Below are 57,671 nucleotides of genomic sequence, written 5' to 3'. Positions count from 1 at the left end.
AGTAAACTACAAGCAGATACCAGTTAACCAGCCAAAGGTCCCAGTCCACAGTTATAGCAAGGACGGGGCGATGCGGATCCAGAACGTTTCCGATCCGGTATACGCTCCAAACTCAAAGGGAGGGCCCAAAGCCGACGGCCAAGATTATCCCCAGGTAGAAGTGTGGAATGCAAGTGGTGAGTTCGTGCGTGCTGCTTATACTCTGCGAAAGGATGATGACGACTGGGGGCAAGCAGGCAACCTTGTGCGCAATGTTATGGACGATGCACAGCGTGAACGGCTTGTCTCAAATGTTGTCGGACATCTTAAGAATGGCGTGTCAGAGCCGGTTCTGCAGCGAGCGTTCGAGTACTGGCACAACATAGACAAGGATATCGGTGAACGAATCCAAAAGGGAGTAAAAAGCAACTGATTGGTTCTTCAAGAAAAAGAGGTTGAAAAAGGGTGGAGCCTGTGCTCCTGTGATTCATATAAAATGAAAGAAGCCGCGTGTAAAATGAAAGAAGCCGCGTGCAATTCATCAATAAAAAAATCGCAGGATCAAGGCTCCGCTTCATTGTTAGCGTCCCGTGAATATACGTGAAAGCTTTGAAGGGCTTAGCGGGATTGTAGAGGAGTGGTTAAAAGCTCGTTTACAAATCACCTGCCCGTTTAATAATTCTCTGCCAAAAGATGGGTTCGTTTCCGGGTTACTAATGTTGTGACGAAGTGCACGCATGAGTGCATCATAAAAAAATGGCAGTTACTGCTCTCGCTGTAACTGCCTATATCTCAAAGACTCCAGTTACTTGGTACACTTCGAACTTTTGATTGGCTCACCTTCTCTCAAGAATTTTCAACTCTCTCGAAATTAATAGCTAAAAATTCACTTGAAAACAATGTATCACGAAAGATGCAGAAATAAGGCTATTTGGAGAAGAGGCGTTGGAATCTATGAAACCGCCAATGAAAATAACTTAAAGCTCTGGCTGGGAGAGTCTATGCTTGCCCATTGGTGAAAACTTTTTATTTGACATCTTGACATGTTTTCTTGAAACGTGATATTATTAATATTGAAACGAGAGGATTAAATTCTTGTTTAAGGAGAATAATATATGTCAATCTTTAGTCAGAAGTCGCTCAATCAAGCTCTTAGTGAATTAGGAAAGCTTCTTTTAGATAAAAAGCAACATTATGAAATTGTTGTGATTGGAGGGGGAGGGCTACTTTTGCTTGGACTAATTACTCGTCCTACAAGAGATCTTGACTTGGTCGCTTGCATCGATAAAGGGCAATTCGTTACAGCCAAACCACTTCCACAACCTCTTACTCAAGCTATCAAAGAAGTAGGGGCAGCCTTTGGTTTTGCAGAAGATTGGATAAATAATGGGCCCTGGCAGTTATATGAGATGGGGCTGCCTATCGGGTTTCAAACGCGCTGGCATACAACACAGTACGGAGCGCTTACAGTTCATTTAGCAGGTAGATTTGATCAAATCTGCTTTAAGTTGTATGCAGCTGTTGATCAAGGTATCGACAGCAAGCATTTTGCTGATCTTAAGTTGTTGAAGCCTAGCAAAAAAGAACTGGAAGAAGCAGAAAAGTGGTGCAAAACTCACGATGTTTCTGAATGTTTTGCTGAGCTGATGTTAGGTATTAAAGCAGAGCTAGGAGGTTAGAATGAGTTCATTGATTGAACGAGTTGATAAGGCTTTAGCTGATCTTGCTTGGAGTCTTTGGTCTGGGTTGGGAGTAGCGGGAGTAGATCAGCAACATAAAAACTGCCTCATTGCGCTTGAAGAGCTTATCATACTTACAGCTGTAGTCGCAGAATCGGATCCGCGCTTAAGGGATGAGGCGCTAGATTGGTGTTCTAAATATCACCATTTTGTTTCTGTTAGCCGTTTACGAACGTTAGTGAATGGATTAGGAGAGCAGGTTTTTGAGTCATTTTCATTGTTTGCAGCGACATTAAATTCGATCGCTCAAACAAGATGGCCTGTCTTTACAGAAGTATCCCCATTGCGTGTTCCCTTGAGTGGAAAATCAACGCTTCCTTCTTGTGAAGCGCCAGCGCTTCTAACCTTGCGTTTAAGAGCCATGTTTGGGGTGGGAATTAGAGCTGATCTACTTGCTTTCTGTTTAACGCGAGGTGCAAATAACTTTACTGCAATAGACACCGTAAAAATAGGGTACAATAAGCGGAGCTTAGCCGAAGTACTGGAAAGTTTTGTTCAATCAGGGCTGTTGACAAGTTCAATGATGGGAAACAGACGCGTATATACTCTATCGAAGCAGAATGAATTACATGTTTTAATGGGAAATCTACCAAAAATAGCACCCGATTGGCATAGTATTCTAGAAGTTATTATTGCTTTACGAACTATTCTGCGAGAGTCCCAGAGTTTTTCGGTTTCATCAAAAGTTATTGTTTCGCGAAATGTTTTAAAACAATTGGAAAACTATTTAAAAATACTCGGCCTTTCGTCACCCCCTATTTCTGATGACCTCGACGAATATTGGGATTCCTTTTGTCAATGGTTCTTGAATACATTAAGAGAAGTTGGTCAGAGTAATTTTTGGGGTAGTTTCCATGTGGACAGCGTCGAAAATACAGAGAGACAAGTCTGTAGTCTCATGCAACATTTGTATGTTGTACAGGATTGTATAGATGGTCTTGAATTTACAATGAACTTTGCTTTGGAATATCCTCATAAGCATGAAAAGGTGTTTAAAGAGAATTATGGTTATGCCATTAATTTTCTTACCGATCTCGTGAAATCAGTCGAAGGCCTGTTTAAATTTCCTGCTTATTTATTATCAGATATAAAACTCCTAGAGATTCTGCATCGATTTGAGTGGAAGGATTTTCCGATTATACGAGAAGATATCAATAAATTTTTCGCAGTTAAAATGATTTCTAACTCCAGTTATGCCTTAAGGCAATACCAAGATCTTGTGCAAATCTTAAACAAATTTCATAGTTTTATGTTTAGATTCACAGAACAATTGAAAAAATTTTATTTCTATAACACAGATGTCCACTTATTAACTTTATCGCCCAGTCAGAAAAGGCGTCATGAAATAATGAATTTGTTTTCAACGGAGGAGGAATAAAGTCATCTTGCTTCTTTGCGGTGGCGATAAAGGCTCCAAGATAGGGACATCGTTAAAGCAAAGGAGTATTTGAAGGATTATCAATCAAGGGAGATAGGTCATGGCAAGAAGTAAAAAATATCAAGAGTTTCTGCTCGAGCATTTAGCTGATCACGATGAAGCTGTCGCGTACCTAAACGCAGCTTTAGAAGAAAGCGTAAAAGGTGCCGAAGAGTCTCAACAGCATTTCTTGATCGCCCTTCGAAACGTTGCAGAAGCGCAGGGTGGAGTTAGCGCATTAGCTAAAAAAGCTCATGTTGGTCGTGAAAGACTCTACAAAACGCTTTCTGGTGCTGGCAATCCTAAATGGCATACTCTTGTTTCTTTGTGTGTGGCGATGGGACTGAATTTAAGACTTTCATAAGTATCAAAAAATAAAGAGTAAATAGATCGTGAGCTTAATTTCCAAGATAAATGAAATAAAAAATACTGAACAAATGAATTGCCCTCATTGTGCTGTCAAAGCTTTATTTAACTTTTCTCCTCCAAAAGAAACTCGAAATATTGAAATCAGAGATGCTTTTTGTCAGGGTTGTGGAGAAGTAATAGTGCAGATTAGAAAAGTTAATTCTGAACTAATTCCAAGGGGCGCTTTAGGAGGTTTAACTAACTCAAAGAGTTATGAGAAATGGCAAATGGCATGGCCAAAGGAACAGGTTATATGTATTGACGAGAGAGTTCCTATAGAGATCAGGAAAGACCTCAATAGTGCTAATACATTGATTGATATTTCACCAGATGCGGCAGCCGGTCTTGCAAGAAGAGCGCTTGAAAGAATCCTAAAAAAATACCTAAAGTTAAAGGGAAGAGATCTTGATGCTTTAATTACCGCTTCAGAAGATCTTTTACATCCCAGGATTTTTGGAATACTGGATGCTGTTCGAAAGACAGGAAATTTTGGTGCTCATCTGAAAGAAGACGCTGATACTGAAGAACTTTTCTTTGTTGAAAATGATGAAGCTCGCTTAGCTGTAAGGGCTGTTGTGGATTTGGCTTTAGATTGGTTTGTGGAAAATGTGAAAGCTCAAGAGTTTTTGCAGCAAATAACAAATAAGACTGAACGGACAAGAAAAATTAAAACGTCAAATTAAGAATACTTCTGTACTTAAGGATCTTTTTTTTCAATGAGTGACCATAATTCAATTACTTGTTTTTTTATGGCTATATTGACATGACGCACGCTGGGCTTTAAATTTGGACTTGCTTCCGTAAGTATCCTAAGAACTTCATTTTTAAGCAGTTTTTGAGGAGCGATTAACTGAATTTCTTCTGCTAAATATTCCTCCACTTCAATATTTGATGGGGATGTCATAAGAAATTTCACATGTAAAGTCTTATATCCAAATTTAGTCTTTGATACTTTCTTGACTTGAGCGGGACCATTGGGAGTGGCAACAAAATCACCAACAGCAATTTTTGGTTTTGTTCTAAGATTGAATAGAAGCACCGGATATGCATTTTTTTTAATAGCATTAGAGATTTTTTTAATAGCACCTTTTACATTGTGTATTCTCAAAAGATCTTTTACGGTAGAAATGACATGGAGACATAGAACACATACACCCTGAATTGCGTGAGAAAAGTCTTTCAAGTCAACGTTTGTTTCGTCAATAATTCTCTTGGAATGCAATAGTTCACTAGGTTTTCCAAATGAATTTCGATAACTTAAAAGTAGAGCTTTTTCATGTTTTTTTGCTTGTAATAATATTTTCTTAAAACATTCCTTTTCATCGCTCAACTTACATTGGATTTTTTGAGTTAATTTTTCTTTGTTGGCGTACCAGCACTTGATTGGGTCTAATTGTATTGCTTGCTGCTCTGCACTTTGTTGAAGCAGGTGAATGTCTTGCGCGAGTGCTTTATTGTTACACCCCCAAAAGTCAATGCGGTCGTTGAGTTCTTTTTTTTTTCTAGCAAGCTCATGAAGGCAGTTGTAATGGCTGTAATAATTTTTATTATTTGCTTTCCTGAAACCTATCAGATCTATCAAGATCTCAATTAGTTTGCGTCTCCAAATCGAGAGTTCGTCAATTTTCGTTTGTAAAATTTTATTGTTAAGCTGTTTGTCGCTTTCAATTGGTGGTGGAGTATTGATATTGTCGACTAAAAATGAGTTGGCAAACATAACACCAAAAACGGCTTTATCAACTTCATTAAGGACATTATGTAAGTAATATTTGCGTGGGTCGTTTGCATTAGAAACACTAACAGTATAAGAGCTATCGTCGATTCCTAAAGCTCTACGAAGTTCATAGCTACCCTGCATCACTAATTCATAAATGTGTGGATGCTCAGCTTGCTTTTCAGTCATTTCAAATTTGCCCTCAACAATGATTTGTCTATCATTAAAGTCTGTATATTTTCTTTGATCCATCTAAAAAGATGTTCAGTGGCTCTTACATCATCCTCATTGTAGTTGATGATGTCATCCATAATTGATTTCTCGCCGGTCGCAAGCCACTGATCATACCAGAACACACTTTGACCGCCACCAGCTTTTTGATGACGCCATTTAAAATTGAGAAAGGGGGATTTGGCAATGTCTTTTATTGAATAGAAGTGGAGAGGGAATATGATGGATTTCTCAACAACTTGTTGTAGGTCTACAAGCTTGTCTTGAAATCTTTTCAAAAGAGGAGAACCGTCATAAAGCTCTGATAACTTTTCAAGGTGCGTTTTTTCGTAGTTGGCATAGTGATACACAGTGTATTCTTCCGGCAGAAGTTTCACCCAATTGACGAATGCATCCCACATTGCTTTTTCATCTTCAGGGCGATCAGCCAGAAAGTAAAGAAAGTATCTGTCTTCAGCTTTATAAAAGCGCACGTTTTCAGGAAGCGCATATTGGCCTGTGGGATCACCGCTAACCCAAAAACCAAAGATGTAATCGACATCTAAAAGAGGATTCCCTTCTATATCAAAATACAGCTTTAAGGGCGTGTCGGGGAGATGATCGAAATCGCCAATAAGAAGAACTTTATTATCGATTAAAGATTGAGCTTGCAATTGTGCTTTTTGGAGTCTTTCAGGTGATGCGTAGGACACTTTTGGCAATTCGGCAATATTCGTGGTTACCATGTCCTCCAGAGTTTTAATCCCCATCTTTTGCAAGCTACTAAGACTTCTACTATCAAGTTTGTAGATGAGGGAGATATCTCGGCTAGCTTGAGCTTCCTCTAAAGCGTATTACAGCTGCAACAACTCAAAACGGACTTGCAAAAAGATTTGGACACGAGAAGAACAGCTTCTTGCTCCACTTCTAGAATATTTTGATAAGATTCGTCTAACCGATGCTCAAATAGAAAGTGTTGTGGCTTCTTTGAAGCAATCGTATGCCCATGAGCAAGAATTTTTTAAGCATTCACAAGAAGCTTTACGAAAAGAGTTAGATCAAATCCAAAGCCGACTTTCCAAGTTAATCGACATGCATTTAGATGGGTTAATGGATTCCGGAACTTATCATCTTAAATTGGAAGAGTATAAGAAACGTCAGAGGGAAATCACAGGCGAAATGAAGGCTCATGTCAACGCAGATGAGACTTGTTTGATTACGGCGAAGACAGTGTTAGATTTGGCTAAACGGGCGAAAGAGATCTTTATAAGTTCGAAGATGCCTGAAAAACAGCAATTGTTGAATTTCGTCTTTTCGAACTTAAAATTGGATGGAAAAAAGCTGTTAGTGACATTGCGAGAGCCGTTTTTGACCCTATGTGAAATGTCACATCAACCAGCGAATCTCCAGTTACTGGCCACACTTCGAACTTTTGATTGGCTCACCTTCTCTCAAGAACTTTCAACCCTATCTTTATTAAATGTTTAAAAATTGTTGAAAATCGTGTATTTAATAATATGTCACGTATGTCCATTAATACTGGATATACAATACCATTTATATTAATATGAGGTATCCAATGAGGAAAGAACGATGGGTACTTTTGGAGTTATTAGAGGGAAAATTAAAACAGAAGAATTTGATTACGAAGGCTTGATGCAAACATTGCGGAGCTATAAAAAACCGCGAGATGCTGTTACTCGGTTTTTACGTGATGGGTCGATTATACGAGTAAAAAAAGGGCTTTATGTTTTCGGTGAAAATTATCGTAGAGGGGTTATTTGCAAGGAATCCATTGCCAACCTAATCTATGGTCCGTCTTATATTTCTTTAGAATATGCCTTGTCTTATTATGGATTAATTCCAGAACGTGTAGAGCAAATTACTAGTATGACTCCATTAAGGAGCAAAACATTCCAAACGCCTGTGGGAGTATTTACCTATGTTCATTTACTCCCTCGAAAAGTTGCGGTCGGTGTCACTGTTGTAGAGGCTGACTCGCAACACCAATTCTTAATCGCGACCCCGGAAAAAGCGCTTGCCGACAGGATATCGTTTCACAAGAATCTGACCTCCACGCGGGATGTATACTCATTCGTATGCGAGGGACTTAGAATTGAAGAAGATATGCTAGCTAAATTGCAAATTCCCTTGCTCAAGAAAATCGAAGAAATTTACCAGAATCCGGCAGTTACCCACTTGATTCAGCTTGTTAAGGAGCTCTCATGATATCAGAAGCCATTCTAAGACGACTAGAAAGCTATAAATGCTCATCTCACCAAGAATATGAAGCTGCTCTACTTGAAATTATTCAAGAAATTGCATTACTGGGGCTCTGGAGGTCAAAATTTTTTGAAAAAGCAGTCTTTTGCGGTGGAACTGCTTTGCGAATTCTCTATGGGTTAGATCGTTTTAGCGAAGATCTTGACTTTTCTCTTTTATTAAAAGCACCCAATTTTGAAATGAAGACTTACCACCAAAGTGTAGTTCGTGAATTGCAATCCCTTGGGTTTGATGTCATAGTTGAGGAAAAAAAGAAGACAACTGAATCCGCCGTGCAATCTGCTTTTATTAAAGCCAATACGAGAGAACATTTTTTACGCATTGGGCTTTCTACAGAAGATCAAAAAAGGATGCATTCTAATAAAGTTCTTAAAGTAAAATTTGAAGTAGATATGGATCCTCCTCTAAAGTTTAACATTAACTATCGGCCACTCACATTTCCAGGACCATTTTCGGTTGCTACGATGACTCTTCCCGATCTTTTTGCGGGTAAAATGCATGCGCTACTTTTCCGTGAATACAAAGGATGGGTCAAAGGGCGGGATTGGTATGATTTTCTGTGGTTTCTAGGACAGAAGATTCCTTTAGGACTTACCCATCTTGAGGAGAGAATGCGACAAGCCGGGCATCTTCCAAATGACCATCAATTAACTGAACAAAGATTAAAAACGCTTTTAGATGATCGGATTAGACAATTGGATGTCGCATCGGCTGCAGCTGATGTTCGTCGTTTCATTAAGGATCAATGGAAGATCGAGCAATGGTCTCAAGATTATTTTCTTGAAAGTGCAACTCATCTCTTGACGACGACTTAGGGATGCTTTTATGAAGTTTGATTACTGGTCTTGTTCAAAATTTGCCGATTGGCTTCGCGGCACTCCTAAAATTCATTCAGGAACTGCTGAAGTAATGGAATGTTTTGAGAAAGAATGCATTTTTGAAAAAATCAGCTAAGCAAAGAGGGCAAGAAAAACTTCTAGCACTTTTAAAGGAAAAACTTTCGGCTAATTCAACTTAATCGGCATCCCCACCATTTCCGTCATTACTGCCTCTGCTATACTGGCTATCACTCCCGCATTCCATGTCAGACCTAGTGGTCTTTTATTACACACAGTTGTGATTGCTTGTTTATCGCGGAAGCGATAAGAGTAGTTAGCCCCGCGTGAAACAGAAGGCCGTCAAGCCTGACGTGTAACGTGGGGTATTATGTGATCAAAATAACATGAGCTGCGGTAGCAGCGAAACATTTCATCCAAAAACAAATCGTTCGTCGAAATTAATTTTTTGCAGAGTCAGAAATTTTTTGTATTCTTCTTCAAAAGATATTTTTTTATCGCCAGTTTTTGTCCTCAACTGCACCGCCAGTGCATCATTGGTAGCTATGCAAAAGCAGCACTCAGATTTACGCATTAATTCGAATCAAAGTACATTTTATATTGTTCACAGGTTATGCATTGAAATAAGTAACCAGTACAAGAACCTTCCCTTCGAAGAGAAGAAATTAAGAATTCTTTTTGATCAGATGTTTTTTCCACGGGTTGGAATGTTGGGGCTCCTTTAAAACTATAAGTGATTTCACCAATTTCCAATTGAGGATAAAGTGTCTGAATTTCCGCCCAGCCAACTCTACCAATATATTTACAGGGGAGATTGCAATGGGTAAGCCACACATCGCCCTGCCATGCTATAAAAGAGGGTGTGTTTTTTCTTAGTTCGTCAATTGCTTGGTGATTTTCAATCGTTTCTTCATTGGCAATCTCAGCACGATTTACATTCACCTTAAATTTTTTTGCAGCTTTTCCATTTGAAACACACCATGGGCAAACGACCTTTTCTTCCTCATCCTTAGTTAAAATCGGGTTCTTAAGGAGATATCCTAGGCTTTTTTTACAGCAATCACACGGTTCGCTTGTGTTTTCAATTTCATTGTTTAATTCAGCGAAGGCGTAATATTTAAATACTGGGATTGGATCGAGCGTAGCTTCAGCAACTTCCATCTCTTCGCGCTTAGCCCCTTTTTCTATAAGCCACTGACAAAGCGTTCGGTCGCGATTGAGGGTTGCAAAATAGATAGGAGTTAGTTTTTTTTTATCTCCAAAATTTACATTAGCACTGGAATCGATCAAGAATTTTGCAATATCCTGTTGCTGATTTTTTATCGCTATTATCAATGGAGTTTCTTTGGCCTTATTGGGTTGGTCAATGTCTACACCCATTGACACTAGTAGTCTCACAAGTTCAAGATTTTGGTTTTGGCATGCGAACAGTAAAGATGAATTTCCTTTTTTATCAGATTTAAGAGCATCTGCACCGTGCTCAATCAACAGTTTTGCGGTGTCCAAAAGTCCATTTTTACAAGCGTAAAGGAAAGGGGTTATACCACTGCTATCCCCAAGATTACAATTAGCTTTATAGGTTAAGAGTGTTTCTATAATCCCTTTGGAGGCATTGGCTCGTACGGCTCTACTTAAGAGTGATTCTCCGTTAGAATCAAGTTCATTTGGATCGAGATGAAACTCCAAAAATAATTTCACAAAAGGCAAAATTTTCGTTTCATGGCCATCATGCAGCGAGTAGCGAAAAAATGGATGGAGCATTTGTTTCTCGGGTTTAACTCCAGCTTGGAGAAGGGTTCTACAAGTGGATAGGCTTTCTTTCTCCATAGCTAAACTCAAAGCCGATCTACCATCCTTATTAATGATAAATTGATCTGCACCTTGGGATAAAAGGAAGTGGACGATAGCTTCGTGTCCGTTTTCAGCAGCATATATGAGCGCCGTATTTCCATGTGAATCCGCGTCATTAATGTCAAGGTTAGGTTCCATGCCAATAAGAGCTTGTAAGATGGCTAAATGCCGCATCTCAGAGCTTTTACGCAAAATATAATGTTTATCTTGTAGGTCGAGATCGCGCAGATTCTGCAGAAGTTCCGGTTCAATTATTGCATTTGGCAATTGATCTCTCATGAAATTTACAATTTTTTGATATAACATCATATTTAACCAATCCATTAATATAGCTAGTATTATCTAACAATTTAATATCCCGATATTGCGACACAATATTTCTAGCAACATTTGAAACAGCGTTTTGACACAACCCGTCCAACTGGATACCTGCCATGCCCGAAAGTCATGATGTCCTTTGTGCTAAAGTGCTGTTGGGTTAAGGACGATGCGGGGGTGTATACTGGATAAGGTTCTTCCAAGCTACGGTGAGTGTCACGCCGGGTTGTTCTCGGCCATTTCGATTTTTGATCATTCGTGAGTTACATATCAATGATAAAAGAAGGGAATGGGTGAATAGATTAAGAAAAGGATTTTGTTCAATGAATTCACCCGCAGTAAAATAATCTATCCCAGAACTTTGCTCCCAACGGCAACTCTTTAACCTTCTTGCCAAGCAAAATCTGCAAGTCCAGAGAAATTTTTGTGTACCCAAAGAGAAGACGAAGCTTTTAGGTCTCTGATAAAATGCGAAAATTTATCAATATTGGATAGTTCAATGAGTAGGTGTACGTGATCGGACATTCCGCCGATTTCTAAAAGGCGTCCATTATGGTTTGTAACGATTGATCCAAGATATGGATAAAGGCGAGTTTGAAGCCTCTTTAGTAATTAGTGGACGTCGTTGTTTTGTAGACCAAATGAGATGGAAAAAATGTACTCTGTAAGAATGTGTCATGGTTTTCTTGTTATGCTGCTTCCGCAGCAAATTTTATTTGACTGTCTCAATCCCCACGTTCCACGCCAGGCCTGACGGCCTTCTGCTTCACGCGGGGCTAACACTTACCATCGCTACCGCGATTGTCTATATTCATAGATTTGCTAGTAATCGAGCGAATGAATGGGGACACATGTGAAGTCCATGAAATCACATCAAAAAAAAAGCAGTTACGGCTCTCGCTGTAACTGCCTGTATCTCATAGACTCCAGCTAGTGGGTACACTTCGAACTTTTGACTGGCTCAGCTTCTCCCAAGAGTTACCCAGAATGCTTTTTTGAAAAAATCAGCTAAGCAAAGAGGGCAAGAAAAACTTCTAGCACTTTTAAAGGAAAAACTTTCGGCTAATTCAACTTAATCGGCATCCCCACCATTTCCGTCATTACTGCCTCTGCTATACTGGCTATCACTCCCGCATTCCACGTCAGACCTAGTGCTCTTTTATTACACACAGTTGTGATTGCTTGTTTATCGCGGAAGCGATAAGAGTAGTTAGCCCCGCGTGAAACAGAAGGCCGTTAGGCCTGACGTGTAACGTGGGGTATTATGTGATCAAAACAACATGAGCTGCGGTAGCAGCGAAACATTTCATCCAAAAACAAATCGTTCGTCGAAATTGATTTTTTGCAGAGTCAGAAATTTTTTGTATTCTTCTTCAAAAGATATTTTTTTATGATGTTCGTCCTGGTTTTGAATATATTTTTTTTACTTGATCAAGAGAGGAATAACTTACGGAAAATGAGCCGTAACCTTCTTGCCAAGCAAAATCTGCAAGTCCAGAGAAATTTTTGTGTACCCAAAGAGAAGACGAAGCTTTTAGGTCTCTGATAAAATGCGAAAATTTATCAATGTTGGATAGTTCAATGAGTAGGTGTACGTGATCGGACATTCCGCCGATTTCTAAAAGGCGTCCATTATGGTTTGTAGCGATTGATCCAAGATATGGATAAAGGCGAGTTTGAAGCTCTTTAGTAATTAGTGGACGTCGTTGTTTTGTAGACCAAATGAGATGAAAAAAATGTACTCTGTAAGAATGTGTCATGGTTTTCTTGTTATACTGCTTCCGCAGCAAATTTTATTTGACTGTCTCAATCCCCACGTTCCACGCCAGGCCTGACGGCCTTCTGTTTCACGCGAGGCTAACACTTACCATCGCTACCGCGATTGTCTATATTCATAGATTTGCTAGTAATCGAGCGAATGAATGGGGACACATGTGAAGTCCATGAAATCACATCAAAAAAAAAGGCAGTTACTGCTCTCGCTGTAACTGCCTATATCTCAAAGTCTCCGGAAGTAGGATTCGAACCTACGACCAACGGATTAACAGTCCGCTGCTCTACCGCTGAGCTATTCCGGAATGAATAACATAGCGCTACTATAGCTTCCCTAGGGAATTTACGTAAATGGAATTCATTTCTTACATAAGGAAGGTTGTCTAAGTCTCTATTTAATAGTAATTTAAGGTTAATTAAATCTACGGCGTAAACGCACTGTTTTCAGAAAGCTTTACTCTAGCAAGGAATCTTTTGGTATGTTAAGCTTTTGTAAAGATTATTGAATCAGGCAACTATGGCAGTGTATCTGATGCCGTATAAAATCAAGGCCTGTGGCATGAGCCACAAAGGACTAGTCCGACAGAATAACGAAGATGTTTGGGAAATCGTCTCAAGTTCTCGCTTTTATGTCGTCGCCGATGGTATGGGCGGCCACCAAGCTGGAGAAGTTGCTGCGAGAGAAGCCGTAAGAACCCTCTGTCGCGTCATAGAAGAGAAGAAGCACCAGTATGGCTCCAGTATGTCCGGCATACGGCGCGAACTGCGTCATGGGATAGAGCTTGCCAACTACCACGTCTATAAAATGGGAAAAAATAATCCCGATTTAAAGGGGATGGGAACGACGCTTTGTTGCATCTACATCAATGAAAATGGTATCATCTACGGTAACGTGGGCGATAGCCGCATCTACAGATTCCGCGACGGAGCTTTAGAACAGTTAACACGCGATGACTCGCTACTGCGCGAGCTATTAGACCAAGGCCAGCTTGCCGAATACCAATCTTCCGACTTCCTATACAAGAATATCATCACGAAAGCGATTGGAGCAGAGCCTAGCGTAGAACCGAATGTCCATTCTGCAGATATTCAGGAAGGGGACTTCTATCTTATGTGTACCGACGGGTTAACCGATATGCTGACTGACGAATCGATTGCACAGATTATTGCCCATATGAAAACCCCAGAGGAAGGGGTTGAACAGTTGATTAATGAGGCTATTTCGCACGGAGGATACGATAACATCACAGTGGTGATGTTGGCTGTACAAAAGGAAGATGAAAGATAAGATTTATTTAGATAACAATTCGACAACATTTTGCGATCCTCAAGTTATTGAAGCCGTCGCAGCCTACTTATCGTCCGGCGCAGGAAATCCTTCCAGTGTACATTCTGCTGGACAACAAGCCAAAGGCTTATTCTTAGAAGCTCAAAGAAAGCTAGGGTCCTTCATAAAATGCAAACCATCCTCTATCATATTTACTTCAGGTGGAACGGAAGCGATCAACCATTGCCTGAGAGGGTTTTGTGCGAATCAAGAAAAAGGGCATATCCTGTCAACAAACGTTGAGCATGCTGCCGTAGACGGAACTTTAAACTACTTATCCTGCAAGGGATGGGATGTGGAGAAGCTTTCCGTAGGAACATTCGGCGCAATCACCCCGGCTCAGATCGAAGCTGCCATCAAGCCTTCCACAAAGCTTATCTCTGTTATTGCCGCAAACAATGAAACGGGGGTGATCACAGACATTTCTTCCATAGCTGCTATAGCTGAGAAACATAACATCCCTGTGTTCTTTGATGGTGTGGCATGGCTTGGCAAACTGCCGGTGCCTCAGCTGTCGGGTAAAATAATGTGGAGTTTCAGCGGGCATAAGATTTTCGCTCCTGCAGGCATTGGCATAGCAGTCGTAACACCTGGAATCAAGTTAGAATCCCTTTTAAAAGGTGGACATCAACAACAAGGGCGGCGTGCTGGTACAGAAAATATGGCCGGTATTGTAGCAGTGTCTAAAGCTGTGGAATGTATAGAAGGTGATTTTGAAACTGCTTGCTTACGTATGAGAACCCTTAGAGATAAATTCGAATTACAGATTCAGACAAATCTAAAGAATGTCCTGGTTAATGGGGAAGGCCTACGTTTGTGCAATACTTCCAATCTTGCCTTTATGGGTGTAGACGGGGAATCGCTGCTTTACCAACTAGACCAGCAAGGCATTGCTGCTAGTATGGGGTCAGCTTGCAGTGCTGGCACATTAGAACCCTCAAGAATCCTATTAAATATGGGTTACGACCGTTCAAGGGTATTGTCCTCCATTAGGTTTTCACTTTCAAGAATGACCACAGAGCTTGAAATTCATCAGGCATGTGAAATTATCATTGCACAGGTGAACAGAGCCCGCAAGATTTAGCATGAACATTACCCTAAATGATGCTGGATATAGCAATCGTTCTAACACCCAGTAGAGTCGTAGATTTCACCGTAAGTTTATAGGGGCCGATGATGACGCTGTCACTTACATTCGGATGTTGCCCTACTTCTTGGATTATTAGCTGCTCTAGCGTTAACGTTTCATCTTCATCTAATGAGATTCCATAGCGATTTTTAAACTCTTTAACGGTGATAGAGCCGTCCAAAGTTTTCTCGTGAAGAAGGAATGCTTGCTTATACTGCTTGACATTTTTGACTTGACGTTGTCCCCCGAAGGCATGCTGAATAAGAGCTGAAAATGTTAGATACCCCACGGTTTTACCACCCTCGCCAAGGATGAATGCAATCCTCTGATTGTTTCTTCTAAACTGCTGGATGATATCCCCTATAGAGGTATTTAAGGTGATGAACCACGGAGGCTGCGCATACTGTGAAACACGATGGTTTTCTGGAGCGCGCACCACGTCGCGGGCATGAAGTATCCCTACAATGTTATTAGGACGACGGTGGTAGATGGGGAAGTAATTTTGGGGACTCTTGCGAAGAAAATTCCTAAGCTGCGTGATTGTTGCATCTGAGGGAAGCATGTTAGCAGGCTGCAAAGGCTGCATAAGGTCTTTGGCCGAAAATGTATGCAAATTAAATAGAGCTGAAGCCACGTTATTCAGTTCATGTGAGTCGGATCCTTCCGAGGGGGCAACTTCCTGCCCTTCAACCATTTTCAGAAGCTCGTCTTTTCCCATAAGCAATTCATGTGAATGGGATTTGCTTCCCAAGAGCTTATCTACAAAATTGGTAAGGAACTCAATCGACCATGTGATGGGAAATAATATTTTAGCCGAAAGGTAAAGTAGCGGTGCTCCTAAAAGAGCCACATGCTCGGAAAATTTACGGGCCGCAAACATGGGGGCTAGCTCGCCAATGACGACAACAAGGATCACTTGTGTTAAGGGTGCAAGGTCCGGATCCAGGCCTAAGCTAGAGTAGAATTCGCGCGCGCATTCAGATCCTACGAAAGTAGCGACATTCACTCCGATAAGCGTCGTGCTAAAGAGCCAAGATGGATTATTTAAGAGCTTCTGCAAAAGCTGAGCACGCCAGCTTCCATTGATGGCATAGAATTGCAAACGGGCTTTGTTGACGGATACACAGGCCATTTCGACCATAGAATAAAACGCTAAGGCTAAAACCGTGAATAGGTTAAAGATCATCCACCCCACTGCAGAGTCCATTATTTAGATCCTTTAGGTTTTTGCGGTGAATTTTTCTTCTGGATAAGAACCCTCTCTATTTTGCGGGGTAAGACTGCAATGACTTGAAAAAGCAAACCATCTTTCTCATATTTTGTTCCGGGAGCCGGAAAGCCATCTAACTGTTCGATAAGCCACCCACCCACAGTTACAACATTATCGCTTTCAAGGTCAGTATCAAAAATTTCATTCAACTCATCCAATTCAAGCCTACCACTAGCAATAATTTCATTTTTTCCGGCTTTTGAATACAAAGCCTTTTGATCACGTGAATCTGTCACGCTGCCGATGACTACTTCTGCAAGGTCCTCTAATGTGATCAAGCCTGTAAGATTGCCGTACTCATCGACAACTAAGGAAAACTGCTCATTCTCTCTAAAAAACCTTTTGATCAGTAACCTTGCAGGTGTCTGCTCAGGTATGAAAATGGGCTTCTGCAAGACTTTAACAATATCTTTCCCTTCATGGAATTTCGTTTGGCCAACAAAATATGCATTAGCGCTCAATATGCCTAAGATGTTGTCCAGATACTTATCACATACGGGAATACGGGTGCATTTTTCGTCCGCGAAAAGATGGGTCAACTTGGAAAGAGGAGTATGGATATCATAATAGAGTATCTCATCTTTAGGTCGCATAATATCTGAAATGTCTGCATCGAGGAGATCAACATACCCTTGCACAAGCTCAATTTCTTGATCGGTCAAAATTTTTTGCTGATGTGCTGTTTTTAAGGCATGCTCTACTTCTTCTTTGGTGATGCCGGGCTCTTTGCGTAAAAAGAAAAATAGAAGCCTAGAAATGGGTGATGTGATGGCTATAGTCCAACGGCGTACAGGGGATAGCAAGTTTTGCAGAAAATTGATGGAAGGGGCAACTGCCTGGGCAATAGTAATGTTATAGTGTAACGAGACATACTTAGGGATAATCTCGCCTAACAACAATGTTAACACTAAAGGAAATCCCACTTTAAAAGTCCAGCCGGGAGTAAAACGGAAGATGTGTGAAGCAATGTTCTGAATAAGGATATTGACCAAGGTATTCAATATGAATATCGTCACTAGCAAATCACGGGGGGAATTCAAAAGCTCCGCTACCCTGCGTTGGCGGCTATCCGTGGATTGGGAGAAGGTGTGAACTTTTAACTCGGGTAATGAAAAAAGCGCAACTTCTGATCCGGAAAAGTATGCTGAAGCTAAAGTAAGAAGGAGGAGCAATAATACAAACGTAAGCGTTTCCATCTACTTATCAGTCTCTTTAGTAATAAGCACCTTTGTCGTACCTTCTGGGATTAATCCTAAATAGTTTATCAATGTCCATTCTATCAACTGAGGATTATCCTGATGTTGAATAAGTAAATTTAACTTTTTTTGCCTTTGCCTGACTTCAGCTATCTGTGTTTGTAGCATTTCATAACGCTGAATGTACACATGCTTTTCCTCTACCAGACGCAAATGCCCATACCAATAGACTACCGCAATGGTCAGTGTACTAATCCACACCCAACTGTATGCTAACGCTGCTCTTATATAATGCATGATAACTTTTATCTGGAAAGATAGCAGAATGATCACTACTTGAAAAGATTTTGGAGCACACGTCTTCACGTGCACTCCAAAAAGCTGCTAGTTTACTATTGTAGGTCCATAGGAATATTCGAAAGTAACCTGAGCACCTTCAGTTGTCAACGCAGTGATCGGCAGGAATGTCTGCGAATCGCCGTTGACGCTGTTAGTTACAGTGGCAGTTCCTAATGTTGAACCCAATAAGGATATAGGGGACTCTACTAGGAATACAATCTCATACGTTCCAATCACTGCAGGCGCAGGGATAGTGATGGCCTGCGGTGCACCTAAGATCGATAAATCGAACACAGTTGTGGTCAATATCTGCTGGTCTGGAGTGACAATAACACCTCTCCATGAACCGGTTAATAAAGGCACAACTAAGTTAGGTGTGAACGTAAATGTTAGCGATGCAGGACCTGTAGGGAACTCTAAAACTCCCGGAGGACCTTGCACACCCGGAGCTCCAGTAGGACCTTGTGCGCCTATAGGACCTTGTGCACCGATAGGGCCTTGAGGGCCAGCAATACCTTGAGGACCTTGAGTGCCTGTTGGGCCTATTGAGCCTGGAGCACCTGCAGCACCAGTTGCACCCGCTGATCCAGGAGGACCTGCAGCACCAGTTGCGCCTGCTGATCCAGGAGGACCTGCAGCACCCGTAGGACCTGCAGCACCAGGATCACCTGCTGGGCCTTGAACACCAGGAGCACCACTAGGACCTGCTATACCTTGAGAACCTTGGGCTCCGGCAGCTCCAGTAGGACCTGCTGCGCCTTGAGGACCTGCAGGACCTGGAGGACCGGCAGCGCCATCGCCACCGCCGCCGCCGCCGCCACCGCCAGTTGTTCCGTTATTGGAACCGCCAGTTGTGCCAGTCACACCGTCGCCGCTGCTTGCAGTGCCGCTGCCGACGTTCATATTAATTTCATTTTTTACACCCTTAGAATGGTGGGATCCGCTGGATAGACCAACGCCTGCAGCAACTGCTAAAACACCTACTAGAAGATAAGTCAGAGGGCCGCAAGACCAGCTGCTAGAACAGGTATTTTCTGTAGGATAGTATGTGGGCGCGGGATAATAGACATAATCAACATTTTCGGTACAAGCTGGTACTTCATTTTCGCAGATGGTTGCATTAGCGTGAAGGGCATTCACGGGCAACCACGCAGAATGAGTTAAAGCTAGTGCCGTTAGAAAGTATACAACTCTTTTTACAGCATTTTGCAGTATCATAAAACTCTACTCCTAGGTTGTTTAAAATATTTTTTGGATTATATTTTAAAGACAATATTTTACAATTAGAAAACAAAAAACTTGTCAAAACTGCAGTGAATATGTAGTGTAGTCGTTTAAAACAAGGGGGTTACAATGAAAAAAAATGTGCTAAGTTTTTTTATAGCTTCGTTTTTTGTCTGCTTCGGTTTACATGCGCATTGCCAAATGCCTTGCGGAATTTATCATGACGACATGGTTTATGATCAGATCGATCAGTATGTTGAAACTATGGTGAAGGCTGTCGCTAAGATAAAAGACACAAAGACAACGACACCGGAAAATCGTAATGAATACGTTCGTTGGATCATGACGAAAGATAGGTTATCAGACCAAACAGCTAATTTGATTACGACTTTTTTTCTGATGCAAAAGATAAAGCCCGATGAGGAAGAAACTCCGAAGAAAGTTGTTAGCGCTCATAAATTACTCTTTCAAATTGTTTGTATTAAACAAACTGTGGATTTCAAATCAGTCAGTGATTTTGCGGAAGAATGGGAAAAATTCAAGCTGATGTTCCATATCCAAGGGTACGAATGCGCCATGGAGAAAAAGAACCTCAAGATCTGGGATGAAAAACGTAAAGAGTACGAGGAAAAAGCTAAAACTGAACAAGGCAGCGTGCATTCCAATGGAAATTCTAAGAATGAATCAGCTAAAACTCCTGTCAGCGCGAATTCCAAGGCAGTCCCAAACGGGAAATAGCATAGCGTAAAGTTACCCATGGGTGGCGTACGAAAAATTTTATGAATTGAGCGTACGTCACACCTTCTAAAGGTTTATATAGAGTTTCAGCGTGGTTTTCCAGAGTATCCCTCAACCAAAAGCCATGAATAAAAAAGAAAGCCGAAGGTAGTTTATCTACAGGGAAATAAGCTGCCTGACGCGCCTCTTCTGTTGGACGGGCGATCCCGCTTACGGGTATGCATTCAAAGAGATAAGTCTCTTTTCCCATCTTGTTTAAAGGTGCATATTTTGCTGCAAGCCGCACCACTGAGACATGAACACCTGCTTCTTCCAATGTTTCTCTGACTGCTGCGTCGGAAGGATTTTCACCTTCATCTACTCCTCCACCGGGAAGGACCCAAACAGGTGTATCGCGTCTTTGTACAAGCAGGACCTGCTTTCTATCGGAGGTTAAAACAACTGCTATGGCAGCGCAACTTGGCATAATGGGGATAATTTACTCTTATCAATAGGTTGTATCGATTCTATTATCCCGGCTTGATGGAAGGCAAGACCTAATACTTCCGCGGGCTTCATCCCTGCTTCACGTAATGAAGCGATGCCTGTAGATTTTAATCGTTTGCTGAGCTTTTGACCTTGGGAATCTAGAATCAAAGGATGATGGAAGAATAGGGGAACCTCAACGGAACCTAGTTTATCTCTTAAATAATTTTGACGTGCTGTGCAGGATAAAAGGTCAACACCTCTAATAATTACATTTATTTTGTCATAAATATCATCTACTACAACAGCAAAGTTATAGGTGTAATTCTGCATTCTATCGACTAAAAGCATGTCCCCGCATTGCATTGAGGGGTTTTGAATACACTTCCCCTGGATTCCATCCATAAAGACAAGTTCTTTAGAAGGCATGACCATGCGCACTAGACCTGACTGAAAATTTTCTGTTCTGCATAACCCGTCATAGTATAGCTCTTCGTTTTTAGATGACAATGCGTTCGTACGGGAAAGGATTTCTGCTCGCGAACAATGACAGTGATAGGTTTCTCCAGTAAGATTCAGCTCAGCTAAGGCTTTTTTATATCTTTCAGTTCTAAAGCTCTGGCGATAAAGGTGTTCCTTTCCTTTAGTTTGAATATCATCCCAATTATTCGGGAGTAAACCTAGCCATTCAATGTCCTTAAGGATACTTTCCACATATTCTTCTTTGCATCGTTCTTTATCATGGTCTTCAATACGCAGTAATACCTTGGCATTTTGTTTTTCGGCTATTCCATAAACAAAAGCCATAGATAATATATGCCCAAGATGCAGATGTCCTGTTGGACTAGGGGCGAAACGTGTGATATTTTCTGAATTTAGATGCATAAATTAAGCGATTCTTTACGAAAAACCTATTATCACCCTGCACATTATTTGATGAAAAGTGTATTATTCAATTCCAATCAAATCAGAATTAGGAGCTAAACCGTGAAAACTATCGTCCAATGGTTGATGATGAAAACTTTAGGGTTTATGTTATGGTTTCGCTACAGAATTAAAATTGAAGGTGCCGAACACCTTAATAAACAAACGTTAAAAAATCCCGGGGGTGTTCTCTTCCTGCCTAACCACCCCTCCTATTTTATTGATCCCGTCCTCGTTCCCCTCACTGTTTTTAAAACATATCCAATCCGCCCCATGATCGTGGAATATATGTACTATCTTCCCGGCATACACTGGATCATGCGTTTTCTAAATTCGCTTCCCGTACCTAACTTTCAGACAAGTAGCAATAGCCTTAAAAAGAAGAAAACTGAAAAGGTTTTTGATGAAGTCGTCGATGGTTTGAGAAGAGGGGAGAATTTTCTTATTTATCCAGCCGGTAAAGTTAAATACACCCAGAAAGAAGTTGTGGGCGGCGCATCAGGAATCCAAAAGATTCTTAGCGAGGCTCCTGAAACTAACATCGTTTTAGTACGTATCAAAGGTCTATGGGGGAGCAGTTTTTCCCGAGCCATTCTTTCTAAAGCACCTTCTCTTGGCGAGAAGTTCTTATGGGGATTGAAAATCATCTTTAAAAACCTGATTTTCTTCACTCCTCGTAGAGAGATTATTGTCAGCTTCGAACCCGCACCTGCAGATTTCCCTCGCCTAGCATCCAGGCTGGAACTCAACCGTTACCTTGAAAACTGGTACAATCAACCGGACGGTCTTTCAACAACCAAAGAACTTCTACCCGGTGATTCCTTAAACTTAGTCTCCTACAGTATGTGGGGTGAGCAATACCTTCCCTTGCACGTTCAAGCGCAAGATAACGTTTTAAAAAATGAGGATATTAAAATCCCTCCTGCCGTACGACAAAAAATATATCAGAAATTAGGACAGCTTGCTGAGGTTGACCCCTCCACTATTAAAAGTGATATGGCACTAGATGCTGACCTTGGCATGGATTCGATCGACATGGCTGAATTAGCGGCATTCCTCCAAGACGAATACGAATTAGGCGTAATCCCCACAGCACAAATGACTTCAGTTAACAAACTTTTGGCTATCGCTGCTAAAACAGTAGTATTACAAGATGAAAACCAGGATGAGGAACAAAACCTTAAAAAGTGGTTTACACCGATTCCTCATCAGTTGACCACAATACACGCTGGTGAGACCATTCATGAAGTATTTCTAAGCGTTTGCGATAAACTTAAAAACCGTCCCGCTGTTGCTGATGACATGGCCGGAATTCTTACTTATAAACAACTTAAGATGCGTGTTTTATTAGTCGCAGACTATATACGCAAACAGCCAGGAAACACCATTGGTATATTGCTGCCCGCTAGCGTAGGCGCGACTATCCTTATTCTAGCAACCTTGCTGGCAGGAAAAATTCCTATTATGATCAACTGGACAGTAGGGCCCCGCCATTTAGAGGCTGTTGTTAAACTTTCAGGTGTCAAAAAGGTTTTGACTTCCTGGGCATTCCTGGACAGGTTGGATAACGTCAATCTCGACGGGGTTGAAGAACTTCTGGTAATGATGGAAGATGTGCGCCGCACACTCAGCCTCAAAGATAAGCTGTTAGCTACACTCAGAAGTAAATACTCTGTAAATTCGATATTGAAAACATTTAACTCTCCTCGCTCAGGCGATGATCAGGCTGTATTACTATTTACAAGCGGAACAGAAAGCCTTCCCAAAGGCGTCCCTTTATCACACACTAATATCTTAGCAAACCAACGGGCTGCTGCGGAATTAGTAGAACTCTATTCCGACGATGTCATGTATGGAATATTGCCGCCTTTCCATGCCTTTGGCTTTACTGTCAGCACATTGATGGCATTATTAGCGGGTATCCGCGTAGCATTCCATCCCAACCCGACAGAAGGCAAAAAATTAGCAAAAGGGATGCAGAAATACGGCGTGACCTTACTTTGCGGCGCTCCTACGTTCTTGAAAGGTATTGTGCGTTCTGCCCAACCCGGACAGATCGAGACGTTAAGGCTCTGCGTAACAGGTGCAGAAAAAGCGCCTCCAGAACTCTTTGACCTCTTTGGTCAGCACGGCAAACGTGAAAATATCGTTGAAGGTTACGGGATCACCGAGTGCGCGCCCGTTCTTACATTCAATCCACCGCGTGAACCTCATATTGGTGTAGGAAGGCCTCTTCCCGGCATTGACCTGTTGATTGTGCATCCTGAGACGTATGCTCCGGTGGCTAAAGGCGAGCAAGGTTTAATCCTAGCACGCGGGCCTAATATCTTTAAGGGATATTTGAATCCCGGTATCTCTTCTCCATTTGTCACTGTGGACGACAAGGAATGGTATAAGACAGGGGACTTGGGTTACTTAGATCCAAGTAACTATCTAATTATCGCTGGCCGCCAGAAACGTTTTATCAAGGTGGGTGGAGAAATGGTCAGCCTTTCTGCAATCGAAGAATCTATCCTGCATATGATTCTTGAAAAAGAATCCCATTCAGGTGAAGAAGGCCCTCTCGCTGCCGTTTGTGCCAAAGAACAACCAGGTGAGAAACCGCGGATATATCTCTTCACCAGAGTGAATCTGACCCAGGAAGAAGCAAACCAATATTTACGCAAATCCGGTTTCAGTAATCTGGTAAGGCTTTCGCAAGTAATCCAAATGGAAGAAATACCTATCATGGGTACAGGTAAAATTAATTACCGCTTACTTGAGGGTGAACATTTACCTAAAATCGAAAAACTAGAAACGACAGCATAAAAATGACACTGAAGCAACTGCATTTCTATAATACTGAAACAAGGCAGAAAGAGCTGTTTTCAACGCTTGTGCCAGGACAAGTGAAAATGTATACTTGTGGGCCCACCGTCTACAATTATGCACATATCGGAAACTTCAGAGCTTATGTGTTTGAAGATGTACTGCGCAGAACGTTGAAGTATTTCGGCTATAGCGTAAATCAAGTCATGAATTTGACAGACGTAGACGATAAGACGATTCGCGGAGCCATTGCTCAAAACTGCACGCTGGACGAATATGTCCAGCCATTTATCAGGGCATTTTTTGAAGACCTTGCAGCTTTGAAGATTGATAAAGTGGAGCACTATCCCGCAGCCACACAGTATATCCCGCAAATGATAGAGATGATCCAGAAATTGATGGATAAGGGCATGGCTTACAAAGGCGGGGACGGCAGTATCTATTTTCCGATTAAGCAATTTGCACGCTACGGCTGCCTATCTCATCTAAAATTGGATGAATTGCAAGCAGGCGCATCGCAACGTGTCTCTTCGGATGAATATGACAAGGATCACCTAGCTGACTTTGTTTTATGGAAACACTACGATGCAGAAAGAGACGGACAGATCTTCTGGGATAGTCCTTTTGGTCCCGGCCGTCCAGGATGGCACTTAGAATGCTCTACAATGGCAATGCAGATTTTAGGCGATACTTTAGATATCCATTGCGGCGGCATAGATAATATGTTTCCCCACCACGAAAATGAGATAGCCCAATCCGAAGCATGCTCCGGTAAGGTCTTTACTAAATTGTGGATGCACTGTGAACACCTTCTTGTCGAAAATAAGAAGATGTCGAAGAGCGCCGGTAATTTCTATACCCTGCGAGACCTTTTAGAAAAGGGCTACAGTGGTACTGAAGTACGTTATATGCTTTTGCACACCCATTATAAATCGCAATTGAATTTCACTTTGCCCGGTTTGGATGGTGCGCGTTCTTCCATAGCACGTCTGAATGCCTTCGTTCGTCGCTTGATCGATATTGCACATATCGATAACCCCAAAGCTGTCAAAGGACAGCTTGACCAATTGTTGGAGAGAGCTAAAACAGATTTTGAAAATTCGCTTGCCGATGATTTAAATATGTCTGCAGCCTTGGGTGCTTTATATGAATTTGTCAGGGAAGGTAACACGGCCTTAGACACATGCACTATTCATCCCGATGAAGCCAGAGCTGCGATTGAAGCTTTTAAAAAATTTGACCAGGTTTTGAATGTTATTGAGTTTGCAGAGTCTGATAATATTCCAATGAACTTGCAACAATTGTTGGATGAACGTAAGGAAGTCCGTGCCCAGAAGAACTGGAAACGTTCCGATGAGATCAGGGATGAAATCGCCGCAAACGGTTATAATATTGAAGATACCCCATTAGGGGCGCGGCTTGTGAAAAAGGAGTAATAGATGAGCAAAGGCGGATTAACAGAAGACGAGAAATTTATTATCGCTCTGTATGAAATGACACAACAACAAGCTGATCCTGAGGAACCTTTAGATGCCTATATTGTTGGGCAATCTATCGGCATGCAAACTCGCAGGGTAGATGCCATTAGTACGCAATTGATGCGCACAAACTTTCTTAAACGCCAGGATAAACACTTCGTTTACCTGACAACCAATGGCGTGAATCTCGCGAAGCAATTGCTCGAGAATATTTAGTATTTAGGCAGGATTAGGTATCGTTCTTAGTCCTGCCGAGTCAGAGCTTTCTTTTTTTACTAATCTGCACTTTTCGAATCTAATAAGCTAGCATATCTCCTCTCCAGGGAAAAGGTGCCATCACTATTTTCAGCATAATATCCGTGTATATAAGGATATTCGTTTCTACCTGCACTAGGAAATATGAGAACAAATTCACCAGCTTTAGGTACGGGAATTCCTATTAACCATTCCATAAAGCTCAAGGGTTCAAATTGCCAACGTGTGCCGTCGGATAAATTCATAATATAATCCTCGTCCACTGAAACAACTGTTGGTAATTGCGTAATTTGTTCTGGTGGAATTGAATAACGGGCAATAATACTGTTTTTCCCCCAAGTGCCACCTAGAGTGTTATTATGTAATCCATCTGAAGAATAATCAAACATCAGGACTCTAATAAAAATGACTTCATCCCCAGGTTTCCAAGTTGTTAACACACGATAATAACCATCTTTATTAGGATTAACTTTCCAAGTAAGTCCATTCGTGAGTTTAATTTCCTTGCCATTATCATTAATTTCACTGATGTGCATTGCATATTGAGACGGAATACTTTGCTCTTCTTGTGCATAGAGAGATGTGCTAAACGCGGGGATAGATGAGCTCATAAAAAATAGCAGCAACGTATATAAATAAGTTCTCATGATGATTCTCCTGATAACTAAACCAAAATTTGCAAGAATTATGCCAAAAAAGAAGAGATTATACGTCCACTCATTCGGACATTAAGAAGTCTATTGTTATATCGGGATAGTTATAAGAAAAACGGGTCCCCTCAAGGGGACCCGTGAATATGAAGATGCAGCGCGGACTTTTAGTAGTCCATGCCTGCGTGAGAATGAGCAGCAGCAGGCTTTTCTTCCGGCAACTCAGTGACGGTCGCTTCTGTTGTCAACAGCAATCCCGCGATGGAGACAGCGTTTTCAATGGCGCAACGTGCTACTTTAGTGGGGTCGAGAATACCGGCTTCTACCATATCAACGTATTTATTGTTAAGAGCATCGTAACCCATGTTCTGTGACTTGGAGCCATCATCGGTAACTTTCTTAACGACTAGTACGCCTTCTTCACCTGCGTTGTCAGCGATTTGTCTTAATGGTGCGCGCAAAGATAATGCAATGATCTGTGCCCCTGTCTTCTGATCACCTTCAAGAGACTTGATCAGATTCTCAACTTCAGGAATACAACGGATGAAGGCTGTACCGCCGCCAGGAAGAATGCCTTCTTCGATAGCTGCGCGTGTTGCATGCTGGGCATCGTCAAAACGGTCTTTACGTTCTTTCATAGCTGTTTCAGTATGCGCTCCAACGGAAATTACTGCTACGCCGCCAGAAAGTTTTGCTAAACGCTCTTGCAGTTTTTCGCGATCGTAGTCGGATTCGCTTTCATCAATCTGACGCTTAAGCTGTGCGCTGCGGTCTTGGATCTTTTCTTTGCTTCCAGCACCTTCAACGATCGTTGTTTCATCTTTGTTGATGACGATCTTCTTAGCACGGCCTAACATCTCTAATGTTGTCGCATCAAGCTTCATTCCGAGTTCTTCGGTAATAACTTGGCCACCTGTGATGATAGCGATATCTTCCAATATAGCTTTACGACGGTCGCCAAAGCCTGGAGCTTTAACTGCGCAAACTTTTAGGCCGGCACGGATACGGTTGACAACGAGTGTAGCAAGGGCTTCACCTTCAACATCTTCAGCAATGATAAGCAAAGGACGGCCTGTTTCTGCAACTGCTTGCAGAATGGGGATAATGTCTTTGACTGCGCCGATTTTTTTGTCGTAGATGAGGATATAGCAATCTTCGTATTCTACTTGCTGTTGCTGCGGGTTGGTGACGAAGTATACGGAAAGGTATCCGCGGTCAAAATTCATCCCTTTAACAACTTTAAGTGTTGTTTCGAAGCCTTTACCTTCTTCGATTGTCAATGTACCGTCTTTACCGACTTTCTCGATTGCGTCGGCAATGATTTTACCCATTTCAGCATCGTTATTTGCGGAGATAGTGGCGACTTGGGCGATTTCGTTTTGTTTTGTTACAGGCTTGCTTAGGCTGCGCAGTTTATTAACGATAACTTCAAGGGCTTTTTCCATCCCTTTCTTGAGATCGTTAGGATTTGCACCGGCTGTGACGTTACGTAGACCTTCAGTAAAGATAGCTTCTGCAAGAACTGTTGCTGTAGTGGTACCGTCGCCGGCTTTATCGGCAGTTTTGCTGGCGACTTCTTTTACCATTTTAGCGCCCATGTTCTCGTCACGGTTTTCGAGTTCGATCTCTTTAGCTACTGTGACGCCGTCTTTTGTGATGTGAGGTGAGCCATAGGCTTTGTCGATGAGGACGTTGCGGCCTTTAGGACCTAGGGTGACTTTCACTGCATCGGCAAGTGTCTTGATCCCTTTTAGGAGGAGTTGACGTGCTTCCTGCTTAAATTTGATGTCTTTTGCTGCCATAGTGTTACTCCTAATTATTCGATAATAGCAATGATGTCATCGGCGCGTAGGATTACGTACTCTACGTCGTCGAGATTGATTTCTTGGCCTGAGTATTTTTCGAGCAGGATGATGTCGCCTATTTTAACAGGCATAGGGATAAGTTGTCCGTTTTTGTCTAGTTTGCCTTTGCCTACAGCAACGACTTCCGCTTGTTCTTGTTTCTTCTTGGCTGAGTCTGGGAGCAGGATGCCGCCTACGGACTCTTCTTTTTCCAAGCGTTTAACGAGAACGCGGTTTCCCAAAGGTTGGAGTTTAGTTTTGTTTTTTGATGCTGAGCAGCATCCGGAGTGTGTAGTTGACATAGAGTTTCTCCTAATTAAGGTCTGTTTTATTGCTGTGAGAGTAAGTTTAGCGAGGGTGACTATTTTTCGCAAGAAAATTAGCACCCGCTTATTTAAAGTGCTAAACTGTGCATTTCTTTCGCTAATTGATCCACTAATGAACCAAAATGAGCGATTGCTGAGGCGACCGCAGTCGGTTGGCGCATGTCTACTCCTGCTTTCGCTAGGATATCTATAGGATAAGCACTGCTGCCGGCCTTTAGGAATCCTAGGTAATCTTCCCTTTCCTTATCGCCGCCTTTGATGACCCTTTGATAGAGGGCTAGGGCTGCGCTAATGCCGGTGGCATATTGGTATACGTAGAAGTTGTAGTAGAAGTGGGGGATGCGCGCCCATTCAAAAGCTGCTTCTTCATCAATGATCACATCATTGCCAAAATAGAATGCGTTCAATTCCCTGTATTTTTCCTTCAAATATCCAGGCGTCAGAGGAATATTTTTCTCGGCACTATCATGGATAAATAGTTCAAATTCAGCGAACATCGTTTGGCGGAATAAAGTGGAGCGAATGTCTTCAATTTTTTCGTTGATGAGGTAGAATTTTTGCTCTTTGGTCTTGGCGTGCTCTAACATAACTTGAGTTAAGAGCTGCTCGTTGAAGGTGGATGCGACTTCTGCGACAAAGATAGTGTAGTCGCTGTAGTGGTAAGGTTGGTTTGCATGGCTTAGGTAGCTGTGCATGCTATGCCCAGCTTCATGGGCCAATGTAAAGGCATCGCGTAGAATATTCTTATAGTTCATTAGAATAAAGGGGCAGCTATCATAGCAGCCGCTGGAGTATCCACCGGAGCGTTTGTTTTTATTTTCGTAGCGGTCTACCCAACGTTCGTCTTTTAGGCCCTTGCGTAATATGTTTTGATATTCGCTTCCCAGAGGCTTCACAGACTCTATGACGAGTTCTTCAGCTTCTTTATAAGGGATTTTGAAATCCATGTCTTTGCAGAGAGGCACATACATATCGTACAGGTGGAGTTGTCCGACATTCATGATATCTTTGCGGAGGGCTATATAGCGATGGAGAGTGCCGATGTTGTCTCTGACTGCTTTGATTAGGGAGTGGTAGACGCTAGTGTCAATGTTTTTTGGAAATAGGGCAGCATCCAAGCAGGAAGGGTATTTGTGGGTACGCGCATTAAAGATATGCGATTGGACAGTGCCGTTAAGTAGCTCTGCAATAGTGTTTTGATAGTCACGGTATTTTCCTTGCAGTGTGAGAAAGCTGTTTTTTCTAAGCTCCCTGTCTTGTGATCTAAGGTAGATCCCGTAGGTAGCGTGAGTGAGTGGCTGTTCATTGCCTTCTTTGTCTTGGATATTTCCAAACACAAAATCGGCATCATTGATGGCGCTAAAAGCTTTTTGTGTGGACTGAAGGCTTTTCCCGGCGAGCGAAAGTAACTCTTCTTTATCAGCAGAAAGTGTATGTTCTTTTAGGCGGAAGATTTGCTCAAGATAGAAGTGGTAGTCTTTTAGTTCTGCAGAATGGAGATAGTTTTGTTGTGTTTCAGCAGGGAGTTCAAGAAGTTCCGGTTCAATCCAGGCGATTTGGCTCATCAGCTCGTAATAGATACTCATAATCATTTGATAAGCTGTTTTATTCTTATCATCAGCTATATCTTCATCATGGCGTAGGTGGGCATAAGTATAGAGCTTGTGGATCTCTCTTGTGAGTGAAAAGAGTGTCTCTAATGCTTTTTTAACAGTAGCAGTGCCTTCATTCAGCTTTCCGCGGAATGCTTGCAATTGGGGCCAAGTATTGTTTTTGCTTTGTTCCTTGAATGTATTGTAGGCTTTTTCCCAGCTTTCCATTGAGGGGTATAGAGATTCGACATTCCAACAGTCTTCTTTTGCGACTTCGCTGCGTATCTTTTGCATGATGTATCCTTGATTATGGAATTGAAAGAGAGTTAGTCTAACCCAAACGGAGGGGAAAAGGCAAACTGGAGTTGTGAAAGTTTGTTGTTAGAAACAATTTTCTTGCTTCCAAGCCTACTCATTAGAGTGGGATCCCAGCGTGGAAGTGGAAGTTGCATCTTTTCTGATAGTCTTTCATATAAAGCGAGACGGGTAGGATGTTCATCGCAGACGACATTATAAATTCCGTAGAATTTATTTGTACGGACGAATTCAATAGCTCTTACAGCGTCTGAAAGATTTGTAAAATTACATATATTTAACCCATCACCAGGAAACGGCCCTTGCATTTTCTTTAGTCTTAAATACAGTTCTCTACCAGGCCCAATGATCTCACCAAAGCGCAATATCGTTGTGTAGGGATAATCCAGCAGGAGTGACTCAGTTTGAGCTAGGATTTGATTTTCAGGATTTTCAGGCAGCAGCGGGGTGTCTTCCGTTACAATCTCATTATCATAAGCCCCATACACAGAAGCACTGGAAGTAAAAATGATGTGCGGAAAATTCTTTTGTTTGGAAAGTACATCTAACAGGGCTTTAGCTGTATGCAGATAGGTCGCTTCATAGGATCTATTTTGCGAAGGGGCGACTGAGACAAGGATAACACGCGCATCTGCGACGGCATTGGCAAGGGAATCTTCATCCTGGATAACAAAGGGGACACAGCCTAGATCCTCTAAAGCATCATTATTCTCTTTGCGAGTGGTGATGGCATGGACAGAAAGATTATTTTGTACCCAAAGGGCGGCTACAGCCTTTCCGACATATCCGCAGCCAATAATTGTAGAGGTGGTTTTCATGCGGTTGCCAAAAGCCCTAATTTCTCAAAAGAGGCTTTTAGCTGCTGATTTTCCGGTTTATCTAAGGCTCCGTTTTCATTCAGCCATTTGATATAACTGGAGGGAACTTTAGATAGAGGAGTGCCTTGATGTTTTCCAAAAGGCATATGTTGAAGTTCTTTAATTTCTTGCATGAGAGTAAACGCAGTTTCGATGGATATATCGTCTAACATATAGGTGAAAACCTTATGGAGGACGAGTACGTCATCTAATGCTCTATGGGCAGTGTTTGCAGGAATTCCATAAACTTCACGCAGAAATTGAAGCGGATGCCTTGGTAGGTCTTTGCGGTATTTACGAGCCCATTTCAACGTGTCCAAAAATTTCCAATGAGCGGGTAAGGCCAGGGAGTGTCGTTGGAATTCATGTTTTAAGAAGAGGGCATCGAAGGTGTCGTTATTATGAGCAATCAAAACAACGTCTCCTTGGCAGAAATCCAAGAATTCTTGTCCTACTTGTGCGAATGACCCGGCACCGGCTACCATTTCATCGCTGATACCGTGAATGGCAGTGGTTTCTCGTGGAATGGGGACACCGGGATTGACAAATTGCACAAACGAAGTATTGTTTTCAGGATCGAAGGCAGCAATCTCGACAATCTTATCTTTTTCCGGACGGATACCAGTGGTTTCTGTGTCGTAATATATTGGTCTTAGGGCCATTTGCACTTACCGTTATAGGGTCGTTTTCTCTAAAATTTCTTTGAAACGGGTTCTACCCAAATTAACGTTTTGGATCATCGGGGCAAAAGTTTCACAGGCGATGCGTGCAGCATTGATGAAAGCCAGCAGTAGATCGGGATCAACTTTGTGTTTAGCTGTAGGTAGGACTAACCTGAAGAACATCATCTGATTGTTTTCGTCAAAGCCAAAACCGGGGAGGTCCATTTCTTTGTTGAGGTAATGCATAAGGCGCGCGACATCAGAGACATGGTTTTTATCCAAGTGAGCGGGAATGAATTGGAGGACTTGAATTAAATCGCCTTCATGAACGACCTTGATGAACATAGGGAAATCGGCATCATGAAGTTTGAAAGAAAGGGAAACCTGTTTAGTTTCTTCTTGAAGCATAGGGTTAAGATCATTCTTTTCAAGAAGTTCTAGAATGCTATCTAAGGTGACATTAATCATTATTACATCTTTAGTTAAGGTAAGTAGCAGTTATATTCATTGCTGCTATTTATCATATTTTTCTTGTTTTCTTCAATTTCTGTAGAAATCTGAACGGCTTCAATCAAACGTTCGATATCTTGCGGGGTAGTCTTGGAAGCCGGGTCTTTACGTTTTCTTCTTTCATTTCCTTTCGCTAACAACTCTTTTCTAAATATAGGTGTATTTGGATGTGCTTTGATTCCGATAGAAACTTTTTCACTTCCTTGTATTTTTAAGACAGTAATCGTAATTTCATCCTGTCCCTCACCTATAACGATTTCTTCATCTTCTTTTCTTGTAAGCACTAGCATTGTCGGCCTCGGTTATATTCAGTTAGAGAAATGCGGTCAGTTCAAATTCATTACATACTTATGCCTGGCATGGGCGATTGTTGTGCTCTTTCACGGGTGACATTACGGTTGTTTGTAGTAGGGAGAACGCAGTAATCTTGGTCTGTGGGCATTCTATAGCAACTCGTAAGGGTTGTAATAGTGACTAATAACAATGCTAAAGTGATAAATTTATATGTCATATATATCCGTTTGTATCTTGCTGGTATGAGTATACCTTCCAAATACTTTACAAAAGTTTTGGATTTTCAGCATGCAAATTATTTCGTCTTATCGAGGATTTTTTCAAACGATTTGGGTTCTTGGGAAGGAGGTGCATCATTTTCTTCAACGATAGCATCAAAAGTTGTCATACAATTAAACCCTGTAGGGGATTCTGCGATCACGAGTGTTCTGCCGTAGACTTCTACAAGATAAAGAGCGGATTTAGGAGAAAGAGCACGTTTTTCCAAGACTTTGATGGTGCTTTTGTAATTTTCTTGCTTGGTTTTAACATTCAACATGCGTTTTAAAATATACGATAGGGCGAAAATAACTGCAATGAGCATTCCTAGGGTTAGGAGCATGTTCAGCAGTTCCGAAGTGAACTTATCTGAGGATTCCTCAATGGGAAGCTGGGAAGCCGGAAAAAGATGGGACGAAGGATCTTCTTTAATATCAAGGAGTTCAGTTTTTGCAGTGTAAGGAGCAACATCCGAATTTGCAATCTGGCCGGAAAGGGGGGCGAAAAGAATAGATAGAAATACTAGAAACTTACATAAGGTGGTCATGCGGATCCTCGCTCACTAATTGAAAAATTGGTATAACGTAGTTAAGATAAACTTACACTAGATTTTTTCACCACTACTCCAGCCCTCCATACTCCCTGTGGGGAAAAGCCTCCAATATGGAAAGAATATGCCCGGAATTTTAGCCTGTGATATTGACGGAACACTTACCGATAGTCCCTTTGAAATGCCATCCCTTGTAGCAAAAGCTTTGAGAGATGTCTATGATGAAGGTTGGAAGGTCATCTTTATCACCGGAAGACCCTATGTTTGGGGTGTTAAACCATTAAGTACATTGGATTTCTCCTATTATTTTGCTGTAATCAATGGCGCTAACCTGCTTGAAATGCCGCAAGCCGTTTTGATGGAAGAACTACTGATACCAAAAGATACTTTAGGGACATTTGATGATTTTTGTGCGGATAAAGGTACTGACTATATTGCATATAGTGGTTACTCAGGACAGGATATCTGTTACTACCGCCCAAAAAGGTTTAGCCCTAATCAGATAAAATATTTGAAAGAACGGAGCGCTGCCGTGGGGGAAGTTTGGTTGCCCGTTGATGACTTCAACCAGGTTCCATTAAAAGGATTTGCTTCTATCAAATGTTTCGGGAACCATAAAGAATGCCAGGTGTTAGCGCATTATATGGAAAAAGAACTCCATTTGCATGCACCCACGATACGCGACCCGTTTAACAATTCACATTTTGTGGCTCAGGCCACACATAAAGAATGCACTAAAGGACTTATCCTAAAACGTTTTGCAGAGAAAATAGGCTGTAACGGACCAATCATTGCTGCAGGAGACGACTACAACGATATGAGTATGCTCAAGGTGGCGGATGTGCGTATTGTCATGGAAACCGCACCTCAAGAAATACTGTCTATGGCAGATTATATAGCCCCTCCAGCGAGTCAAGCAGGTTTGGCAGCTATTTTACTTTCAGTGATCAAAAAAGTGTCTTCAAATGAAATTTCAATACGGAGAGAACATGGATAAGAATGTGGATGCTATCATCTCGTTAAGAAAGCTTAAAGTCGTATGCCTCATAGGAACAGAGCCGCATGAAAGATTAGAAGAACAAACGATAGAAATTGATGTAGACCTTGCTCCGGTGGATAGTAAGGCTTGTCTTAGCGACCATTTAGACGACGCCATCGACTACACAATCGTTGCAAAAATTTGCGAAGAAACAGCTACCAACGGTAAGTTCCGCTTGATCGAGGCATTGGCTTATGCTATTGGCGGTAGGTTGGCTACCCGTTTTAAAACGAAATGGATCAAAGTCATAGTTAATAAGCCCCTGCCACTGCAGCATCTTGAAAGCAGCGTCGCTGAAGTTCTTATTCACAGCTAAGGGGATTTCATGAGAATTAGAACGCTTGTCATGGGCGCGACTAGTCCGCTAGGTGAAGAGGTGTGCTTACATTTGCATCGTGCAGGCCATCATCTCATTATACACTATCATCAGAAAGAAGCAAAAGCTATAGCCCTTGCAGATAAGTGTGGGAAGGCTGATGTCGTGCAGGGTGACTTTAAAACCCAGGAAGGAATACAGACGTTTGCTGAGAAAGTAAAAGGCAAACATCCTGATATCGGGCATTTTGTCTACATTGCAGGGCCCTATTTCATCGGTAGCGGATTAAAAACACCACCTGGAATATGGCAGGAACTTTTTCAGTTGAACACTTTTGCTCCTATCACCCTGATACAAATTTTTGCGGACTCCCTAGCTAAGCATGAGGGTTCTATTCTAACTTTCGGTGTGGCGGGAATTGGCAAGAACCGCGCTAATTGCTATAATACAGCCTATTTAAATTCCAAAGAATCCCTTTGGCACGCCGTACACAGTTTTGCTAAAGAACTTGCTGCGCGTAAAGTTAGAGTTAATATGATCTCACCTGGGCATTTGGAAGGGTCGGTTGACTTGAATACCTTCCGTTCAAAGCTGCCAATGCAAGAACCGGTCAAACTCGCTGCGGTGGCAGAGCTTGCATCATTTTTATTAAGTGGACGTGCTAGGGATATTACAGGCCAAAATATTGAGGTAGAGGGTGGAGCATTTTTGTAGTGAAGATATCGAATCTAAAAGGCAGGAAGCTGGCCGTAAATTAATCCATTTAGCCTCAGAATATGGCAAGAAGATGGTAAGCCCGCAGACAGGCTACCTTCATTATTATGGTTTTTCTGCTTCAGTGCATATGACAATTCCTTTTTTAGATAACCTGCATTTAGCTTTGCTTTGGATGCGCATGCATACAGTCGAACTGGTGCAGGCAGGAAAAGTCCTTTTGGATAACTTGCTTAAATTTGAGACGGAAGGAAATTTCCCCGTATTTTTGCACGAATATCCTTTATGCAAAGATGAGTATTTACCCCATAAAGTGTATTTACCCTTAGCATTTATATATAAAGAGTTTGGCCCAGTTTTGGGCCAGGAATTGCGCCTTAAAGTCCAAGCTGCATTGGATAGAGTTCACACTTATTGCGAAGCCAATGTCAGCATCTCCAAACTTCTTCATTATAAAATGTTGTGCGCGCAAAGGCTGATGGGAAAACTTGAAAAAACTCCCGTTTTTGATGGACATTATCTCATGCCGGAAATGCATGCAGAAGCGGCGTTAGCCTATTATCTTACGGAAAGTTCCTTGAAGGGACAAAAACTTTGGGATGACCTTGAAAAAGGATGGCATACCACGACCGCGGCTTTTGCCGGACCGGTCAGAATGGGAAGCCAGAATAAACTTTATCCACAGATTACTGCTTACGAATTATTGATGTGGTATTTACAAGGGGAAGTGCCCCACCGTACGGATCTGTTAGAATCCCACTCCTTATTATGGGCTTCCATGCTTCCCTTGTGCTGTAAGGATCCCGTTCCACATAATGCATTTAATCCTATTGCAATCACAGTAGCTGATAAGCCTACAGCTTTACAATCTAATGAAGATTATCGATTCCACCCTTTATACATTTTATGGGGTAGCTCTGCCCAACCTACGACATTTACCTGCCAAATAGAGCCGCAAGTTAGAGTGACCGGAAACCATTCGAATGGTCGGACAGAATTGCTGTTTACATTTGAAGAGGAATTTTCAGGCAACGATGATGACAAAGCGAAAGAGGTCAACTTCTATTTTACACGACTGCCGGATCAGCACCCGATAATGACAGTGAATGGGATTAAAGCATCCATCTTCGAAGAAAAGGATTTATTTACCATTGAATATAAAGACCTAAATATAAAAATGCATTTTGAAGTCCTCGACGATCAGGGCCGCTTTGTTGCACATCTTTTACCTGGCAATAGACCTTCTCAACTGGTTAATTTTGGCGGGGAACGTTTTTCAGTTTTTGATTGGCAAATTCTATTACGCACTGTAACGCGTAATGTTGATACTAAATTAAAGGTGATTATTGAAGTTAATTAGGCTTTAATTGTTATTGTAATAATTATGTGGTCTGCTACTATAGTATTAGAGAAGTAGGGGTATATATGTCTATTTCCGGTATTAGCAGTAGTTTTCCAAGCTATAATCTTCCGCCAAGCGGAGTATTAAATTCCGCCTTAGTTTCAGATCATGTAAAAGTACTTGATTTTCACTATCTTGACTCCATTGTTAAAATGAAATTGAACCTTCCAATGGACGATTTTTCTTCAAGGTTAACTCATATTCATAAAATCGTTGAAGCTAAGGTCTTTGAACAAGATGAAAGCGAGTTTATTGTCGAACAGCTCAAAGATGCTGAAAAACTGTTTAGCGAAATAAGTAATACTTATGATCCATCCCAAGACCAGAAGAATGGGTGGGCGACCCGACTTAGCGAAATCAACGAAAATATCTCTAATGTTGTGGATAATTATGACCACTACAGACCTGTAGGCTATAAGGCGGATTGGTCACCTCTAGAAGGGGATGTAAGAAGAACAACTAGAGAACAACTTATCCATGGAACCCTCCATGTGAATGGCGATAAAAAATACGTTTTAAACAGGCCAGATTTAACCCCTATGAGCTCTTCTCCGGCAGCAGCTAAAACGGACGATATATATAAAGAAAGGCTTAGTAAATTTAAATTTAAAGACATCAACATTTCATCCAATCGCGTAAATAACATATTTAATGATGTGGAATTGAACAAGGTCGACAGAAAACGTCAAATGAAATTGGGAGGCCATATATATTTATTGACGGAACAAGTGGAAAAAGATATTTCCCGAATTAAGTATTTAAAGGTTAATGAGCAGGTCGTTTTTGGAATGGAGAAGTATCTACCGAAAGGGTCAGAAGCGTCTACTACAGGCAAAACTAAAGAAGAACTTTATGAGCGAGGAATTCGGTTTTTGAATGACCGTGATCCAAAAGTCAAAGAAAGAATTCTTCTCTTAATAGCGCAGGGATTCGGAGGATTCCTTCAGAATGACAAGGAATTTAATAGTCAGCCCCCCCGCAATCCAAACGAACCATATCATGAGAATATTTATGCTTTGGAGCAACGCGGTGGATATTCAGTGAGCGTTATAGAGGCTGGCGATAAAGTAAAGGCTGAAATCGAATATGACTATGTCGTCACTCAGAATTCGGTGGAAGACCTTGCCTCTACTAAAGCTGTCATATCGTTAGAACTTTTTAGAAATGAACTTGCAACAGGCAAATTTGTAAAGTCAACCGGTAAAATCACATTTAATCCCATACAACGACTTAATCCCGACCAAAAAGTCTAGAAGGTTTAGTTTACTTCCCTTGATATTTTTTCTTTATCATACGCAGAATAGGCTCAATGTCTTTTCTTTTCTTTCCTTTAATGCGGTCGATAAATAAGACACCATTAATATGGTCATTTTCGTGCAGAAAAGCTCTTGCATCCCATCCTACTAGTTCCTCTTCAAAACTTTCCCTTTCAAAATCAGTGGCTTGGATTTTAATTTTGACGGGCCTAACGACCTCTTCATAAAAATTAGGCAGAGATAAGCATCCCTCACTTCTACTCCATGTCTCTTGGCTAAAAGCTAGAATCTTGGGATTAATGAATACCCGAACCTCTCCCTCTCCCCATTCACCATCTTCTTTTTGTTTAGGGACGCAGGTGATGAAAATTGCTTGGTCTACAAATACTTGCGGTGCGGCTAAGCCCATTCCATCGTATTTTCTCATCGTTTCAGTCATATTTTCAACGAGAGTACGGATGGAATCATCTATTTTATCTATTAGTTTTGTCTTTTTACGTAAAAATGGATCGTCATAATAAGCAAGCCGTAATAACATACAAAATTCCTAATTCTATTTGTGTTCAGTATAACCTAAATTAGGCTCGTATGGCAATTGAAACTCAAGCATTATGCGCATTATGCGAACTTGAAATCACCGCACGTCCTTTCACAGAGGGTAAGCTATTATTTTGCTGCGCAGGATGCCATGCCGTTCACACTATTTTAGTAGCGAAATCTGAGCTGGAAAGGGGAATAGATCATCCTCTAGTAAAAGAGGCCGCCCTCGCAGGATTGATTTCTAATCCGCTGTTATTAGAAGAGCTGCAAGCTAAAAAGCTGAAAGAAGATAAAGAAGACTGGGAAAAAGTACGTAAAGTCATAAGTATCCAGGGATTATGGTGTCCCTCCTGTGCTTTGCTCATTCAATATGTTCTATCGCAAAAAAAGGGAGTTGTCCTTGTTATTGTAGATTATGCGACCGATATGGGAGTGATAGAATATTACCCCAGATATATTGATCTGGACAGCATAGTAAAGGTAATGACTAATCTGGGTTATGAAGTTGACCTGCAAAACGATCAAGCCCTTACTTCCGCTTCGAGAGGATTGAAAATCCGTTCCGCCGTAACAGGTTTTTTTGCTCTAAATGTCATGATGTTCGCTTATCCTCTATACGCTACCTACTTTGATGCTGAAGCAAAAGACTACGGAATGATTTTCGCATGGCTTTCATTTTGGGCTGCCCTGCCTGTCATGACATATGGCGCGTGGCCTATCTATAAGCGTTTCTGGGCTGCTCTGCGCACAGGCTATTTTGGGATGGAAACCTTGGTCGTGCTTGGCGCAGGCTCCGCGACGTTATTATCGACCTACCGGCTCCTTTCAGGGAATATGCATGTTTACTTTGATACTGCTTGCGTCATTGTAGCTTTGGTCCTTGGCGGAAAATTAGTGGAGGCTAAAGCCAAATTCAATGCAAAGAAAACACTAGCTGGAATAGCCCGTAGCCAGCCCAAAAGAGGTCGTAAGAGATTCTCTGATGCAAAATTCGATTTTGTTCCTATCGCAGATATTCATGTAGGTGACGAAGTAAAAACCTTGGCAGGAGAGAAAGTTATTTTAGATGGAGTGGTGGTGGGGGGAGAAGCAACCTGCGATGAATCCCTGCTCACAGGGGAGAGCTTGCCGGTAGCAAAAAGTGTAGGCAGCAAAATTATTGGGGGAAGCATTGTTCTGCATGGGGCGATCGTATGGGAAGTAAAAGCTACGGTGGAAGAATCATTGCAACAGCGCATTTTGCAATTAGTTCAAACAGGTATAGGGAATAAGGCCGTCAAAGAACAGCGTATTGAGGTTATTCTACGCTATTTTATTCCAGCGGTATTGCTGTTAACTGTGTGTGCATTTATGGGAAGTGGTGGAAACTTTGAGCAAGCTTTGTCAGTATTGTTGATCGCCTGCCCCTGCGCACTTGGGATAGCCGTTCCTTTAGTAGAATCTCAGCTTATCCAAAGCATGGCCGAGCGTGGTGCATTAGTGCGTAACCGTTCAAGTTTACAGTTCTTAGGCAGGGAAGATGTCATAGTTTTTGATAAAACAGGAACCATTACCAAAGGTTACCTACAAGTACAGTCACCGTTAGGATTTCTTTCTGCTGAACAAAGGATAGCCATTGCCAATATAGCAAGACAGTCGACCCACCCGGTAGCGCAGGCAATAGCAAGGGGACTGCAAAATGAGGTTGAGGTTTTACTCCCCGTACTAGAGCACGCTGGGAAAGGCATGGAAGGAAAATGGAAAGATAAAGTGTACAGGATTGGCTCTGCTGCATATTTCAACTCGTTAGGCTACCCGCTGCCAAGCAGCTTAGATTGCATTCCCGGTAGTTCGCCTTGTTTTCTTTTTGAAGGGGTGAGCTTACTAGCGCAAGTTTTCCTTGCCGACAGCCTGAAACCGGAAATAAAACAACTCCTAGGGCAGTTTCAGGGAATTAAAACTATTTTATTGTCTGGAGATAATCCTCAGACAGTGGCATTTATTTCAAAAGAATGTGGATTTGATTCTTGGTATGCCGAGCAGAACCCTCTGCAAAAAAGAGATAAAATACTGGAACTTAAAAACAATAACTTTGTTGTTGGAATGGTAGGGGATGGAATTAACGATGCACCCGCATTGACAGCTGCAGATGTCGCTATTTCTGTCGTTTCAGCCACCGATATCTCAATTCAAGTTTCGGATATTCTACTCACGACGGAAAAATTGGACGTCTTGTTACCTATTAGGGAGCTAGCAAAAAAAGCGCGCAGACTAATAAAACAAAATTTATTTTGGACTTTTTTCTACAATGTCATCGGCATCGGACTTGCTTTAAGTGGATACTTAAGCCCTATATATTCCGCAGTTGCGATGACAGCAAGCAGTATCATTGTAGTTTTAAATGCACAAAGGCTCACACGTATATTTACAAAATAAAGCACCTAGGTTATACCCAACCCAATTTTGAGGCTATTTTCATGATTATGGATGCAGCATTATTCCAACAGGATGCAGCAGTTGTCACTACTGTACGGGGTACTTTGTTAGTGGGATGGGGAGATAGAAGCGAGTATTCTATACCTCCGGATAATGATGCACCTGCTTTCTACCTTAATGATTTCTTCCTGACAAAACCGAAACCCTGGGTGCAGTTTAGTCAATGGTCTGAGCTTGATCGCATGCCATTATCCCTAACACAATCGAAGCTATCTATTAATTGGAAGCTGCCAAAACAAGAAGATTTTACTTCCGCCGTAGCAGACGTTATGCAGAGTATCTTTGCAGGTAGATTTAACAAAGCAGTTCCCTACATATCCGGTGAATTAGATCTGCCAATAGATTCCCAATACCGCAATCATATGCTTTCCCATGCTTGCAATTACGCACGTGATTTTCACGGGTATGCCTACGCTTATTGGAAGGGTGAAGAAGGAATGATCGGCGCCTCTCCGGAGCAGATCTTCATTGTACGCGATAAGACACTGTACACTGTAGCCTGTGCTGGAACATCTTCTACAAAACATCCGAGCGATTATGAAAAGATCCTGCATGAACATACCCTTGTAGTGGATGGATTAAAACATGCATTATCTGATTTTAAAGATGTTAGTACTTCAGCATCGTATTGGAAACAAGCTGGAAATGAAATGTTCCATCTTACAACTCCACTTCAAGCTGAAAGTGAAGAATTACCTTCCTTTGATGAACTTATCCGGCGTTTGCATCCTACCGCTTCCATTGGCTGCTACCCTAAATCGCAAGGTGAACCCTGGTTAAAGCAATATGATCAAAAAATTCCACGTACATATTATGGTGCTCCTATAGGATACCGGTGGCCGGACAAAAACGAAGAAGCTGCCTACGTTGCAATTCGTAACGTCCAATGGCTCGGTGATAAATTAAAAGTATTGGCAGGATGCGGAGTAGTCAAGTCTAGCGATCCACTGAGCGAATGGTATGAGTGGAATGCCAAGTTTAACGCTGTGCGGAGTTCTATTGGATTATGAGCCGTGAACTTGTACATCAAATTTTAGACGGCTTAGAAAAACTAGGCGTGGTTCATATTACTCTGTGTCCAAGTTCGCGCAATGCCTATTTTGTACAAGAGTTGAAATCGTCTGAACGATTTAAGGTTACTTCATGGTTTGAAGAACGCTCAGCAGCTTTTTATACCCTAGGCTTGATCAAGAATAGTGGTAAACCCGCAGTAATAATTACTACGTCTGGCACTGCAGCCGCCGAAACACTACCTGCAACAATGGAAGCCTTTTACAGCGGACTTCCTTTGATTATTCTCACTACAGATAGGCCTCGCCGATATCGACTGACAGGCGCGCCGCAAAGCGCAGAGCAAGTAGGCCTTTTCAGTCATTATGTACACGCCGAAGAAGATATTGCTGACGGAGAAACTCTGAAATTCACTTCCAATCTATGCCCTAAAGGACCATTGCATTTGAATGTGTGTTTGGAAGATCCTTATGGAAAAGGAAAAATTGATCCCCATACCAAACCGGAATGGTCATTACAAGATTTTGAATATGACAAAGAAACGCTTTCAAATTTTCTTGATAATGCCGTTTGCCCTTTTGTTATTGTTTCCGGACTGACAAAAGAAGAGCAACCCGCAGTAGAGTCTTTTTTGCGTATCCTGAAAGCGCCGGTTTATCTTGAAGCATCCTCGGGGCTGCGTGAAAATAAAGCTCTAGATCATCTTTCTATACGTACAACTGAAGGGATATGGCAGAGGGCAGAAAAGGCGGGGTATCCTATCGATGCTGTTTTAAGGATTGGGGGAGTACCTACCTTAAGAATGTGGAGGGATTTGGATGAGTGCCAAGGGAAGTATGCTCTGCTTAGCATTAGCGCAAACCCATTCCCAGGAGCTAGTTGGAGCAAATGTTTAGTAGGGAATTTGATAGGGTTGAAGGATACAGTGGTCCATAAGGAATACGAACCCTACAATAACTTTATTAAAGAAGACCAAAAAGTATTAGAAAAGCGCCTCATCAGTTTTGATAAGTTCCCTTCGTCAGAACCGGCTCTCGTGCATTATTTATCACAATTAATTGGAACTGAATCGTTTGTGTATTTAGGGAATAGTCTCCCTATTCGTGAATGGGACATGGCCGCCTCTTTTTCTCACCCGCATGCAAATATCGCTGCAAATAGGGGTGTTAATGGCATCGATGGCCAGCTTTCCACCTTTTTTGGTATGTGCCGCGAAGATGTTCCCTGTTGGGGTATTTTTGGGGATTTGACAACCCTATACGATATGTCTGCCCCCTGGGCATTATTCCAAAATCCCCATATTAAGCCTGTATGTGTTGTGATCAATAATGGAGGCGGCAAGATTTTTGAGAGAATGTATGGCGATAAAGCTTTTTATAATTGTCACAACCTCTCTTTCGCCCCTTTGGCGTCCCTATGGAATATGCAGTATGTTCAGTGGCATACCGTTCCCGAAAAGTTGCCTCCAAATATCTATCAAAAAGCATATCTCATAGAAATAATCCCGGATGCAGAACAGACAAAGCTATTTTGGAGTGCTGATAATTCATGAACCCTATACTTTTTTCACTGCCCGGGTTTTTAGGTAGGCCTGATGACTGGCACTCGATCCTATCGCAATCTTCGAGCATTTTTCATATCCCATGTACCTATATCGATAACTTCACACAAAATATGGTCGAGTGGAGCCGTTTATTTAACAAACAAATTGAAAAACAGTACGGCTACCCAAGCAAGGAAAATCATCATATCATCGTAGGATATTCCCTAGGTGCGCGTCTTGCTATGCACCTTCTACAAGATAACCCTAAGTTATGGGACGCTGCAGTCCTGGTATCCGCACATACCGGTATGAATATGAATGAGAATAGGCTGCTGGCTGATAGAGCTTGGGCAGATAAATTCCGTAGCAACCCTTGGGACGAGGTAATGAACGCTTGGGAAGACCAGGAAGTATTCCGAGTAGGCTCTACAAGGTTTACTAGAGAAGAAAAATACTATCAAAGAGAGCTATTGGCAGAGATACTTACGCACTGGTCAGTAGGCCACCAAAAGGACTTCCAGACCTTTTTACAGTCTGCCCCAGTCCCGATTTTATGGTGTGCCGGATTAAATGATAGAGCCTATACTGAACGCGCTAAAAAACTCTCATTATCGCACCCTCAATCAAAGATTGCTCTTTTTTCTGAGGCTGGGCATCGTGTTCCTTGGGATCAACCGAAAAAATTTATTTTTGAATTAGAAGCCTTCATTAACTCTCTAAAAAGGATGGTGAAATGATCACACAAGATGAAGCAACGACAACATGGCAAACAATTGAAACTTTTGAAGACATTCTCTTCGAAACGAATAATGAGGGGATTGCAAAAATCACAATCAACCGTCCTCGCGTGCGCAATGCTTTTCGTCCTAAAACAGTCACTGAAATGCAGGAAGCATTTGAACATTGCCGTAATGACAGCTCAATCGGAGTCATTATCCTTACAGGCAAAGGCAAGGAAGCGTTCTGCTCCGGAGGAGACCAGTCCGTACGTAAAGAAGCAGGATATGTCGGGGATGACGGCATACCACGTTTGAACGTACTAGATCTTCAGAAACAAATCCGCTCCATTCCAAAGCCAGTCATCGCTATGGTTGCAGGATATGCTATTGGTGGTGGACATGTCTTGCATGTCGTATGCGACTTGACCATAGCGGCAGATAATGCAATATTTGGACAAGTAGGCCCAAAAGTGGGGTCTTTTGATGGCGGTCTTGGCAGCAGCTACCTGGCACGTATCGTCGGGCAGAAAAAAGCGCGCGAGATCTGGTATCTATGCCGTCATTATAATGCTCAAGAAGCTCTCGATATGGGTTTAGTCAATACCGTGGTTCCTTACGAAAAATTGGAAGAGGAAACAGTAGCATGGTGCAATCAGATTTTACAGCATTCTCCTTTAGCTCTGCGCTGCCTAAAATCTGCTTTGAATGCAGATTGCGACGGCCAAATCGGTTTACAGGAGTTAGCCGGAAACGCTACGCTGCTGTTTTACATGACCCAGGAAGCCCAAGAAGGCAAAAAAGCCTTTCTAGAAAAGAGAAAGCCTGATTTTAAACAATTCCCTAGGCTGCCATGAACCACGCTGACATTAAGGCTGAAAGACCCTCACAAATTCTTGTTTGGTTTTATGCTGCTAGGCCAAAAACTCTGACCGCAGGCGTTTTGCCTGTGGTTGCAGCTTCAGCCCTAGCCTATTATCAATTCCACGCGTGGTCCTGGCTCGTTTTTTTTTGCGGACTGCTTACAGCCCTTTGTATTCAAATTGGCGTAAACTTTACAAACGACGCTTTTGATTATAAAAAAGGTGCCGACAATGCTAAACGGATAGGCTTCGACAGAGTAGTTCAGAAGGGTTGGATTTCCTATTCTCAGATGCTTTGGGCTGGGATTGCGGCTTTAACAGCAGGCGTTTTGTTTGCCCTGCCCATTGCCTGGGATATTCCCTCCATTGGCGTCATTGTCGCAATGTCGGCTCTGCTAAGTTATTTCTACACCGGAGGACCTTTTCCTTTAGCATATAACGGTCTGGGAGAATTGTTTGTCCTGCTTTTTTATGGGTGGGCTATTACCGGAGCAGTTTACTTTGCAATGACCGGAGTTTTGGATCTATCTATTCTCATACTAGGATTGCAGATCGGCTTGCTTTCCACAGCTATATTAGCTAACAATAATTTCCGGGATTACATCCAAGACAAAGCCGTGCATAAAAATACTCTGATTGTTCGCTGGGGAATTAATTTTGGACGGTGGGAAATTATTTCAGCCTTGCTTTTACCCTTTGTACTAAATATATATTGGTTTGAAATCGGAATGACACTGCCGGCAACTTTAAGTTTTCTAGCTTTTCCGATGGCATTGCAAGTCGTACGCGAAATTTGGGATGCTCAGCCTAGCGCCCGGGGTAACGTTTTGTTAGTGAAATCTGCTGCAACACACCTAGTGTTTTCATTATTCTTTTCTATAGGCTGTTTCTTAAGTTGAGGAATTATGGATAGAGCTAAAGATCCCATCGATTGGTTAAGTTCTGCGACTCACATATTAACGAATCCACGCTTGTCTCCAGAAGAAAGCGCTAGAATCATTAGTATTCTTGAGTCTCCAACAACTCCCGAAGGTTTGCTATGGTTCTCCACTTCTGGATCCACTGGCGATAAAGGAATTCAAAAGTGGGTAGGTATTTCCAGGGGAGCGTTGTTAACTTCGGCCCGTTCTGTAAATCACCACTTAGAATGTGATAGTGATGACATTTGGCTAAATGTACTGCCGGTTTTTCATGTGGGAGGTTGTAGCATTTACGCGCGGGCCGAACTTTCTGGAAGTCCTGTCTACGAACTTAAAGAGTGGTCGCCGCAAGAATTTGTAAATGCAGTAAGCTCGTTAAGAATAACCTTATCTTCCCTGGTTCCAGCTCAAGTACATGATCTAGTACAAAAAGAACTGCCTGCACCTAAATCTTTAAAAGCTATTGTTGTAGGTGGAGGTGTTCTTTCTCACCCTCTATATCAGAAGGCCCGTGCTTTAGGATGGCCATTGCTCCCCAGTTATGGAATGACAGAATGTGGATCACAGATTGCAACGGCTCCACTCGAATCGCTAATGACAGAAGCTCTCCTTCCTCCTCTAAATATTTTACCTCATATTCATCACAAAGTAGATGAAGAAGGACGCCTTCATATCAAAAGCCCTAGTTTGCTCAGTGCATATGCCCATATCAGCGAAAATGGCTATCAATTTGAGGTTTTTCCTAAGGATCATTGGCTAAAGACAGATGATATTGTGGATATTCAAGGGGATACAATTCAACATAAAGGAAGAAAGGGCGACTTTATAAAAATTGGCGGAGAAAGCGTCCTTCTTCCGCATTTAGAAGAAATCTGGCAACAAGCTGCCGCAGATTCAGGATTAACCGTACAAGAAACTGCAATTTCCCCTGTTGTCGATGAACGACTGGGATATACGATAGAACTATTTACAACGGCTTCCGAAAATCAGATTTCTCAAGCCTTAAATCTTTATAACGATAAAGTGCTGCCCTTCGAACGGATAAGAAAAGTAAATCAAGTGGAATCCATACCCCGCTCAGCCTTAGGCAAATTGCTTCGTCATGAGTTAAGCGTATAAGTTAATAGATTAAATATTGTTTTGTTTGATCTACTTTAAAATGGAACTAATCTGTTAATATACAAATAAAAGATAGTGAGGATAATATGGCTATCGAAAACAAAAATATTAGAGATGACTTTTCCTCCAAAGAAAATAAAGTATCCCCACTTAATCTTTCATCCTTACCCCTGCATAATCATGCATCTACTTCAGCCCTGTCTAAAGAATTTGAACTGGACGAATTAAGAAAACATGTAGAAATTGGATTCAAAGCTTTAAAAAACTACAGCGATACTCACCCAACCAATGATAAAGTAGTAATCAATGACTTTATCGATAATATTGCTACCGGAACATCCATCTCTTCCACTACACCCGAAACCTTGCAAGTCATCGAGAAGGTAGCAGATGAATGCTTAACTAACCAGGAATGGGAAAGCGCCTACGGCGTTTTTACTCTTCTTATCCTTAGCAAGCCGACTAACGCCAACTACTGGTTTCAAAAATCACTTGCAATGCACTATAAAGGCGAATTTAAGATCGCTCTAAGCAGCATTAATGTAGCCCTCATCCTTGAGCCTTCCCAACCTGAATTTCATCTATTAAAGTCTGCGGAATGCCTCATTATCAAAGATAACGACCAAGCTTTAGCCTCTCTTCAAAAGGCTAAAGAACTTATAACCAAAACTGGACAAGTACTTCATCCCGACTGGATAAAATGGCAAAACATATTAGAAAATCAATTACTTACCAAGAATAAGTCTTAGTAATTCTCGTTTTGATTGTATGATATAATTTTTTTATTTATCATTTCTTAATAAATTACTGATAATTTTTATATTTTAAATGATAATTATATCTTGTATTTATAGTATGGAATTTATTGTTCATGTGCTTGCGGTGAATGTGCGTGAATCCAATGATCGCTTTTCGTATACTGCCTTTCTTACGCCATTATTTTACGTATAAAATTGGAGTTACATAAATGAACGCATTAATAGTAGCACCGTATTATTTTTTTCCCTTGGCAGTTAAACTAACCCCCTTGTTTGCTAGTTTTTGGATAGGTAGAAAAGTAGCCGTACTGATTCAAAGCATAAATCCTAATACTTTAACTCATTCGAATTATACTTTTATCAGAAAGTCATACGAATTATTTAATATGTTATGCCCTCAGAATTCAACAAGAAGGAGGTTCTTCTCCGTTATCTTAGCTGAAAATGGGTTAGCTGCATTATATATAAGTTTCTCTCATGTTTTCCTTACAACAGCAGTCCCTGTAGGGATACATGTTGCTAGAAAAATTGCGGTTGTAGCCCTAGAAACGGGGATGATAGCTGCACTGATAGACACTATCAAAAAAATTGCATGCATGTTCTTCATTCAGCCAGTAAGAGGATATCTTGGACCCGCAGACTGGTTACCTTAAGTCACTGTATTATCTATGGAATTATCTGAGAAAATTCGAAAAATTGAAGCCTTATTGTCAACACAAAGAGCGTGGGGAACGACGGGCCGCTTAAAAAACATTGTGTAAGATGCCTCGGCAAGTCGATGGCAATGAAAGCTGCGACAAGTCGCAGCACTAGGAGTAGGCTCTAAACCCGAATACCGCCATGAACGGAGATTTTATCCCGCATATATGCTGCTACAGAGGCATTAACCTGTTTGCAAAGCTCATCACGGTTGATGTTTTTGGATTTTAAATCTAAAGCGCCGATCGCTATATATATTTTGCTATAGAGATCTGCTTCGAAAGCAAATGACATCTTTAATCCATGGTCTCCAAAGATCTTCATTAATCGTAGAAGATCAAAAATATTAATCTTATTCTCACCATCAATAAGTGCTTTATAACACCTGGTTTGTATCTTAAAACAGGTTAGCGGCATCGGCACGTAGCCAGGAACAGAAGTTTCGTTTTTATTATAAGCATTTATATAAAATGAGGAATGATCTAAGAGAACATTCACAGCTCCTGCATACCCCCTAAATACAGCCTCAGCTAATGCTTCTTCATAGACGGAGGCAAGTTGACTATCCTTAAAAGAAGGGTTATTCAGGGCATTCAGAAGCAAGGTAACAACGTTTGAACGATTTTCCAGCACAGCAGGGCGATAACAGACACAAGTCATTTCCCCCATTTTATATTGAGGGATGAATGTAGAGTTATATGGATTGGCCTGAGCTGCTAACTCCGGAAAAAGAACACTCATTTTAGATAATAATTCCACAAGATTAAGTGGAATATACATACAGCCTTCTTCAGAAGAAGGAGGCTGTACGGAAGTATGCACATCTTCTGTATATTCTTTTTTAAACAACTCAGGGCTGAGGTGGGTGTGTCCAAGAGCTAACATATATTACAGTATTTCTAGCATTTGATGCCTTGTGGGGGCATAATTTTGAGGTTCGCAAGCAGTATTGCACGGGATTTTTCGAATAAACTATCCACAGTTTCGTTATTTTGCTCTAGGACAACCGGATCGATAGCTGCAAAATAAGCTTTTAATTTATGGAATATACCACTTTCCATAGTGGATGTGACTGCTAAGTTATGGGCGTTAAACGTTTCAATTAACCGGAGAAAATCAAAAATATTAATCTCATTCTCACTATCAATAAGTATTTCATAACACTTGAATTGTATTTTAGAAAAGGTTAACGGCTTCGACCCAGGTAAAAGAGATTCGTTGTCATTTTTAATATAAAATGAGGAATGATCTAATAGCACTCCAGTGGCGGTACTATAGCCACGCTGGATGGATTCAGTCAGTGCAAAGATGTATTCTTTAGAAAGATCCTTATCTTTATATAAGGGCGCTGTAAGAGCATTTGTTAAGAGTGTGTTGATATGTAAAAACTGCTCTCTGACATAAGCCTGACGTGGGGGATTTGAGATTCCCAAAATTGTATACGGAGGGATATTATTCGGGTCTTCAGGATTATTTTTTTCACCTAATTCAGGTAAAATCCCTTTTAGAAGGTCAATTAGATTTGAAATCTTTAAAGGATTTTCTGAGAGCTCAGCAAAGACTATAGATGTTACAGGGGGAGAAGTGAACTCGCTCTGAACTGTAGTGGTAGGTAAATTAGGATGGATATTCAAGAGACTCATTTCGTGTCCTTAAAGTTAATTAGATACTTTTTTCAGCTACAATCAGATGTGCGATGCCAAAACTTAAGGGGATGACACGCACATTTCTAAAGCCCGTGTTTTGCATGATTCCAGCAATTTCTTCAGGTTCAATAAATTTTCCTACAGTATCTTTTAGGTAAGAATATGCATCTTGATTTGAAGTAAGAAGCTTACCTAGCAAAGGTAGCATTGTGCTTAAATAGATCTTATGAAGTTGATGCATCACCTTATTTTTAGGGCGTGTGAGTTCTAAAATTCCGCAGATTCCGCCGGGCTGCAATACCCTTAAAACTTCAGCAAGGCATTTTTTAGTGTCATAAACATTTCTAATTCCGTAAGCAATGCTCACGCAGGCAACGGAGTCTTTATCTAATGGTATTGCTTGTGCGTCACCCTGGGTAAAGGTGAGCTCATGTTTGGAATGCAGTTTCAATTTTTCGGCACGTTGTTTAGCCATAACCAGCATATTTTCGCTGAAATCGATAAGATGTACTTTCTGAGGTAGCTTTGTTCTGTTTAGAAAACCATAAGCGATCTCTCCGGTCCCGCAGCACAAATCCAACAGGTGTCCCACAGGAGCGCTGGAAAGGGAATGTTTCACAAGCTGCCGGTTCCAATATTTATTCAAACCTAATGAAATGATAAGATTTGTCATATCGTAACGTGGAGCAATGCTGGAAAACATTGTTTGCACAGATTTTGGATCGTCTTTAGAGTAAGCCATTATTCGCCTTGAACTGAATAGATTTTGAATTCTGCTTGGTTGGGTAAATCCGCATCCGATCCGGTTAAGCAATAATTTATATGATGGCAGTTAAAAGCATGCGTCACTAACACTACAGTTTCTTTTTCGTGAGCACTAGCAACTTTTCGTAAAAATTCTTTTGTGCGGATATAGAGTTCTTCCCCGGATTCACCTTCAGGGGCTGCTTTGGTATATACGTCCTCAGGATCATCAAAGAAATCGACGTACTCGTAGTAGGAACGCCCTTCAAAGATTCCAAAGTGCTGTTCTCTTAAATCTTCTGCTACAGCAACTTTTAAGTGGGGGACTCCTAATGATGTTGTAAGGTAATGGGCTGTTTGCATTGTTCTATATACAGGCGAAGCATAGACATAATGGATTTGCTCATGACGTAATTTTTCTGCTGCATTCCTGACCTGTTGGATTCCGCGCTCTGTGAGGTGTATTCCCGGAGAACGAGAGGAGTTCATAAGGGAACCCAGATTATGCAAAGCCTCTCCGTGACGAATAGCAATAATTCTAATCTGTTTAGTGATTAATTCTTGTACTAGTTCATGATCAATGGAAGGTTTAAAAGCTTCTACAGCTTGGGTCATAGTTGTAAAAGTTATCATAAGTATATACCAATATTTTAACATGTCTGACTACGATTTTTTTTAATCATATTTATGCTATTCTATTTCCACTATTACAACAAGGAATTGTAAATGGATAAGTTTACATTTGATACTCATCGCACAAAACGTTTTCCCACACGTGTCGTCATGGTCGGCAATGTCGCCGTAGGTGGAACCAATCCTGTACGCATCCAATCAATGACCACGTCGGATACACGTGACGCAGCAGCTACAGCGGACCAAATCAAAAAGCTTGCCGATTATGGCTGTGAAATTGCCCGTGTGACTGTTCAAGGCATGAAGGAAGCGGATACCTGTGAAGAGATAAAGAACCTACTTGTCCAAGCCAATTATACTATTCCTCTTGTTGCAGACATCCACTTTTTCCCGCCGGCAGCTATGCGTGTAGCTGAATTTGTGGACAAAGTACGTATCAACCCGGGCAACTATGCTGACAAGCGGGCCCAATTCAGGGTGATAGAATATGATGACGCAAGCTATGCTGCAGAACTTGTACGGATCGAAGAGAAATTTTCTCCCCTTATCAAAAAATGTAAAGAACGCAAAATCTCGATGCGTATTGGTACAAACCATGGTTCCCTTTCCGACCGTATCATGAACCGCTTCGGCGATTCGCCGGCTGGGATGGTGGAGTCTGCATTAGAATATACACGCATCTGCCGCAAATACGATTATCACGATATTATTTTCTCGATGAAAGCCTCCAATCCTATTGTGATGATGCAAGCCTACCGCATGCTGAATGCTGAAATGATTAAATTAGGCTGGAATTATCCACTCCATTTGGGCGTGACAGAAGCTGGTGAAGGGGAAGATGGACGTATCAAGTCCGCAATGGGTATTGGCGCCTTACTTTTAGATGGTTTGGGCGACACCATCCGCGTCTCATTAACTGAAGATCCTTGGTATGAAATAGATCCTTGCAAACGTCTAGTAAATTTTGCACACCATTATGAATCATTACCCGGTTATGGTGGTGAGCAACGTATTTCGATGTTCGTAGAGAAAAAAGCTGTAACGCTTCCTAAGACAGTCTCGATGCATCGTGATGGAACTGTGGCAGTATTAGCTTCAAAAAGTGAATTTGAGAAAGAGTCGTTCTTCCAGGATGCCGGGTACGAAACAGCATTCAACCGTCCCAAACTGAAAATCGACAGTCCTGACCTAATTGTCTATGAAGGGGAGATTGGCGAAGGTCTGCAGAATAAAATTGAAAAACTGCATGAAGCCGGTGTCACCGTTTTGACACATAATGATCTTCAACCATTGAAAAATGCCGGCTCGCGTGCAAACGTACAAAAGTTTGCGTTGATTGCACCTCAAAATCCTAAAGCTATTGTGGTGACAGATGAGACTGAAGACGAATGGAAAAAGCTGATTGATCTAAAACCGGCATTGGTATTTATCAAACCTAAAGCTCTAGATCGTTTTCACTATGTACGTTCCTTCTTGCTTTGGGCAAAGGAAAATGCTTTTGATGCTCCGGTGCTTCTATGGATGTCATATACGTGCAACGAAGAAGATCTTGTCATTCAGGCTTCTACAGAATGCGGAGCGTTATTTGCTGATAGCTTAGCGGACGGAATACTGCTTGAAGGTAACTATGCGATGAATACGTTGCGAAGACTGAGTTTTAACATCTTGCAAGCAGCAAGGATGCGCACTATCAAAACGGATTTTATCTCTTGTCCAAGTTGCGGAAGAACACTTTTCAACCTGCAGGAAGTTTCAGCGCGTATTCGTGAAAGGACAGCACATCTACCTGGAGTTAAGATTGCCATTATGGGTTGTATCGTGAACGGTCCAGGCGAAATGGCAGACGCAGACTTTGGTTATGTAGGTTCCAAACCAGGTAAAATCGACCTGTACGTGGGTAAAACCTGCGTCGAGAAAAACATCGACTTTTCTGATGCCGATGACCGACTCGTGGCATTGATCAAAGCACACGATCGGTGGATAGAGCCAGTTGTAGCTACTGTAGAAGCATAACTATTCTTTTAAGACCAAAGCGGAATGATTTCGCTTTGGTCTCTTTGGGTGATTCTGATCAATCGAAGTCTATATTTTCCATATTTTCATACGTGTAGCAGATTTTTGGCCCTTTATAATCAGGGGACTGAATCCTAGTCATTAAGCTTTCCTTAGATTCTTCTGTAAGGGGGTTGTCACAAAAATCAATATAACAAGTGGAGGGTAAGCTAAAAAGGCATTCAGGTACGGAAGTAAAATTGTTATGATTTAGGCGTAGTTCTTCTAAGGGCAGTTTATTTATAGATTCAGGCAGGGTTGAGAGTTTATTCACAGAAAGGTTGATATTGATCAATTTTTCTAGATCACCAATACTTTCCGTGACTTTAGTGATATTATTATCCTCTAAGAATAAGACAGTGAGCTCTTTCAAATTTGAAATCTCATCAGGAATTTCTCTTAAATCGTTTTCATTCATTCCGAGGTAGTCCAATTTCGATAATTTAAACACCACGGCGGGAATATGCTTGAAGGCATTATTTTCTAATTCTAATGAAACCAATTCTGTAAAACTTTCCAGATACTCCGGTAAATCCACCAAATAATTGGTACGAAGATCAAGAAGATAAGTCTCTTTATAGTCTTCAAGAGCAGGTGGTAAATCTCTCACATTTTGACTGGATAGATGAATGCAGGGGCCTTCGTTTTCTAGCCGTTTTTTTAAGATATCGCTAAAGACTGAGTGGTAATTGGTAGAGAGCCATAACTGATTTGTCAGAGTATTCGCTGCAAGACTTAATTTCGTCGAGGCAGAATCTTCGCTAACTCGATGAAAAGTTTCAGTTAGGCGGCTTCGTTCCTCAGCGCTAAGTTTGTTTTCACGTAAATTAGGTAACTCATTAAAGCATGCTAAGAGAGTCTTCATGAGATCTGTTTTCGAATAATCCGCTACATAGATATCAGAAATAAAATCTTCTATTTCATCCTCTTCATTCAGTTTCTTAAGATCGACATCTTCTTGACTGCGGATCAATCTTACAATGACCTGCCGTAAGTCAATAACAGATATCCTATCTGGAAGGTCGGAACCGACAAGAACTATCTCTCTCCGATATCCTTCATTAGCATTATTCGCAAAATAATGGGCATGATTCCCTTCTTGCCGATTCTTAAAGAGGGGTTCTTCTGTTTTTACAATGTCTTTTCGAGCAAAAGTTCCAACAAAACGAATATCTTCGATCATCGCAGCCTCGATTAGTTTGAGTGAATTTTATGATGCTCCCATAAAGTTTCAGGTGAACCTGCAAGATGATTAATCTGTCTTGCAGCAACAAATAAATAGTCGGATAGTCTGTTAAGATAGATCAGGACTTCTTCTGTAATATCAGCATTTTGATATAAAGGAACAGCATGACGCTCAGCACGTCGGCAAATTGTACGCGCCAGATGTAGCGTAGCTCCTGCAGGATGACCGCCAGGTAAAATAAAAGCTTTTAATTTGGGAAGTTCATGTTCATGCTTGTCAATCCAGCTTTCTAAAAAATTTGTCGCTTCGGTATCAAAGCGTGTTTTCTGTAATTTAGATTCAACTGCTTGAGTTCTAGGAGTAGCCACAGCAGCACCTACATCAAAAAGAGCGTGTTGTATAATGATCAACTCTTCCCGCAAGCTATCAAATGAAATATCTTTTGGGAAAGCAGCTATCGATAAACCGATGGCACTATTACATTCGTCAATAGCACCTAAAGCTGCGATGAATGCATCTGCTTTGGAAACTCTTTTACCTGTAAATAGGGAGGTTTCTCCCGCATCGCCAGTTTTTGTATAAATCTTTGTCATGTTAATTCTCCGGAATGGCGCAGCAAGATGAGAGCTGGCTTCTTAATTGTTTAAGTGGCTTGAAGGGTTTAACCCTCTTTTCTGCAAGTTTTTCTGCATTTAACAAATATTTCCAAGCCTGAATGTAATCTTGTCGGGAAAGGGATAACTGGGCAAGAAAATATTCTACGGAAAGGTCGTTAGGATCGACTTGATGACTTTTTTCTATCGCTTCTATTGCTTTATCTTCTCTCTGCATATCCATCCAAGTCATCGCAAGCTTCATCCACCCTGCCCGAAATTGCGGACATCTTTCCATCATCACCATGAGTTCATTACAATGTTTTTCTTGTTCAGTCCTCACTTTATCAACCTCAACGTATACAAGCTTGAGAGCTTCTACATCTGTCCTGCCATCCAAGAAGTCTGCTGCAATCATTTTTGTTTGGTGCATCAGTGGATGATTACTGTTGCGAATACGCATCAGATTCTTTTTTCCTTCCTCTATTCTCCCGCTTAGACACAAGCAAAAACCGGTAAAACACTGCAGCAGCGGGTCGTCTCCCATGTATGTTTTTGCTTTTGCATACTCTTCCAGCGCTTTATCATAGTCACCATTCTGCCAATAGGTTGATCCGGTATTAAGATGTGCTAATCCGATAGTTTCTTTGACAGTTCGACGGGGAAGCTCTTCCAGTTCTATACCTAAATAGTTTTCATCTTCTAAATGAATGCCCCCCGCAGTAGTTTCGATATTTCTATATCCTTGCGCTGTTTCATAGCGGAGAAAGATGTGGCCTGGAGGGGTAATGATTTGCAAGGGGAGTCCTACACGTTGGGCAAGACAAGCAAAAAGTAAGCTAACGCCCAAGCAAACGCCTTGGCGGGCTTCTATGACTTTTCCAAGTAAAGAATAGTTTTGTATTTGCTTCGCGTATTTACGGTAAGCGGGAAATCGATAATGCAGCACTTGGAATAGATAGGCGTTTATCGCATTGATCATTTGTTCATGCGTTGCATGGGGGCCTAATTGCAACAATATCTGCAAAGCCATCCAATCCAGCGCTGCTTCGTAACAACGCACATGCTGCAAGGTTTCGGGGGAACTGCCCATTTCCGCCAATAGCAAAGCGCGTGCAAGATCGATCTGATCTGGCGCCATTCTTTGGGCAAGAGTAAGTTCTGTAATGCCATATCCTGCAAGGCGGCGGTTAAGAAGATGTCCTGACGCATTTTCTATGATTTCCAGGGCCTCTTCAGAACAGGAATTAAAGGAACCGGGGAGAGCTTTTGAAAGTCGGATCAAGTCGGGTGCTGCAGCAGATGCTTTATGGATTTGTTCGTAACTTATTAAGTTAGGCTCCATCAGCAAGCTAAGTACTTCACGGATGGAGGCTTGGCCTTGCTGAGTTTCGGGATATAACACACTGAAGGCTAGGAGTTCTTTCAAGCTGTTGCTCGGCAAACTTTTATAAGCAAAGTGTACCGCGCTAGGATGGCGTTGATACTCGATCGCTAAACTTTTAACAGATAACGTGTTGAGAAGCACTAAGGAGTAAATTAAAAGTTTTTTTTGCATGAGATTCTTTTTCTCTTGATTTTAGAGGATTCTTTTTTTATCAAGAAGAACAATACTCGTACGAGTATACCTTATTGTATCCAAAACCCTTGTTTCTCAAGGGAATAGGATATTTATTTCGAAAATGCTTGCAGAAATTCCCTATGATATCTATATTTGTTAGTATGTTCGCTGAAATACTAAAACGGCGGACAGAAAGCAGTTCTCTGAAACTGTATAAGTTATTTAGACAGTGCTAGATAGGTAAAGTAACAATAAATTGTCATACTGTGCTTGTGCGGTGACGAAAGTCATCGCAAAAATAAAATACCATTCAAGTTTTTTAAATTTATTAAGAATTTGATCTTGG

58 protein-coding genes and 1 tRNA gene (1 of these 59 running past the window's edge) are annotated in these 57,671 nt (G+C 41.5%); 30 read left to right on the top strand and 29 right to left on the bottom strand.

Translation table 11 applies throughout. From position 1 onward, the window contains the following. The 5 genes from WC222_10315 to WC222_10295 form a co-directional block, all read left to right on the top strand. Positions 1–412 carry the 3' end of a catalase gene (locus WC222_10315; protein MFA6916778.1) on the top strand. It extends 1,043 nt beyond the left edge of the window, so 412 of the gene's 1,455 nt are visible here — the last part of the coding sequence; its start codon lies beyond the left edge, outside the window; the stop codon is at positions 410–412. Positions 413–1,094: 682 nt separating this feature from the next. Then, on the top strand, positions 1,095–1,658 hold the full coding sequence (locus WC222_10310) for a DUF6036 family nucleotidyltransferase (protein ID MFA6916777.1): 564 nt from the start codon (positions 1,095–1,097) through the stop codon (positions 1,656–1,658). A gap of 1 nt (position 1,659) precedes the next feature. Continuing rightward, positions 1,660–3,096 (top strand): hypothetical protein, encoded by a 1,437-nt coding sequence (locus tag WC222_10305; GenBank protein ID MFA6916776.1) that lies wholly within the window; start codon positions 1,660–1,662, stop codon positions 3,094–3,096. A gap of 100 nt (positions 3,097–3,196) precedes the next feature. Beyond that, a complete protein-coding gene (locus WC222_10300; GenBank protein MFA6916775.1) occupies positions 3,197–3,499 on the top strand; it encodes an addiction module antidote protein in 303 nt (100 codons plus the stop codon). Between the two features lie 28 nt (positions 3,500–3,527). Then, positions 3,528–4,226, top strand: a complete 699-nt coding sequence (locus WC222_10295) for a DUF4145 domain-containing protein (GenBank protein MFA6916774.1) — start codon at positions 3,528–3,530, stop codon at positions 4,224–4,226. A 14-nt stretch (positions 4,227–4,240) separates the two neighbouring features. On the opposite strand, the gene WC222_10290 is transcribed toward WC222_10295, so the two are convergent. Then, the gene (locus WC222_10290) at positions 4,241–5,509 is read right to left on the bottom strand and encodes a hypothetical protein (protein ID MFA6916773.1); all 1,269 of its coding nucleotides are present in this window, start codon (positions 5,507–5,509) and stop codon (positions 4,241–4,243) included. Beyond that, positions 5,443–6,279, bottom strand: coding sequence for a TM0106 family RecB-like putative nuclease (locus WC222_10285; protein MFA6916772.1), 837 nt, complete (start codon positions 6,277–6,279; stop codon positions 5,443–5,445). Before WC222_10285 ends, WC222_10290 begins: the two co-directional genes overlap by 67 nt. A 166-nt stretch (positions 6,280–6,445) precedes the next feature. On the opposite strand from WC222_10285, the gene WC222_10280 reads away from it, so the two are divergent. The 4 genes from WC222_10280 to WC222_10265 all read left to right on the top strand — a co-directional run bounded on the left by WC222_10280 (position 6,446) and on the right by WC222_10265 (position 8,704). After that, positions 6,446–6,955 (top strand): hypothetical protein, encoded by a 510-nt coding sequence (locus WC222_10280; GenBank protein ID MFA6916771.1) that lies wholly within the window; start codon positions 6,446–6,448, stop codon positions 6,953–6,955. 105 nt (positions 6,956–7,060) lie between these two features. Next, entirely contained in the window at positions 7,061–7,696 is a 636-nt protein-coding gene (locus WC222_10275; GenBank protein ID MFA6916770.1) for a hypothetical protein, read from the top strand. Further along, entirely contained in the window at positions 7,693–8,565 is an 873-nt protein-coding gene (locus WC222_10270; GenBank protein ID MFA6916769.1) for a nucleotidyl transferase AbiEii/AbiGii toxin family protein, read from the top strand. The genes WC222_10275 and WC222_10270 overlap by 4 nt, the downstream gene beginning before the upstream one ends. Positions 8,566–8,575: 10 nt before the next feature. Beyond that, a complete protein-coding gene (locus WC222_10265) occupies positions 8,576–8,704 on the top strand; it encodes a hypothetical protein (protein MFA6916768.1) in 129 nt (42 codons plus the stop codon). Between the two features lie 455 nt (positions 8,705–9,159). On the opposite strand, the gene WC222_10260 is transcribed toward WC222_10265, so the two are convergent. From WC222_10260 to WC222_10250, 3 genes are all read right to left on the bottom strand, one after another. Continuing rightward, positions 9,160–10,746 (bottom strand): CbrC family protein, encoded by a 1,587-nt coding sequence (locus WC222_10260; GenBank protein MFA6916767.1) that lies wholly within the window; start codon positions 10,744–10,746, stop codon positions 9,160–9,162. A gap of 1,397 nt (positions 10,747–12,143) precedes the next feature. After that, positions 12,144–12,515: an IS200/IS605 family transposase gene (gene tnpA, locus WC222_10255; GenBank protein MFA6916766.1), complete on the bottom strand. Its 372-nt coding sequence runs from the start codon at positions 12,513–12,515 to the stop codon at positions 12,144–12,146. A gap of 246 nt (positions 12,516–12,761) precedes the next feature. Further along, a tRNA-Asn gene (locus WC222_10250) sits at positions 12,762–12,833 on the bottom strand. Between the two features lie 254 nt (positions 12,834–13,087). Here WC222_10250 and WC222_10245 point away from each other — a divergent pair. Both WC222_10245 and WC222_10240 read left to right on the top strand, forming a co-directional pair. Next, positions 13,088–13,816: a Stp1/IreP family PP2C-type Ser/Thr phosphatase gene (locus WC222_10245; GenBank protein MFA6916765.1), complete on the top strand. Its 729-nt coding sequence runs from the start codon at positions 13,088–13,090 to the stop codon at positions 13,814–13,816. Then, positions 13,806–14,939 (top strand): cysteine desulfurase family protein, encoded by a 1,134-nt coding sequence (locus WC222_10240; protein MFA6916764.1) that lies wholly within the window; start codon positions 13,806–13,808, stop codon positions 14,937–14,939. The genes WC222_10245 and WC222_10240 overlap by 11 nt, the downstream gene beginning before the upstream one ends. A gap of 13 nt (positions 14,940–14,952) precedes the next feature. Here WC222_10240 and WC222_10235 read toward each other — a convergent pair whose 3' ends face one another. From WC222_10235 to WC222_10220, 4 genes are all read right to left on the bottom strand, one after another. Continuing rightward, positions 14,953–16,191 carry a hemolysin family protein gene (locus WC222_10235; protein ID MFA6916763.1) on the bottom strand — a complete coding sequence of 413 codons (1,239 nt, stop codon included), beginning with the start codon at positions 16,189–16,191 and terminating at the stop codon, positions 14,953–14,955. Next, positions 16,191–17,450, bottom strand: a complete 1,260-nt coding sequence (locus tag WC222_10230; GenBank protein MFA6916762.1) for a hemolysin family protein — start codon at positions 17,448–17,450, stop codon at positions 16,191–16,193. Before WC222_10230 ends, WC222_10235 begins: the two co-directional genes overlap by 1 nt. After that, positions 17,451–17,747 (bottom strand): hypothetical protein, encoded by a 297-nt coding sequence (locus WC222_10225; GenBank protein ID MFA6916761.1) that lies wholly within the window; start codon positions 17,745–17,747, stop codon positions 17,451–17,453. A gap of 87 nt (positions 17,748–17,834) precedes the next feature. After that, on the bottom strand, positions 17,835–19,007 hold the full coding sequence (locus tag WC222_10220; protein MFA6916760.1) for a hypothetical protein: 1,173 nt from the start codon (positions 19,005–19,007) through the stop codon (positions 17,835–17,837). Between the two features lie 135 nt (positions 19,008–19,142). Between WC222_10220 and WC222_10215 the strand changes: the two genes are divergently transcribed. Then, positions 19,143–19,751 carry a superoxide dismutase [Ni] gene (locus WC222_10215; protein MFA6916759.1) on the top strand — a complete coding sequence of 203 codons (609 nt, stop codon included), beginning with the start codon at positions 19,143–19,145 and terminating at the stop codon, positions 19,749–19,751. On the opposite strand, the gene WC222_10210 is transcribed toward WC222_10215, so the two are convergent. Together WC222_10210 and WC222_10205 are read right to left on the bottom strand one after the other, a co-directional pair. Beyond that, positions 19,714–20,217: an NUDIX domain-containing protein gene (locus WC222_10210; GenBank protein MFA6916758.1), complete on the bottom strand. Its 504-nt coding sequence runs from the start codon at positions 20,215–20,217 to the stop codon at positions 19,714–19,716. The two genes, WC222_10215 and WC222_10210, sit on opposite strands and share 38 nt — an antisense overlap. Next, positions 20,196–21,101, bottom strand: coding sequence for a glutamate--tRNA ligase family protein (locus WC222_10205; GenBank protein MFA6916757.1), 906 nt, complete (start codon positions 21,099–21,101; stop codon positions 20,196–20,198). Before WC222_10205 ends, WC222_10210 begins: the two co-directional genes overlap by 22 nt. A 102-nt stretch (positions 21,102–21,203) precedes the next feature. Here WC222_10205 and WC222_10200 point away from each other — a divergent pair, with 102 nt between their 5' ends. Genes WC222_10200 through WC222_10190 form a run of 3 tightly spaced genes read left to right on the top strand, consistent with a single transcriptional unit; the run spans position 21,204 to position 25,642 of the window. Further along, positions 21,204–23,948: an AMP-binding protein gene (locus tag WC222_10200; protein MFA6916756.1), complete on the top strand. Its 2,745-nt coding sequence runs from the start codon at positions 21,204–21,206 to the stop codon at positions 23,946–23,948. A gap of 2 nt (positions 23,949–23,950) precedes the next feature. Continuing rightward, a complete protein-coding gene (gene cysS / locus WC222_10195; protein ID MFA6916755.1) occupies positions 23,951–25,384 on the top strand; it encodes a cysteine--tRNA ligase in 1,434 nt (477 codons plus the stop codon). A 3-nt stretch (positions 25,385–25,387) separates the two neighbouring features. Further along, on the top strand, positions 25,388–25,642 hold the full coding sequence (locus tag WC222_10190; GenBank protein ID MFA6916754.1) for a hypothetical protein: 255 nt from the start codon (positions 25,388–25,390) through the stop codon (positions 25,640–25,642). 59 nt (positions 25,643–25,701) lie between these two features. Here the strand turns inward: WC222_10190 and WC222_10185 are convergent, their stop codons facing one another. The 10 genes from WC222_10185 to WC222_10140 all read right to left on the bottom strand — a co-directional run bounded on the left by WC222_10185 (position 25,702) and on the right by WC222_10140 (position 33,536). Next, complete coding sequence (locus WC222_10185) at positions 25,702–26,328, bottom strand: hypothetical protein (GenBank protein MFA6916753.1); 627 nt, start codon at positions 26,326–26,328, stop codon at positions 25,702–25,704. A 170-nt stretch (positions 26,329–26,498) separates the two neighbouring features. Next, complete coding sequence (groL, locus tag WC222_10180) at positions 26,499–28,133, bottom strand: chaperonin GroEL (protein MFA6916752.1); 1,635 nt, start codon at positions 28,131–28,133, stop codon at positions 26,499–26,501. A 14-nt stretch (positions 28,134–28,147) separates the two neighbouring features. Beyond that, positions 28,148–28,477 carry a co-chaperone GroES gene (locus WC222_10175; GenBank protein ID MFA6916751.1) on the bottom strand — a complete coding sequence of 110 codons (330 nt, stop codon included), beginning with the start codon at positions 28,475–28,477 and terminating at the stop codon, positions 28,148–28,150. A 92-nt stretch (positions 28,478–28,569) separates the two neighbouring features. Continuing rightward, complete coding sequence (gene pepF, locus WC222_10170) at positions 28,570–30,387, bottom strand: oligoendopeptidase F (GenBank protein ID MFA6916750.1); 1,818 nt, start codon at positions 30,385–30,387, stop codon at positions 28,570–28,572. A 32-nt stretch (positions 30,388–30,419) separates the two neighbouring features. Then, positions 30,420–31,226 (bottom strand): NAD-dependent epimerase/dehydratase family protein, encoded by an 807-nt coding sequence (locus tag WC222_10165; GenBank protein ID MFA6916749.1) that lies wholly within the window; start codon positions 31,224–31,226, stop codon positions 30,420–30,422. Next, positions 31,223–31,927, bottom strand: coding sequence for a DUF3820 family protein (locus WC222_10160; GenBank protein ID MFA6916748.1), 705 nt, complete (start codon positions 31,925–31,927; stop codon positions 31,223–31,225). Before WC222_10160 ends, WC222_10165 begins: the two co-directional genes overlap by 4 nt. Positions 31,928–31,939: 12 nt before the next feature. Continuing rightward, entirely contained in the window at positions 31,940–32,395 is a 456-nt protein-coding gene (locus WC222_10155) for a YbjN domain-containing protein (GenBank protein ID MFA6916747.1), read from the bottom strand. A gap of 14 nt (positions 32,396–32,409) precedes the next feature. Continuing rightward, the gene (locus WC222_10150) at positions 32,410–32,727 is read right to left on the bottom strand and encodes a carbon storage regulator (GenBank protein MFA6916746.1); all 318 of its coding nucleotides are present in this window, start codon (positions 32,725–32,727) and stop codon (positions 32,410–32,412) included. A 50-nt stretch (positions 32,728–32,777) separates the two neighbouring features. Beyond that, entirely contained in the window at positions 32,778–32,948 is a 171-nt protein-coding gene (locus WC222_10145; protein ID MFA6916745.1) for a hypothetical protein, read from the bottom strand. A gap of 78 nt (positions 32,949–33,026) precedes the next feature. Further along, positions 33,027–33,536: a flagellar biosynthetic protein FliO gene (locus WC222_10140; GenBank protein MFA6916744.1), complete on the bottom strand. Its 510-nt coding sequence runs from the start codon at positions 33,534–33,536 to the stop codon at positions 33,027–33,029. Between the two features lie 127 nt (positions 33,537–33,663). Between WC222_10140 and WC222_10135 the strand changes: the two genes are divergently transcribed. The 5 genes from WC222_10135 (at position 33,664) to WC222_10115 (ending at position 38,263) form a co-directional block, all read left to right on the top strand. After that, complete coding sequence (locus tag WC222_10135) at positions 33,664–34,536, top strand: HAD family hydrolase (GenBank protein ID MFA6916743.1); 873 nt, start codon at positions 33,664–33,666, stop codon at positions 34,534–34,536. Next, complete coding sequence (locus tag WC222_10130; protein ID MFA6916742.1) at positions 34,529–34,894, top strand: dihydroneopterin aldolase; 366 nt, start codon at positions 34,529–34,531, stop codon at positions 34,892–34,894. Before WC222_10135 ends, WC222_10130 begins: the two co-directional genes overlap by 8 nt. A gap of 9 nt (positions 34,895–34,903) precedes the next feature. After that, positions 34,904–35,608, top strand: a complete 705-nt coding sequence (locus WC222_10125) for an SDR family oxidoreductase (GenBank protein MFA6916741.1) — start codon at positions 34,904–34,906, stop codon at positions 35,606–35,608. Continuing rightward, positions 35,592–36,968, top strand: a complete 1,377-nt coding sequence (locus WC222_10120; GenBank protein ID MFA6916740.1) for a hypothetical protein — start codon at positions 35,592–35,594, stop codon at positions 36,966–36,968. The genes WC222_10125 and WC222_10120 overlap by 17 nt, the downstream gene beginning before the upstream one ends. Positions 36,969–37,033: 65 nt before the next feature. Then, positions 37,034–38,263, top strand: coding sequence for a hypothetical protein (locus WC222_10115; protein ID MFA6916739.1), 1,230 nt, complete (start codon positions 37,034–37,036; stop codon positions 38,261–38,263). 10 nt (positions 38,264–38,273) lie between these two features. Here WC222_10115 and def read toward each other — a convergent pair whose 3' ends face one another. Next, the gene (gene def, locus WC222_10110; GenBank protein MFA6916738.1) at positions 38,274–38,804 is read right to left on the bottom strand and encodes a peptide deformylase; all 531 of its coding nucleotides are present in this window, start codon (positions 38,802–38,804) and stop codon (positions 38,274–38,276) included. Between the two features lie 50 nt (positions 38,805–38,854). Between def and WC222_10105 the strand changes: the two genes are divergently transcribed. The 9 genes from WC222_10105 to WC222_10065 all read left to right on the top strand — a co-directional run bounded on the left by WC222_10105 (position 38,855) and on the right by WC222_10065 (position 48,864). Then, positions 38,855–41,221: a cation-translocating P-type ATPase gene (locus WC222_10105; GenBank protein ID MFA6916737.1), complete on the top strand. Its 2,367-nt coding sequence runs from the start codon at positions 38,855–38,857 to the stop codon at positions 41,219–41,221. A 41-nt stretch (positions 41,222–41,262) separates the two neighbouring features. Then, positions 41,263–42,291, top strand: a complete 1,029-nt coding sequence (locus WC222_10100) for a chorismate-binding protein (protein MFA6916736.1) — start codon at positions 41,263–41,265, stop codon at positions 42,289–42,291. Next, a complete protein-coding gene (gene menD / locus WC222_10095; protein MFA6916735.1) occupies positions 42,288–43,844 on the top strand; it encodes a 2-succinyl-5-enolpyruvyl-6-hydroxy-3-cyclohexene-1-carboxylic-acid synthase in 1,557 nt (518 codons plus the stop codon). Before WC222_10100 ends, menD begins: the two co-directional genes overlap by 4 nt. Then, complete coding sequence (locus tag WC222_10090; GenBank protein ID MFA6916734.1) at positions 43,841–44,572, top strand: alpha/beta fold hydrolase; 732 nt, start codon at positions 43,841–43,843, stop codon at positions 44,570–44,572. Before menD ends, WC222_10090 begins: the two co-directional genes overlap by 4 nt. Beyond that, complete coding sequence (gene menB, locus WC222_10085; GenBank protein MFA6916733.1) at positions 44,569–45,408, top strand: 1,4-dihydroxy-2-naphthoyl-CoA synthase; 840 nt, start codon at positions 44,569–44,571, stop codon at positions 45,406–45,408. Before WC222_10090 ends, menB begins: the two co-directional genes overlap by 4 nt. After that, positions 45,405–46,313, top strand: a complete 909-nt coding sequence (gene menA, locus WC222_10080) for a 1,4-dihydroxy-2-naphthoate octaprenyltransferase (GenBank protein ID MFA6916732.1) — start codon at positions 45,405–45,407, stop codon at positions 46,311–46,313. The genes menB and menA overlap by 4 nt, the downstream gene beginning before the upstream one ends. A gap of 6 nt (positions 46,314–46,319) precedes the next feature. Further along, positions 46,320–47,453 (top strand): AMP-binding protein, encoded by a 1,134-nt coding sequence (locus tag WC222_10075; protein ID MFA6916731.1) that lies wholly within the window; start codon positions 46,320–46,322, stop codon positions 47,451–47,453. A gap of 86 nt (positions 47,454–47,539) precedes the next feature. After that, positions 47,540–48,202, top strand: coding sequence for a hypothetical protein (locus WC222_10070; protein ID MFA6916730.1), 663 nt, complete (start codon positions 47,540–47,542; stop codon positions 48,200–48,202). A gap of 218 nt (positions 48,203–48,420) precedes the next feature. After that, complete coding sequence (locus tag WC222_10065) at positions 48,421–48,864, top strand: hypothetical protein (protein ID MFA6916729.1); 444 nt, start codon at positions 48,421–48,423, stop codon at positions 48,862–48,864. Between the two features lie 169 nt (positions 48,865–49,033). On the opposite strand, the gene WC222_10060 is transcribed toward WC222_10065, so the two are convergent. Genes WC222_10060 through WC222_10045 form a run of 4 tightly spaced genes read right to left on the bottom strand, consistent with a single transcriptional unit; the run spans position 49,034 to position 51,933 of the window. Then, entirely contained in the window at positions 49,034–49,795 is a 762-nt protein-coding gene (locus WC222_10060) for a hypothetical protein (GenBank protein MFA6916728.1), read from the bottom strand. 14 nt (positions 49,796–49,809) lie between these two features. Then, positions 49,810–50,553, bottom strand: coding sequence for a hypothetical protein (locus WC222_10055; protein MFA6916727.1), 744 nt, complete (start codon positions 50,551–50,553; stop codon positions 49,810–49,812). A 19-nt stretch (positions 50,554–50,572) separates the two neighbouring features. Beyond that, positions 50,573–51,298, bottom strand: coding sequence for a bifunctional demethylmenaquinone methyltransferase/2-methoxy-6-polyprenyl-1,4-benzoquinol methylase UbiE (gene ubiE, locus WC222_10050; protein MFA6916726.1), 726 nt, complete (start codon positions 51,296–51,298; stop codon positions 50,573–50,575). After that, positions 51,298–51,933: a histidine phosphatase family protein gene (locus WC222_10045; GenBank protein MFA6916725.1), complete on the bottom strand. Its 636-nt coding sequence runs from the start codon at positions 51,931–51,933 to the stop codon at positions 51,298–51,300. The genes ubiE and WC222_10045 overlap by 1 nt, the downstream gene beginning before the upstream one ends. A 93-nt stretch (positions 51,934–52,026) precedes the next feature. Here WC222_10045 and ispG point away from each other — a divergent pair, with 93 nt between their 5' ends. Further along, positions 52,027–53,946: a (E)-4-hydroxy-3-methylbut-2-enyl-diphosphate synthase gene (gene ispG, locus WC222_10040; protein MFA6916724.1), complete on the top strand. Its 1,920-nt coding sequence runs from the start codon at positions 52,027–52,029 to the stop codon at positions 53,944–53,946. 58 nt (positions 53,947–54,004) lie between these two features. Here the strand turns inward: ispG and WC222_10035 are convergent, their stop codons facing one another. The 3 genes from WC222_10035 to WC222_10025 are packed head-to-tail and all read right to left on the bottom strand — an operon-like array spanning position 54,005 to position 57,322. Continuing rightward, positions 54,005–55,168: a leucine-rich repeat domain-containing protein gene (locus tag WC222_10035; protein MFA6916723.1), complete on the bottom strand. Its 1,164-nt coding sequence runs from the start codon at positions 55,166–55,168 to the stop codon at positions 54,005–54,007. An 11-nt stretch (positions 55,169–55,179) separates the two neighbouring features. Continuing rightward, entirely contained in the window at positions 55,180–55,764 is a 585-nt protein-coding gene (locus tag WC222_10030; protein ID MFA6916722.1) for a cob(I)yrinic acid a,c-diamide adenosyltransferase, read from the bottom strand. A 1-nt stretch (position 55,765) separates the two neighbouring features. Continuing rightward, entirely contained in the window at positions 55,766–57,322 is a 1,557-nt protein-coding gene (locus WC222_10025; GenBank protein ID MFA6916721.1) for a transglutaminase family protein, read from the bottom strand. Positions 57,323–57,671: the final 349 nt, after the last annotated feature.

It is taken from the genome of Parachlamydiales bacterium (genome assembly GCA_041671045.1).
Taxonomy (GTDB): domain Bacteria; phylum Chlamydiota; class Chlamydiia; order Chlamydiales; family JABDDJ01; genus JABDDJ01.
The sequence above is the reverse complement of the archived record's forward strand: the minus strand, read 5'-3'. Positions and strand labels throughout refer to the sequence as shown.

Bases quoted from the DNA above. Each gene is read 5' to 3' on its own strand.
- pepF (MFA6916750.1), bottom strand. From the start codon at position 30,387: ATGCAAAAGATACGCAGCGAAGTCGCAAAAGAAGACTGTTGGAATGTC.
- WC222_10140 (MFA6916744.1), bottom strand. From the start codon at position 33,536: ATGACCACCTTATGTAAGTTTCTAGTATTTCTATCTATTCTTTTCGCC.
- WC222_10030 (MFA6916722.1), bottom strand. From the start codon at position 55,764: ATGACAAAGATTTATACAAAAACTGGCGATGCGGGAGAAACCTCCCTA.
- WC222_10060 (MFA6916728.1), bottom strand. From the start codon at position 49,795: ATGTTAGCTCTTGGACACACCCACCTCAGCCCTGAGTTGTTTAAAAAA.
- WC222_10025 (MFA6916721.1), bottom strand. From the start codon at position 57,322: ATGCAAAAAAAACTTTTAATTTACTCCTTAGTGCTTCTCAACACGTTA.
- WC222_10245 (MFA6916765.1), top strand. From the start codon at position 13,088: ATGAGCCACAAAGGACTAGTCCGACAGAATAACGAAGATGTTTGGGAA.
- WC222_10165 (MFA6916749.1), bottom strand. From the start codon at position 31,226: ATGAAAACCACCTCTACAATTATTGGCTGCGGATATGTCGGAAAGGCT.
- WC222_10125 (MFA6916741.1), top strand. From the start codon at position 34,904: ATGAGAATTAGAACGCTTGTCATGGGCGCGACTAGTCCGCTAGGTGAA.
- WC222_10105 (MFA6916737.1), top strand. From the start codon at position 38,855: ATGGCAATTGAAACTCAAGCATTATGCGCATTATGCGAACTTGAAATC.
- WC222_10185 (MFA6916753.1), bottom strand. From the start codon at position 26,328: ATGAGAACTTATTTATATACGTTGCTGCTATTTTTTATGAGCTCATCT.
- WC222_10035 (MFA6916723.1), bottom strand. From the start codon at position 55,168: ATGATCGAAGATATTCGTTTTGTTGGAACTTTTGCTCGAAAAGACATT.
- ubiE (MFA6916726.1), bottom strand. From the start codon at position 51,298: ATGGCTTACTCTAAAGACGATCCAAAATCTGTGCAAACAATGTTTTCC.
- menB (MFA6916733.1), top strand. From the start codon at position 44,569: ATGATCACACAAGATGAAGCAACGACAACATGGCAAACAATTGAAACT.
- WC222_10205 (MFA6916757.1), bottom strand. From the start codon at position 21,101: ATGCATCTAAATTCAGAAAATATCACACGTTTCGCCCCTAGTCCAACA.
- WC222_10240 (MFA6916764.1), top strand. From the start codon at position 13,806: ATGAAAGATAAGATTTATTTAGATAACAATTCGACAACATTTTGCGAT.
- WC222_10270 (MFA6916769.1), top strand. From the start codon at position 7,693: ATGATATCAGAAGCCATTCTAAGACGACTAGAAAGCTATAAATGCTCA.
- cysS (MFA6916755.1), top strand. From the start codon at position 23,951: ATGACACTGAAGCAACTGCATTTCTATAATACTGAAACAAGGCAGAAA.
- WC222_10305 (MFA6916776.1), top strand. From the start codon at position 1,660: ATGAGTTCATTGATTGAACGAGTTGATAAGGCTTTAGCTGATCTTGCT.
- WC222_10220 (MFA6916760.1), bottom strand. From the start codon at position 19,007: ATGATACTGCAAAATGCTGTAAAAAGAGTTGTATACTTTCTAACGGCA.
- WC222_10190 (MFA6916754.1), top strand. From the start codon at position 25,388: ATGAGCAAAGGCGGATTAACAGAAGACGAGAAATTTATTATCGCTCTG.
- WC222_10215 (MFA6916759.1), top strand. From the start codon at position 19,143: ATGAAAAAAAATGTGCTAAGTTTTTTTATAGCTTCGTTTTTTGTCTGC.
- WC222_10135 (MFA6916743.1), top strand. From the start codon at position 33,664: ATGCCCGGAATTTTAGCCTGTGATATTGACGGAACACTTACCGATAGT.
- WC222_10065 (MFA6916729.1), top strand. From the start codon at position 48,421: ATGAACGCATTAATAGTAGCACCGTATTATTTTTTTCCCTTGGCAGTT.
- menA (MFA6916732.1), top strand. From the start codon at position 45,405: ATGAACCACGCTGACATTAAGGCTGAAAGACCCTCACAAATTCTTGTT.
- WC222_10160 (MFA6916748.1), bottom strand. From the start codon at position 31,927: ATGGCCCTAAGACCAATATATTACGACACAGAAACCACTGGTATCCGT.
- WC222_10155 (MFA6916747.1), bottom strand. From the start codon at position 32,395: ATGATTAATGTCACCTTAGATAGCATTCTAGAACTTCTTGAAAAGAAT.
- WC222_10225 (MFA6916761.1), bottom strand. From the start codon at position 17,747: ATGCATTATATAAGAGCAGCGTTAGCATACAGTTGGGTGTGGATTAGT.
- def (MFA6916738.1), bottom strand. From the start codon at position 38,804: ATGTTATTACGGCTTGCTTATTATGACGATCCATTTTTACGTAAAAAG.
- menD (MFA6916735.1), top strand. From the start codon at position 42,288: ATGAGCCGTGAACTTGTACATCAAATTTTAGACGGCTTAGAAAAACTA.
- WC222_10055 (MFA6916727.1), bottom strand. From the start codon at position 50,553: ATGAGTCTCTTGAATATCCATCCTAATTTACCTACCACTACAGTTCAG.
- tnpA (MFA6916766.1), bottom strand. From the start codon at position 12,515: ATGACACATTCTTACAGAGTACATTTTTTTCATCTCATTTGGTCTACA.
- WC222_10290 (MFA6916773.1), bottom strand. From the start codon at position 5,509: ATGGATCAAAGAAAATATACAGACTTTAATGATAGACAAATCATTGTT.
- WC222_10130 (MFA6916742.1), top strand. From the start codon at position 34,529: ATGGATAAGAATGTGGATGCTATCATCTCGTTAAGAAAGCTTAAAGTC.
- WC222_10265 (MFA6916768.1), top strand. From the start codon at position 8,576: ATGAAGTTTGATTACTGGTCTTGTTCAAAATTTGCCGATTGGCTTCGC.
- WC222_10100 (MFA6916736.1), top strand. From the start codon at position 41,263: ATGATTATGGATGCAGCATTATTCCAACAGGATGCAGCAGTTGTCACT.
- WC222_10070 (MFA6916730.1), top strand. From the start codon at position 47,540: ATGGCTATCGAAAACAAAAATATTAGAGATGACTTTTCCTCCAAAGAA.
- WC222_10310 (MFA6916777.1), top strand. From the start codon at position 1,095: ATGTCAATCTTTAGTCAGAAGTCGCTCAATCAAGCTCTTAGTGAATTA.
- WC222_10275 (MFA6916770.1), top strand. From the start codon at position 7,061: ATGGGTACTTTTGGAGTTATTAGAGGGAAAATTAAAACAGAAGAATTT.
- WC222_10230 (MFA6916762.1), bottom strand. From the start codon at position 17,450: ATGGAAACGCTTACGTTTGTATTATTGCTCCTCCTTCTTACTTTAGCT.
- WC222_10045 (MFA6916725.1), bottom strand. From the start codon at position 51,933: ATGATAACTTTTACAACTATGACCCAAGCTGTAGAAGCTTTTAAACCT.
- WC222_10210 (MFA6916758.1), bottom strand. From the start codon at position 20,217: ATGCCAAGTTGCGCTGCCATAGCAGTTGTTTTAACCTCCGATAGAAAG.
- WC222_10145 (MFA6916745.1), bottom strand. From the start codon at position 32,948: ATGACATATAAATTTATCACTTTAGCATTGTTATTAGTCACTATTACA.
- WC222_10150 (MFA6916746.1), bottom strand. From the start codon at position 32,727: ATGCTAGTGCTTACAAGAAAAGAAGATGAAGAAATCGTTATAGGTGAG.
- groL (MFA6916752.1), bottom strand. From the start codon at position 28,133: ATGGCAGCAAAAGACATCAAATTTAAGCAGGAAGCACGTCAACTCCTC.
- WC222_10300 (MFA6916775.1), top strand. From the start codon at position 3,197: ATGGCAAGAAGTAAAAAATATCAAGAGTTTCTGCTCGAGCATTTAGCT.
- WC222_10090 (MFA6916734.1), top strand. From the start codon at position 43,841: ATGAACCCTATACTTTTTTCACTGCCCGGGTTTTTAGGTAGGCCTGAT.
- WC222_10075 (MFA6916731.1), top strand. From the start codon at position 46,320: ATGGATAGAGCTAAAGATCCCATCGATTGGTTAAGTTCTGCGACTCAC.
- WC222_10115 (MFA6916739.1), top strand. From the start codon at position 37,034: ATGTCTATTTCCGGTATTAGCAGTAGTTTTCCAAGCTATAATCTTCCG.
- ispG (MFA6916724.1), top strand. From the start codon at position 52,027: ATGGATAAGTTTACATTTGATACTCATCGCACAAAACGTTTTCCCACA.
- WC222_10175 (MFA6916751.1), bottom strand. From the start codon at position 28,477: ATGTCAACTACACACTCCGGATGCTGCTCAGCATCAAAAAACAAAACT.
- WC222_10260 (MFA6916767.1), bottom strand. From the start codon at position 10,746: ATGATGTTATATCAAAAAATTGTAAATTTCATGAGAGATCAATTGCCA.
- WC222_10235 (MFA6916763.1), bottom strand. From the start codon at position 16,191: ATGGACTCTGCAGTGGGGTGGATGATCTTTAACCTATTCACGGTTTTA.